61 protein-coding genes (2 of these 61 running past the window's edge) are annotated in these 53514 nt (G+C 71.2%); 32 read left to right on the top strand and 29 right to left on the bottom strand.

The window, feature by feature from the left end:
• The 6 genes in view from BM041_RS17555 to BM041_RS17530 are tightly spaced (at most 34 nt apart) and all read left to right on the top strand, a layout consistent with a single transcriptional unit that may run on beyond the window.
• Positions 1-891: the 3' portion of an ABC transporter substrate-binding protein gene (locus BM041_RS17555; RefSeq protein ID WP_092961165.1), read on the top strand. Its footprint begins 60 nt before the window's first position; only the last 891 of its 951 coding nucleotides appear in the window; the start codon falls outside the window, past its left edge; it ends in the stop codon at positions 889-891.
• 12 nt (positions 892-903) lie between these two features.
• Entirely contained in the window at positions 904-1752 is an 849-nt protein-coding gene (locus BM041_RS17550) for an ABC transporter permease (RefSeq protein WP_092961164.1), read from the top strand.
• Positions 1745-2518: an ABC transporter ATP-binding protein gene (locus BM041_RS17545; protein ID WP_092961163.1), complete on the top strand. Its 774-nt coding sequence runs from the start codon at positions 1745-1747 to the stop codon at positions 2516-2518. The genes BM041_RS17550 and BM041_RS17545 overlap by 8 nt, the downstream gene beginning before the upstream one ends.
• Positions 2515-3615: a cyanuric acid amidohydrolase gene (gene atzD, locus BM041_RS17540; RefSeq protein WP_092961162.1), complete on the top strand. Its 1101-nt coding sequence runs from the start codon at positions 2515-2517 to the stop codon at positions 3613-3615. Before BM041_RS17545 ends, atzD begins: the two co-directional genes overlap by 4 nt.
• A gap of 2 nt (positions 3616-3617) precedes the next feature.
• Positions 3618-4487 carry a polysaccharide deacetylase family protein gene (locus tag BM041_RS17535; protein ID WP_092961161.1) on the top strand — a complete coding sequence of 290 codons (870 nt, stop codon included), beginning with the start codon at positions 3618-3620 and terminating at the stop codon, positions 4485-4487.
• 34 nt (positions 4488-4521) lie between these two features.
• Positions 4522-5247: an aspartate/glutamate racemase family protein gene (locus BM041_RS17530; protein WP_092961160.1), complete on the top strand. Its 726-nt coding sequence runs from the start codon at positions 4522-4524 to the stop codon at positions 5245-5247.
• Here the strand turns inward: BM041_RS17530 and BM041_RS17525 are convergent.
• The 5 genes from BM041_RS17525 to BM041_RS17505 form a co-directional block, all read right to left on the bottom strand.
• The gene (locus BM041_RS17525) at positions 5244-5915 is read right to left on the bottom strand and encodes a TVP38/TMEM64 family protein (protein ID WP_245762138.1); all 672 of its coding nucleotides are present in this window, start codon (positions 5913-5915) and stop codon (positions 5244-5246) included. The two genes, BM041_RS17530 and BM041_RS17525, sit on opposite strands and share 4 nt — an antisense overlap.
• A gap of 20 nt (positions 5916-5935) precedes the next feature.
• Positions 5936-7024 (bottom strand): FAD-dependent oxidoreductase, encoded by a 1089-nt coding sequence (locus tag BM041_RS17520; protein WP_092961158.1) that lies wholly within the window; start codon positions 7022-7024, stop codon positions 5936-5938.
• Positions 7025-7064: 40 nt separating this feature from the next.
• Entirely contained in the window at positions 7065-10148 is a 3084-nt protein-coding gene (locus BM041_RS17515; RefSeq protein ID WP_092961157.1) for an efflux RND transporter permease subunit, read from the bottom strand.
• A gap of 11 nt (positions 10149-10159) precedes the next feature.
• Complete coding sequence (locus tag BM041_RS17510) at positions 10160-11269, bottom strand: efflux RND transporter periplasmic adaptor subunit (RefSeq protein ID WP_092961156.1); 1110 nt, start codon at positions 11267-11269, stop codon at positions 10160-10162.
• Between the two features lie 75 nt (positions 11270-11344).
• Complete coding sequence (locus tag BM041_RS17505; RefSeq protein WP_092961155.1) at positions 11345-11971, bottom strand: TetR/AcrR family transcriptional regulator; 627 nt, start codon at positions 11969-11971, stop codon at positions 11345-11347.
• 88 nt (positions 11972-12059) lie between these two features.
• Between BM041_RS17505 and BM041_RS17500 the strand changes: the two genes are divergently transcribed.
• From BM041_RS17500 to BM041_RS17480, 5 genes are all read left to right on the top strand, one after another.
• Positions 12060-12446 (top strand): VOC family protein, encoded by a 387-nt coding sequence (locus BM041_RS17500; RefSeq protein ID WP_092961154.1) that lies wholly within the window; start codon positions 12060-12062, stop codon positions 12444-12446.
• Between the two features lie 13 nt (positions 12447-12459).
• Positions 12460-13608 carry an MFS transporter gene (locus BM041_RS17495; RefSeq protein WP_092961153.1) on the top strand — a complete coding sequence of 383 codons (1149 nt, stop codon included), beginning with the start codon at positions 12460-12462 and terminating at the stop codon, positions 13606-13608.
• A gap of 99 nt (positions 13609-13707) precedes the next feature.
• Positions 13708-14523 (top strand): transporter substrate-binding domain-containing protein, encoded by an 816-nt coding sequence (locus tag BM041_RS17490; protein ID WP_092961152.1) that lies wholly within the window; start codon positions 13708-13710, stop codon positions 14521-14523.
• Positions 14524-14611: 88 nt separating this feature from the next.
• Positions 14612-15280, top strand: coding sequence for an amino acid ABC transporter permease (locus BM041_RS17485; protein ID WP_092961151.1), 669 nt, complete (start codon positions 14612-14614; stop codon positions 15278-15280).
• A complete protein-coding gene (locus BM041_RS17480) occupies positions 15280-15990 on the top strand; it encodes an amino acid ABC transporter permease (protein WP_092961150.1) in 711 nt (236 codons plus the stop codon). The genes BM041_RS17485 and BM041_RS17480 overlap by 1 nt, the downstream gene beginning before the upstream one ends.
• Here the strand turns inward: BM041_RS17480 and BM041_RS17475 are convergent.
• The 4 genes from BM041_RS17475 to BM041_RS17460 are packed head-to-tail and all read right to left on the bottom strand — an operon-like array spanning position 15953 to position 19693.
• Complete coding sequence (locus tag BM041_RS17475) at positions 15953-16885, bottom strand: dihydrodipicolinate synthase family protein (RefSeq protein ID WP_092961149.1); 933 nt, start codon at positions 16883-16885, stop codon at positions 15953-15955. The genes BM041_RS17480 and BM041_RS17475 overlap by 38 nt on opposite strands.
• Positions 16882-17991: an NAD(P)/FAD-dependent oxidoreductase gene (locus tag BM041_RS17470; RefSeq protein ID WP_092961148.1), complete on the bottom strand. Its 1110-nt coding sequence runs from the start codon at positions 17989-17991 to the stop codon at positions 16882-16884. The genes BM041_RS17475 and BM041_RS17470 overlap by 4 nt, the downstream gene beginning before the upstream one ends.
• Positions 17988-19418, bottom strand: coding sequence for an FAD/NAD(P)-dependent oxidoreductase (locus BM041_RS17465; RefSeq protein WP_092961147.1), 1431 nt, complete (start codon positions 19416-19418; stop codon positions 17988-17990). Before BM041_RS17465 ends, BM041_RS17470 begins: the two co-directional genes overlap by 4 nt.
• Positions 19415-19693, bottom strand: a complete 279-nt coding sequence (locus BM041_RS17460) for a (2Fe-2S)-binding protein (protein ID WP_245762137.1) — start codon at positions 19691-19693, stop codon at positions 19415-19417. The genes BM041_RS17465 and BM041_RS17460 overlap by 4 nt, the downstream gene beginning before the upstream one ends.
• Before the next feature lie 125 nt (positions 19694-19818).
• Between BM041_RS17460 and BM041_RS17455 the strand changes: the two genes are divergently transcribed.
• Together BM041_RS17455 and BM041_RS17450 are read left to right on the top strand one after the other, a co-directional pair.
• Positions 19819-20559 (top strand): amino acid ABC transporter ATP-binding protein, encoded by a 741-nt coding sequence (locus tag BM041_RS17455; RefSeq protein WP_092961146.1) that lies wholly within the window; start codon positions 19819-19821, stop codon positions 20557-20559.
• A gap of 43 nt (positions 20560-20602) precedes the next feature.
• Positions 20603-21511: a DUF6282 family protein gene (locus tag BM041_RS17450; RefSeq protein ID WP_092961145.1), complete on the top strand. Its 909-nt coding sequence runs from the start codon at positions 20603-20605 to the stop codon at positions 21509-21511.
• On the opposite strand, the gene BM041_RS17445 is transcribed toward BM041_RS17450, so the two are convergent.
• Complete coding sequence (locus tag BM041_RS17445) at positions 21508-22353, bottom strand: universal stress protein (RefSeq protein WP_092961144.1); 846 nt, start codon at positions 22351-22353, stop codon at positions 21508-21510. The genes BM041_RS17450 and BM041_RS17445 overlap by 4 nt on opposite strands.
• 118 nt (positions 22354-22471) lie before the next feature.
• Here BM041_RS17445 and BM041_RS17440 point away from each other — a divergent pair, with 118 nt between their 5' ends.
• The 9 genes from BM041_RS17440 to BM041_RS17400 all read left to right on the top strand — a co-directional run bounded on the left by BM041_RS17440 (position 22472) and on the right by BM041_RS17400 (position 29843).
• Entirely contained in the window at positions 22472-22654 is a 183-nt protein-coding gene (locus tag BM041_RS17440; protein ID WP_092961143.1) for a DUF4089 domain-containing protein, read from the top strand.
• On the top strand, positions 22651-24036 hold the full coding sequence (locus BM041_RS17435; RefSeq protein WP_092961142.1) for an AtzE family amidohydrolase: 1386 nt from the start codon (positions 22651-22653) through the stop codon (positions 24034-24036). The genes BM041_RS17440 and BM041_RS17435 overlap by 4 nt, the downstream gene beginning before the upstream one ends.
• A 16-nt stretch (positions 24037-24052) precedes the next feature.
• Complete coding sequence (gene hpxZ, locus BM041_RS17430) at positions 24053-24424, top strand: oxalurate catabolism protein HpxZ (RefSeq protein WP_092961141.1); 372 nt, start codon at positions 24053-24055, stop codon at positions 24422-24424.
• Between the two features lie 141 nt (positions 24425-24565).
• Positions 24566-26116 (top strand): sensor histidine kinase, encoded by a 1551-nt coding sequence (locus BM041_RS17425; protein WP_092961140.1) that lies wholly within the window; start codon positions 24566-24568, stop codon positions 26114-26116.
• Positions 26116-26493, top strand: a complete 378-nt coding sequence (locus tag BM041_RS17420) for a response regulator (protein WP_092961139.1) — start codon at positions 26116-26118, stop codon at positions 26491-26493. Before BM041_RS17425 ends, BM041_RS17420 begins: the two co-directional genes overlap by 1 nt.
• Before the next feature lie 54 nt (positions 26494-26547).
• Positions 26548-27330: an SDR family NAD(P)-dependent oxidoreductase gene (locus BM041_RS17415; RefSeq protein WP_092961138.1), complete on the top strand. Its 783-nt coding sequence runs from the start codon at positions 26548-26550 to the stop codon at positions 27328-27330.
• 14 nt (positions 27331-27344) lie between these two features.
• Positions 27345-28550 (top strand): acyl-CoA dehydrogenase family protein, encoded by a 1206-nt coding sequence (locus BM041_RS17410; RefSeq protein ID WP_092961137.1) that lies wholly within the window; start codon positions 27345-27347, stop codon positions 28548-28550.
• Positions 28543-29529: a phosphotransferase family protein gene (locus BM041_RS17405; protein ID WP_092961136.1), complete on the top strand. Its 987-nt coding sequence runs from the start codon at positions 28543-28545 to the stop codon at positions 29527-29529. Before BM041_RS17410 ends, BM041_RS17405 begins: the two co-directional genes overlap by 8 nt.
• Positions 29529-29843, top strand: a complete 315-nt coding sequence (locus BM041_RS17400) for a hypothetical protein (protein WP_092961135.1) — start codon at positions 29529-29531, stop codon at positions 29841-29843. The genes BM041_RS17405 and BM041_RS17400 overlap by 1 nt, the downstream gene beginning before the upstream one ends.
• Here BM041_RS17400 and BM041_RS17395 read toward each other — a convergent pair.
• From BM041_RS17395 to fahA, 4 genes are all read right to left on the bottom strand, one after another.
• Positions 29833-30960, bottom strand: coding sequence for a CaiB/BaiF CoA transferase family protein (locus BM041_RS17395; RefSeq protein WP_217648749.1), 1128 nt, complete (start codon positions 30958-30960; stop codon positions 29833-29835). The genes BM041_RS17400 and BM041_RS17395 overlap by 11 nt on opposite strands.
• Complete coding sequence (locus BM041_RS17390) at positions 30957-31919, bottom strand: Bug family tripartite tricarboxylate transporter substrate binding protein (RefSeq protein WP_217648748.1); 963 nt, start codon at positions 31917-31919, stop codon at positions 30957-30959. Before BM041_RS17390 ends, BM041_RS17395 begins: the two co-directional genes overlap by 4 nt.
• Positions 31919-32890 carry a hydroxymethylglutaryl-CoA lyase gene (locus BM041_RS17385; protein ID WP_092961133.1) on the bottom strand — a complete coding sequence of 324 codons (972 nt, stop codon included), beginning with the start codon at positions 32888-32890 and terminating at the stop codon, positions 31919-31921. Before BM041_RS17385 ends, BM041_RS17390 begins: the two co-directional genes overlap by 1 nt.
• 131 nt (positions 32891-33021) lie before the next feature.
• Positions 33022-34326 carry a fumarylacetoacetase gene (gene fahA, locus BM041_RS17380; protein ID WP_092961132.1) on the bottom strand — a complete coding sequence of 435 codons (1305 nt, stop codon included), beginning with the start codon at positions 34324-34326 and terminating at the stop codon, positions 33022-33024.
• 122 nt (positions 34327-34448) lie between these two features.
• Between fahA and BM041_RS17375 the strand changes: the two genes are divergently transcribed.
• Together BM041_RS17375 and BM041_RS17370 are read left to right on the top strand one after the other, a co-directional pair.
• Entirely contained in the window at positions 34449-35621 is a 1173-nt protein-coding gene (locus BM041_RS17375) for a thiolase domain-containing protein (RefSeq protein ID WP_092961131.1), read from the top strand.
• 5 nt (positions 35622-35626) lie between these two features.
• Positions 35627-36013: a Zn-ribbon domain-containing OB-fold protein gene (locus BM041_RS17370; protein ID WP_092961130.1), complete on the top strand. Its 387-nt coding sequence runs from the start codon at positions 35627-35629 to the stop codon at positions 36011-36013.
• A 6-nt stretch (positions 36014-36019) separates the two neighbouring features.
• Here BM041_RS17370 and BM041_RS17365 read toward each other — a convergent pair whose 3' ends face one another.
• The 8 genes from BM041_RS17365 to rfaD form a co-directional block, all read right to left on the bottom strand.
• On the bottom strand, positions 36020-36289 hold the full coding sequence (locus tag BM041_RS17365) for a hypothetical protein (RefSeq protein ID WP_092961129.1): 270 nt from the start codon (positions 36287-36289) through the stop codon (positions 36020-36022).
• 64 nt (positions 36290-36353) lie between these two features.
• Complete coding sequence (locus tag BM041_RS30665; RefSeq protein ID WP_175533998.1) at positions 36354-36497, bottom strand: hypothetical protein; 144 nt, start codon at positions 36495-36497, stop codon at positions 36354-36356.
• The gene (locus BM041_RS17360; RefSeq protein ID WP_092961128.1) at positions 36497-37429 is read right to left on the bottom strand and encodes a ribose-phosphate pyrophosphokinase; all 933 of its coding nucleotides are present in this window, start codon (positions 37427-37429) and stop codon (positions 36497-36499) included. Before BM041_RS17360 ends, BM041_RS30665 begins: the two co-directional genes overlap by 1 nt.
• Before the next feature lie 166 nt (positions 37430-37595).
• Positions 37596-38549, bottom strand: coding sequence for a hypothetical protein (locus tag BM041_RS17355; protein WP_092961127.1), 954 nt, complete (start codon positions 38547-38549; stop codon positions 37596-37598).
• A 59-nt stretch (positions 38550-38608) separates the two neighbouring features.
• Positions 38609-39373: a peptidoglycan editing factor PgeF gene (gene pgeF / locus BM041_RS17350; protein ID WP_092961126.1), complete on the bottom strand. Its 765-nt coding sequence runs from the start codon at positions 39371-39373 to the stop codon at positions 38609-38611.
• Positions 39370-40383 carry a class I SAM-dependent methyltransferase gene (locus tag BM041_RS17345; protein WP_092961204.1) on the bottom strand — a complete coding sequence of 338 codons (1014 nt, stop codon included), beginning with the start codon at positions 40381-40383 and terminating at the stop codon, positions 39370-39372. The genes pgeF and BM041_RS17345 overlap by 4 nt, the downstream gene beginning before the upstream one ends.
• 11 nt (positions 40384-40394) lie before the next feature.
• Positions 40395-41195 carry a prolipoprotein diacylglyceryl transferase gene (gene lgt / locus BM041_RS17340; RefSeq protein WP_092961125.1) on the bottom strand — a complete coding sequence of 267 codons (801 nt, stop codon included), beginning with the start codon at positions 41193-41195 and terminating at the stop codon, positions 40395-40397.
• A 108-nt stretch (positions 41196-41303) separates the two neighbouring features.
• Positions 41304-42296, bottom strand: coding sequence for an ADP-glyceromanno-heptose 6-epimerase (gene rfaD, locus BM041_RS17335; RefSeq protein WP_092961124.1), 993 nt, complete (start codon positions 42294-42296; stop codon positions 41304-41306).
• A gap of 178 nt (positions 42297-42474) precedes the next feature.
• Here rfaD and BM041_RS17330 point away from each other — a divergent pair, with 178 nt between their 5' ends.
• From BM041_RS17330 to BM041_RS17310, 5 genes are all read left to right on the top strand, one after another.
• Positions 42475-42822: an accessory factor UbiK family protein gene (locus BM041_RS17330; protein WP_092961123.1), complete on the top strand. Its 348-nt coding sequence runs from the start codon at positions 42475-42477 to the stop codon at positions 42820-42822.
• A 189-nt stretch (positions 42823-43011) separates the two neighbouring features.
• Positions 43012-43518, top strand: coding sequence for a type III secretion system chaperone family protein (locus tag BM041_RS17325; protein WP_092961122.1), 507 nt, complete (start codon positions 43012-43014; stop codon positions 43516-43518).
• A 45-nt stretch (positions 43519-43563) separates the two neighbouring features.
• A complete protein-coding gene (gene proC / locus BM041_RS17320) occupies positions 43564-44364 on the top strand; it encodes a pyrroline-5-carboxylate reductase (protein WP_092961121.1) in 801 nt (266 codons plus the stop codon).
• Positions 44365-44407: 43 nt separating this feature from the next.
• Positions 44408-45019: a TetR family transcriptional regulator gene (locus BM041_RS17315; protein ID WP_139226096.1), complete on the top strand. Its 612-nt coding sequence runs from the start codon at positions 44408-44410 to the stop codon at positions 45017-45019.
• A gap of 105 nt (positions 45020-45124) precedes the next feature.
• Positions 45125-45559: a phasin family protein gene (locus tag BM041_RS17310; RefSeq protein ID WP_245762136.1), complete on the top strand. Its 435-nt coding sequence runs from the start codon at positions 45125-45127 to the stop codon at positions 45557-45559.
• 122 nt (positions 45560-45681) lie between these two features.
• On the opposite strand, the gene BM041_RS17305 is transcribed toward BM041_RS17310, so the two are convergent.
• From BM041_RS17305 to BM041_RS17295, 3 genes are read right to left on the bottom strand one after another with little or no spacing between them, the layout of a single operon-like run.
• The gene (locus tag BM041_RS17305; RefSeq protein ID WP_092961119.1) at positions 45682-47043 is read right to left on the bottom strand and encodes a sensor histidine kinase; all 1362 of its coding nucleotides are present in this window, start codon (positions 47041-47043) and stop codon (positions 45682-45684) included.
• Positions 47044-47047: 4 nt separating this feature from the next.
• Positions 47048-47758: a response regulator gene (locus BM041_RS17300; protein WP_092961118.1), complete on the bottom strand. Its 711-nt coding sequence runs from the start codon at positions 47756-47758 to the stop codon at positions 47048-47050.
• Positions 47755-48309 (bottom strand): MarR family winged helix-turn-helix transcriptional regulator, encoded by a 555-nt coding sequence (locus tag BM041_RS17295; protein ID WP_092961117.1) that lies wholly within the window; start codon positions 48307-48309, stop codon positions 47755-47757. Before BM041_RS17295 ends, BM041_RS17300 begins: the two co-directional genes overlap by 4 nt.
• Positions 48310-48625: 316 nt before the next feature.
• Here BM041_RS17295 and BM041_RS17290 point away from each other — a divergent pair, with 316 nt between their 5' ends.
• From BM041_RS17290 to BM041_RS17280, 3 genes are all read left to right on the top strand, one after another.
• Positions 48626-49195, top strand: coding sequence for a GNAT family N-acetyltransferase (locus tag BM041_RS17290; protein ID WP_139226095.1), 570 nt, complete (start codon positions 48626-48628; stop codon positions 49193-49195).
• Positions 49192-49698 carry a GNAT family N-acetyltransferase gene (locus tag BM041_RS17285; protein WP_092961115.1) on the top strand — a complete coding sequence of 169 codons (507 nt, stop codon included), beginning with the start codon at positions 49192-49194 and terminating at the stop codon, positions 49696-49698. Before BM041_RS17290 ends, BM041_RS17285 begins: the two co-directional genes overlap by 4 nt.
• 62 nt (positions 49699-49760) lie before the next feature.
• A complete protein-coding gene (locus tag BM041_RS17280; protein WP_092961114.1) occupies positions 49761-50114 on the top strand; it encodes a nuclear transport factor 2 family protein in 354 nt (117 codons plus the stop codon).
• Here the strand turns inward: BM041_RS17280 and BM041_RS17275 are convergent.
• The 4 genes in view from BM041_RS17275 to moaD are tightly spaced (at most 2 nt apart) and all read right to left on the bottom strand, a layout consistent with a single transcriptional unit that may run on beyond the window.
• Positions 50108-51445: a hypothetical protein gene (locus BM041_RS17275; RefSeq protein ID WP_245762135.1), complete on the bottom strand. Its 1338-nt coding sequence runs from the start codon at positions 51443-51445 to the stop codon at positions 50108-50110. The two genes, BM041_RS17280 and BM041_RS17275, sit on opposite strands and share 7 nt — an antisense overlap.
• Complete coding sequence (locus tag BM041_RS30660) at positions 51442-52824, bottom strand: hypothetical protein (protein ID WP_092961113.1); 1383 nt, start codon at positions 52822-52824, stop codon at positions 51442-51444. The genes BM041_RS17275 and BM041_RS30660 overlap by 4 nt, the downstream gene beginning before the upstream one ends.
• Positions 52821-53288, bottom strand: a complete 468-nt coding sequence (locus BM041_RS17265) for a molybdenum cofactor biosynthesis protein MoaE (protein ID WP_092961112.1) — start codon at positions 53286-53288, stop codon at positions 52821-52823. Before BM041_RS17265 ends, BM041_RS30660 begins: the two co-directional genes overlap by 4 nt.
• A 2-nt stretch (positions 53289-53290) precedes the next feature.
• Positions 53291-53514 carry the 3' portion of a molybdopterin converting factor subunit 1 gene (gene moaD / locus BM041_RS17260; protein WP_092961111.1) on the bottom strand. Its footprint extends 28 nt past the window's final position, so the window shows 224 of its 252 coding nt (coding positions 29-252); its start codon lies off the right edge, out of view — the gene reads right to left on this strand; its stop codon occupies positions 53291-53293.

The raw sequence follows: 53514 nt of genomic DNA, 5'->3' as shown, positions 1-53514 counted from the left end.
GCCAATGCGCAGGCGCAGCGCACGGTCCGGATGGGGTCGCTGCGCCTCATCCATTCCATGACGCCGCATTTCTATGAGCGTTTCGCGCCGGCGAACCTCCGGATCGAGATCACGACCTTCGACAGCCCAACGGATGGCAAGAACGCGGTCGTGACGAACTCCGTGAATTTCGGCGGCTTCGGCATCGCGGCGGCGCTGCTGGGCGGCGCGGCGGGCGAACCTGTCGTCGTCGTCGGCGCCTTCTGCAACAAGGGCATGGGCGTGGTCGCCAAGGCCGGCACGCCGATCCGCACCATCGCGGATTTGCGCGGCCGTCGCGTCGGCATCTGGCCGGGTTCGACGCAGGAGGTCTTCATCCTGGAACGCCTGCGCCAGACCGGCATGACGGTGCGCGACATCACCAGCGTCCGCGTGCCCTTCGGCGAGATGCACGCCATGCTGGCCCGTGGTGACATCGACGCCTATGTGGGCGCGGAGCCGGGGCCGGGGCTGTCGATTTCCTCCGGCGTCGGCCAGCTGGTGGAATACCCCTACGGCACCGCGATGGGCGGGCTGAACATGATCTTCGCGACCAGCGAACAGCAAATCGCGCAGGACCCCGCGCTGGTGCGCACCATGCTCGGCATCCATCGCCGCGCCAGCGAATACATGATGGCGAATCCGCGGGAAGTCGCGGACGCGACCGTCCGCATCCTGGGCGCGCCCCGCGCCGCCGTGGAACACGCGCTGGCGGCGAACAACGTCGAATACATCTGGAAGCTGGACGACACCGTGCTGGGCCAGGCGCGCGCCTATGCGCAGCAGATGCTGGAGATGCGGCAGATCCGCCAGCTGCCGAACTTCAACACCTTCCTCAACCCGCGCTTCTCCAACGAAGTCGCGACGTCGTAAGGAAGCGGTGCGATGGCCGAGGCATTGATCGCGACGGCGCCCGCCGCCGTGCCCACGCGCAGCGCGGGGCGGCGCCTGGCGAAACGCCTCGGCCCCATCGCGCTGTCGCTGGTGGTGCCGCTGCTGCTGCTGCTGGGCTGGCACCTCGCGGTGAAGGCGGGGATGACGCGGTTGATCCCGTCACCCGCCGATGTTGCCGAATATATGGTGGATTTCGCGGTGGGGGGCATCTGGGATGATGCCTTCTCCGCCACGCTCCATCTGCACCTGCTGGCCAGCGCGTCGCGCGTCTATGGCGGCTTCCTGCTGGCGGCCGCGGTGGCGGTGCCGCTGGGGCTCCTCATCGGCAGGATCGACCTTGTGAGGCAGTTGCTCGATCCGTTCCTGCAGTTGATGCGGCCGATCCCCGTCACGGCCTGGCTGCCGCTATCCATGATCCTGTTCGGGCTGGGGCCGAAATCGGCCTTCTTCCTGGTCTTCCTCGGCGCCTTCTACCCCATCCTGCTGAACACCATCTTCGGCGTGAAGAATGTGGAGCCGCGGCTGTTCGAAGCGGCCTCCATGCTCGGCTGCCGCGGCAATGCGCAGTTCTTTCGCGTGGTGCTGCCCGCCGCGCTGCCTTCCATCTTCACGGGGCTGCGGCTAGGCCTCGGCCTGGCCTGGTTCGTGATCGTGGTGGGGGAGATGACGGGCGTTCCGCAGGGTCTTGGCGCCGTCATCATGGATGGGCGCACGCTGAGCCGCACGGAGCTTGTGATCTGCGGCATGATCGTCATCGGCATCGCCGGCTTCGTCAGCGACCGCGTCGTGGTCATGCTGATGAACCGCGCCCTGCGCTGGAGCCCCATGCATCGTGGCTGAGATCCCCATCCTCGACATCAAGCATGTCGGCAAGACCTACACGCTGGGCGATACGCGCATCGAGGCGCTGCGCGACGCGAACCTCACCGTGAAGAAGGGCGAGTTCGTCTGCCTGATCGGCGCCTCCGGCTGCGGCAAGTCCACGCTGCTGCGCATCGTGGCGGGGTTCGAGCAGCCGACGACCGGCGATGCGCTGATGTGGGACAAGCCCATCCAGGGACCGGCACCCGATCGCGGCATGGTGTTCCAGGATTACGGCCTGTTCCCGTGGTTGACGGTGCGGGAAAACATCGGCTTCGGGCCGAAGTCACGGGGACGGCCGAAATCCGAAGTGGCCGAGACGGTCGAGCGTTTCGTCAACCTGATCGGCCTCACGCGCTTCGCGGATGCGCATCCGCACCAGCTCTCCGGCGGCATGAAGCAGCGCGTGGCGATCGCCCGCGTGCTGGCGAATGACGCGGAGGTGGTGCTGATGGACGAGCCCTTCGGCGCGCTGGATGCGATGACGCGGGAGCGGCTGCAGGACGAATTGTTGGAGCTGTGGCAGCGCACGGGGCTGACGGTGCTGTTCGTGACCCATTCGATCGAGGAGGCGATCTTCCTCGCCGACCGGGTCGTGGTGATGGAGCCGGGGCCGGGGCGGATCGCCAGCGAGCACCGGATCGAATTGCCGCGGCCGCGCGACGTCTCCTCCCCGGAATTCAACGAGGTGCGGCGCGAACTCGGTGCGCGGCTGCACAGCCATCACGCGAAGAAGGCGGCATGACCCGACTGGCATCGGTGCATCGGGTCCCGATGCGCCATCCCGCCGACATGGCGGGGATCGAGGCGCTGTTCGCGGCGCGCGCGGTGGACCCCGCCCATATTGTCGCGATCCTCGGCAAGACCGAGGGCAATGGCTGCGTCAACGATTTTACGAGAGCCTACGCCGTCTCCGCGCTGGCGACGATGCTGGCGGCGCATCTCGGCACCACGCCGGCGGTGGTGGCGGAACGCGTGGCGATGGTGATGTCGGGGGGAACGGAGGGTGGGCTCGCGCCGCATTTTATTCTGTTTGCCGTGACGGAGACGGATGCGGCGCCGACCGGCGCGCTGGCCATCGGCACCGCCTTCACGCCGGAATTCCGGCCGGAGGAACTGGGCCGGATGGCGCAGGTGGAGGCGACCGCGGCCGCGGTTCGCGCCGCCATGGCGGATGCGGGAATTTCGTCAGTCGCCGATGTCCACTACGTCCAGGTGAAATGCCCGCTGCTGACCAGCGAACGCATCGCGGAAGCCGAGGTGCGGGGCGCGACGGTGGCCACGCATGACACCTATCGCTCCATGGGCCTGTCGCGCGGGGCCTCCGCGCTCGGCGTCGCGCTGGCGCTGGGGGAGGTGGCGGCGGAGACGCTCTCCGACGCCGTGATCGGTGAGGATTTTCGCCTGTGGTCGGGCGTGGCGAGTGCCTCGGCGGGTGTCGAATTGACGCGGAACGAGATCGTCGTGCTGGGCAACAGTGCCGCCTGGGCCGGTGGGCTGCGCATCGCGCATGATGTGATGCAGGACGGGATCGATTTTCCGGCCATCCAGCGCGCGCTGTCGGCGGCGGGGCTGGCGGCGCCGGGGCAGTTGACGGAAGACCAGCGCGGGCGGCTGGCGGCGCTGCTGGCGAAGGCGGAACCCTCCTCCACCGGGCGCATCCGCGGCAACCGCCACATCATGAACGATGACAGCGACATCAACGCCACGCGGCATGCCCGGGCGCTGGTCGGCGGCGTGGCCGCGGCGGCGACGGGGCGGACCGACCTGTTCATTTCCGGCGGCGCGGAGCATCAGGGCCCCGATGGCGGCGGGCCCGTCGCCGTGATCGTGGAGTCCTGACCATGCGTCCCGAACAACGCCTGCGCTACGCGGCACCCCAGGACCGCCCGCCGACCGCGCTGCCGGGCGGGGCGGAACTCGCGATCTGGCCGGTGGTGAATGTCGAGCATTGGCTGATCGACAACCCCATGCCCCGCCAGGTGCTGAGCCCGCCGACCGGGGCCGCGCTGCTGCCGGATGTCGCCAACTGGGCGTGGCATGAATACGGGATGCGCGTCGGCTTCTGGCGGTTCCTCGACGCCTTCGCAAGGCGCGGCATCCGCCCGACGCTGTCGATCAACGGCAATGTCTGCAACGAATATCCTCGCGTGGCCCAGGCCGCCCACGATGCCGGCTGGGAATTCATGGGCCATGGCTTCGTGCAGGTGCCGACGCACCGGGAGCCCGATCAGCGCGCGATGATCGCCCGCACCGTCGAGGCCATCACGCGATTCACGGGGGCGCCGCCGGTCGGCTGGCTCGGGCCGGGGCTGACGGAGACGCTGGAAACGCCGGACCTGCTGGCGGAGGCCGGCATCCGCTACATCGCCGATTTCGTGGTGGATGACCTGCCGGCACGGCTGAAGACCGCGGCCCGGGAGGTGCTGACCATGCCCTACAGCGTGGAGTTGAACGACATCCCCATCGCCATGATCCAGCACCATGACGAGCAGGAACTGCCCCGCCGCGCAAGGCTGGCGGCGGCGCGGCTGCTGGCGGAGAAGGGGCCGAAGGTGATGTGCTTCGCCATCCACCCCTACATCACCGGCGTGCCCCACCGCATCGGCGCGCTGGAGGCGATGCTGGACGATCTGATGGCCATGCCGGGCGTCTGCTTCATGCAGGGCCGGGAGATCATGGACTGGTACCGCGCCAGCGGGGACCCGACCTAGATTTTGGCAGCGGGATGGGGGATGGAATGCCCCCATGAAGCTGCTCCTCATCAACGCCAACACGACCGAGGCCATCACCGATCGCCTGGTCGCCATCGCGCAGGGCCTGGCGCCGCCTGGTATGACCGTGGCCGGTGCCACGGGGCGCTTCGGCGCGCGCTACATCGCCAGCCGCGCGGCGGCGGCGGTGGCCGAACACGCGACGCTCGATGCCTTCGCGCAGCAGGGCGGGGATGCCGATGCGGTGCTGATCGCCTGCTATGGCGACCCGGCGCTGGATGCGCTGCGCGAATTGTCCTCGGTTCCGGTGCTCGGCCTCGCGGATGCCACCGCGCAGGAAGCCTGCCGGATCGCGCGGCGCTTCGGCGTGGTCAGCGGCGGCGCGGCGTGGAAGCCGATGCTGGAGGAGTTTCACCAGCGGCGCGGCTATGGGGAGCGCCTTTCGGGGGTGCGGAGCATCGTGCCCACGGGCGGCGACATCGCGCGCGATCCCGATGGCGCGGTGGCGTCGCTGATGAAAACCTGCCGGGATTGCGTGACGCTGGATGGGGCGGAGGCGGTGGTGCTGGGCGGCGCGGGGCTGGCGGGCCTCGCGGCGCGGTTGGCGCCGCTGGTGCCGGTGCCGGTGCTGTGCTCGGTGGAGACGGGCATCCGCGCGGCATTCGCGGCCATGGGCCATGCGCCCATCGGCGTGGGCACGGCGCACACGCCGGTGGAGACGGTGGGGCTGTCGGACGCGCTGGCGAAGCGGCTGTCCTAATCCTTCGCGAAGCGGCGCTTCAGCGGGATGGCGGCCAGCGACAGCGCCGCCAGGCCGCAGAGCGCGCCGATGATCTGCGGCGTCAGGATGCCGCGGATCTCCAGCGTGCCGCCGGCATCCAGCACGGAACCGAGCCCGGCGCCGGCCAGGCTGAACACCGCCGTGGCGGGCAGGATTCCGACCAGCGTCGTCACCACGAAGACGGGCATGCGAACCCCCGCGAAGGCGGGCACGAGGTTCACCAGGAAGAAGGGGAACAGCGGCACCAGGCGCAGCACCAGCAGATAGGGCCCGGCATCCCGCCGCAGCCCCGCCGCCAGCTTCTGCGCGACGGGGCCGAGGCGATCCAGCGCATCGGCGCCGACGATCCGCCGCGCCAGCAGGAAGACCAGCGCGGCGCCGATCGTCGCCGCCACCACCGTCAGCGCCGTGCCCGCGAGGGCGCCGAAGAGGAACCCGCCCGACAGCGTCAGGATCACCGCGCCGGGGACGGAAAGCGCGACCGCGGCCGCATAGGCCAGCACGAAGCCGCCGGCGGCCAGCAGCCAGTTCGCGGCGACGAAGCCCGTCAGCGCGGCGCGGTGGCGGGCCAGCGTGTCCAGCGACAGCAACTCGCCGAGGCCGGTGAAGCGCAGCGCCACGAGCGCCGCGACCACGGCCACGCCCATCCAGAGTTTCCTCGATCGCATCATGCCCCCTGGTACTTCGCCATGAAGCGGCGGTCGATCCGGTCCTTCAGCCACCAGGCGGCGCGGCCGCCGGCGACGAGGCCGTTGCGCGTGCCCAGCGCCCGGCCATCGCCGAGCGAGAGCAGCACCAGCCAGTCCTTTTGCGGGCGATAGGGGCCGGGCGCGCGGCCTTCCGCCACGGCGCGCAGGTTGCGGGCCAGGATCGGGCCTTGCCGGACGGCGACCACGCCGGCCTTGGGCAGGGGAAGCGGGTCGAAGCTGGCGCAATCCCCCACGGCGAAGACATCGTCGCGGCCGATGGCGCGCAGGCAGTCATCCACGCGGAGGAATCCGGCGCGGTCGCGCGCCAGACCGGTCTCGGCCAGCCAGGCCGGGGCGGCGGCGCCGGTGGCCCAGAGAACGGCATCGAGCGGCAGGGGCGGGGAGCGGGCGAAGCCCAGCCCCTCGGCGAAGACCTCCGCCACATCATCGCCCTGGTGGCAATCGACGTGGCGCCCGGCCAGCGCGGCGGTGACGCGGCTGCGCAATGTCTCGGGGAAGCCCGGCAGCACGCCGGCGGTGCCGGCCACGAGAACGACGGTGGCGGCCGGCAGGCGCGCGCGAAGGGCGAGCGCGACCTCCACCCCCGCCGCGCCGGCGCCGACCACGCCGATGCGGGCAGGGGGGGCTGCCAGCAGGGCGCGCAGGCGCGGCAGCAGCGCGTCGATGGGCTTGAGCGGCAGGGCATGGGCGGCGGCGCCGGGGATGCGGGCGGTGTCGGGCGTGGCGCCGGTGTCCAGCGACAGCAGGTCGAAGGGCCGGGCCTCCCCGCCCGCGCGGTGGACCCGCTTCGCCGCCAGGTCGATGCCGGTGGCGCGGTCGATCAACGCCTCCGCCCCCGCCCGCGCGGCCAGGGCGCGCACATCGATCAGCGCCTGGTCTTCGCGGTACAGGCCGGCGATGACGCCGGGGAGCATGCCGGAATAGGGGGACATCGCCTCCCGCGTCAGCAGCGTGATGCGCCATCCCGGCAGCGGGGAGGCGGCGAATTGGTGCAGCACCTCCACATGCGCGTGGCCGCCGCCGACCAGCATCAGGTGCCTCTGCATCGCGCCCCGTGGTGTCACAGGGCGCGATGATAGCGGGTTGCTACTCCGCCGGCACCAGCCCGGGCGGGACCGGCGCAGGCTTCGTGACCTGGCGCCGGGGAAGGGACAGCCCGTTCATCGCCGGCACCACCAGCAGCGTGGCCAGCGTGGCCAGCGTCAGCCCGCCGATCATCGCCACCGCCATCGGCCCCCAGAAGACGGAGAGCGTGAGCGGCACGAAGGCCAGCACGGCGGCCAGCGCCGTCAGCACCACCGGCCGCGCGCGGTGGACGCTGCTTTCGATGATGGCGCGGCGCAGATCCATCCCGGCGGCGAGGTCCTGCTGCACCTGGTCCACCAGGATCAGCGTGTTCCGCATCACCATGCCCGCCAGCGCGATGACGCCGAGCAGCGCCACGAAGCCGAAGGGCTGGTCCATCAGCAGCAGCGCCGCGGCGGCGCCAGGGATGCCGAGCGGCGCGGTCGCCACCACCAGCGCCACGCGGCCGAAATGCCGCAGCTGCACCATGAGGATCAGCAGCATCGTGCCGACCATGAAGGGGAAGAGGGCGAAGAGGCTCGCATTCGCCTTGCCCGATTCCTCCGCCGCGCCGCCAGCCTCGATCCGCATGCCGACGGGCAGGGTGGCGGAGAGCGCGTCCATGGCGGGCAGCGCGGCCGCCGTCACGTCCGGCGCCTGCAGGCCCGGGGCGATGTCGGCGCGGACCGTCAGGAACCCCTCCCGGTTGCGGCGCCAGAGGATCGGCTCCTCCATCACGGGCTCCAGCCGCGCGACCTGGGACAGCGGCACGGGGCCGGCGGCGGTGACGAGGGTGAGGTCGCCGAGATTGTCGAGCGACCCGCGCTCCGCCGCCGGTGCCCGCAGCACCACGTCGACGAGGCGCGCGCCCTCGCGCAACTGCGTCGCGGTGACGCCGGAGAGCAGCGACTGCATGGATTGCGCGACCGCCTGGGGGGAGAGGCCGAGCTGCACCACGCGATCCTCATCCAGCACCAGGCGGAGGGAGGGTGCGCGTTCGCCCCAGGCGAGCTGCACGTCCCGCGTGCCGGGCACCTGGCGCAGCGTTTCCATCACGCGCTCCGCCTGTTCGCGCAGCTGCACGGGTGTGCCTCCCATGACGCGGAACTGCACGGGGAAGCCGACAGGCGGTCCGAAATCGAGGCGGGAGACACGCACCCGCGCTTCCGGCACCGCGCCGCTGTCCACATAGGCGATCAGCTTGTCGCGGAGGCGTTCGCGGGCGGGCACGTCGCGCGCCTGGACGATCAGCTTGCCGAAGGCCTCGTTCGGCAGGTCGGGGTTCAGCGCCAGGAAGAAGCGGGGCGCGCCGGCACCGACATATTCGGTGTGCATCACCGCATCGGGATCATCCGCCACCTGCGCGGCCACGCGCATCACGGCCTGGCGCGTCGCCTCATACCCCGCGCCCTGGCGGAGGTTCACGTCCACGAGCAGTTCCAGCCGGGCGGAGGTGGGGAAGAACTGCTTCTTCGTCATGCCCATCCCGACGAAGCCCGCGCCGAGCATCGCGACGGTGGCGAGCATGACGACATGGCGGTGGTCCACGCACCAGCCGACGAGGCGCCGCAGCAGGGTGTAGAAGCGGCCTTCATACTGATGGTCATGCGCCACATGGTGCTTCGGCACCGGCAGCAGCTTCACGCCGAGCCAGGGGGTGAACCACACCGCGACCAGCCAGCTTGCCAGCAGCGCGCCGCCCACCACCCAGAAGATGCCGCCGGCATATTCGCCGGAGGTGGAGGCCGCGAAACCCACCGGGATGAATCCCGCCATCGTCACCAGCGTGCCCGACAGCATCGGCCCCGCCGTGCTGCCCCAGGCGAAGGCGGCGGCCTTCGCGCGGTCCCAGCCTTCCTCCAGCTTCACCACCATCGCCTCGATCGCGATGATCGCGTCATCCACCAGCAGGCCGAGGGCCAGGATCAGCGCGCCGAGCGAGATGCGTTCCAGCTCCGTCCCCCAATAGGCCATCAGGATGAAGACGGCGGCCAGGGTGAGGGGCACGGACAGCGCCACGATGATGCCCGCGCGGAAGCCGAGCGAGAGGAAGGACACCAGCAGCACGACGCCCAGCGCCACGACGAACTTGGTCAGGAACTCCGCCACGCTTTCCTGCACGATCTGCGGCTGGTTGGAAATCAGCTGCAGGTCGAGCCCGGCCGAGAGATCCTGCCGGATGGCGGCGAGTTCCATGCGCAGGCTGTCGCCCAGCGCCAGCACGTTGAAGCCGCGCTGCTTGGCGACCGCGATCAGCACCGCCGGCGCGCCATCATGGAACACCGCGCTGGAAGGCGGGTCCGCCAGGCCGCGCGTGACGGTCGCGATGTCGCCGAGGCGGATGGTGCGGTTGTCGCCGGCGCTGACCGGCACCGCGCGGATCGCCTCCAGCCCATCGAGCCCGCCGCCGACGCGGAGATGGACGCGGAGGTTGCCCGTCTCCACCACGCCGGCCGGGGCCACGGGGTTCTGCCGTGCCAGCGCATCGAGGATGGCGGAGGGCTGGATGCCGAGCGTGGCGAGGCGCGCATGGCTGGCCTCGACATGGATGCGGCTCTCGATCTCGCCCTGGATCGCGACCTTCTCGACGCCGGGGATGCGCAGCAGGCGGAGGCGGATCTGCTCGGCCTGGCGGACCATCTCCGCATTGTCGGCGCCGGTGAGCGCCAGGACGGCCGAATAGACGTCGGAGTATTCATCGTTGAAGAAGGGGCCGCGCACGCCGGCGGGCAGCGTGTTCGCGATGTCGCCGACCTTCTTGCGCACCTGGTACCAGAGGCCCGCGACCTCCCGCGGCGGGGTCGTATCCCGCAGGATCACGGTGGTGACGGAGGAGCCGGGGCGGGTGAAGGTCTCCACGCGGTCGAGATGGGGCAGGTCCTGCAACCGGCTCTCGATGCGGTCCGCGACCTGCGCCTGCATCTCCTCCGCCGTCGCGCCGGGCCAGGCGGCGCTGACGATCATCAGCTTGAGGGTGAAGGATGGGTCCTCCGCCCGGCCGAGGCGCATATAGGCGCCGGCACCGGCGAGCGCGAGCAGCAGGATGGCGAAGAGGGTCAGCGCGCCGTTGCGCACGCCCCAGGCGGAGAGGTTGAAGCGGTCCATGGCGTGGGCCCTCAGCGCAGGGTGGCGGCGAGGCGGGACTGGACGATGCGGACCCGCTGGCCGGGGTCCAGCACCTGCGGGCCCATGGCGACGACCTTGTCGCCCGGCGCCAGCGGGCCTGCGAGTTCGACGGTGGTTTCGGACATCGCGCGGATTGTGACGGGCACGGCCTCGATCCGCCCGGCATCCAGCACGCGCCAGACCATGGGCCCCTGGCCGCGGTCATGCAGCGCGGTGAGGGGCAGGGTGGCGGCGGCATCGCGCGCCACGGCCAGGCGCACTGTGCCCGTCATGCCGAGGGCGACCCAGTCCGGCGCCTCCGGCAGCGCGAAGCGGACGGCGTAGGTGCGCAGCGTCGCATCGGCCTGGGGGGCGATTTCCCGGATGGTGGCGGGCAGGGCCACGTCGGGGCGCGCCCAGAAGCGGGCTTCCGCGCGGGACTGCGCCAGGCCGGGGAGGGCGGATTCGGGCACGCGCACCAGCAATTCGCGCTCCGCCGGGTCCGCCAACCGCAGCACCGCCTGGCCTTCCGGCACCACCTGGCCGGCTTCCGCCAGCAGCGCCGTGACGAAGCCCGGGGAGGGGGCGCGGAGCGTGGTGTAGGACAGGCGGTTGCGGGCGAGGTCGAGCTGGGCGCGGGCGGAGATCACGCGTTCCGCCGCCGCGCGGGCGGCCGCCTGGCGCTGGTCATCCACGGCCTGGGAGACATGGCCTGCGGCCAGCAGGGAACGGCCGCGCGCCGCGTCATTGGCCGCCTGGCGGGACTGCGCCTCCGCCGAGGCGAGGTCGGCTTCCGCCGCCCGCAGGCTCAGCGCGAGGTCGGCGGGGTCGAGCGTCGCGAGCACCTGTCCGGCCTCGACCAGCTGCCCGACCTCCACCAGCCGCGTCGCGATCCGGCCGCCTGTGCGGAAGCCGACATCCACTTCCCGGCGCGCGCGGACCACGCCGGTATGGGCGGTGACGGCCTCCGCGCCGGAAAGACGGACTTCGGCGACCTGGACGGGGCGGGGCTGTGGCGGGGCCGAGTCGTCGGCGGAGGCCTCCCCCTTGCAGGCCGCGAGCGGGAGAAGGAACAGCAGGGCGGCTGAACGGCGGGCCAGGGGCAAGGACAGTGCGGGCATGGGACCTCTCCCGATCGGGGTGGTCCCAGTATGGATATGGAGTGACGAAAGTCAATAATCGTCAGTCGGTATCCGTCAGGGGCGGAGGGCGCGGAGGAGGAGGTCCACCATCGCCTCCAGATCCTGGGCGAGTTCGGTGTCCGACTTGATATTGGCCATGCATTCCGCGATCAGGCCGGGGTGGGTGAAGGCGAGCGTGGCCTGCTTGATGGATTCGGCGGTCTTCTCGGCGTCGAAGCCGCCGAATTCGCCGCTGGCGAGGCCATCCATCAGCACGTGGCGGATGGCGGTCTGGACGCTGTGGATGAAGCGTTCCACCGCGTCCCAATGCTCCGCCATGGCGGCCGTCACCATGTCATGCAGCCGCCTTTCGCTGAAGAACAGGGCGATGTGGCGCTGGTGCATGGTCCGCAGCAGCAGGCGCAGACGCTCGGACGGCGTGCCGGGGCCGCGGGCGATGGTCCAGGTCTCGGCCTCCACGCTGCCCATCATACGCGAGGCGATGGCCTCGTTGATCGCGGATTTGGACGCGTAGAAGCGGTAGATGTTGGCGGGCGACATGCCGAGTTCGCGGGCGATGTCGGCCACCGCGGTCTTCTGGTAGCCCATGGACCGGAACAGCGCCTCGGCCGTGTCCGCGATGCGGCGGCGGGTTTCCTCCGCGCTAGCGCCGCGGCGGGTGGGTTGGTCGATGGTATTCATGACGAATAACGTAATTCATCAGTCATAAAATTACCAGCCTCCCGCTTCCGTCTTTTCAGGGTCCACCGAACGGGTGAGACTGCCGGGCATGAACAGCCCCTACAGCTTCGACCACCTCCACCTCCGCAGCCCGGACCCGGAGGCCGCCGCCGCCTTCTATGTCTCGGCCTTCGGCGCTTCGATCAAGGCCCGCATGACGCCGGGCGGCCGGGTGCGGGTCGTGATGGACCTGCATGGCGTGCCGGTCTTCATCGAGGAAGTGCCGGCGGGCACCCATGCGCCGCCCAAGCCGCCCTTCCTCGGCATCGAGCATATCGGCCTGACGGTGCAGGACATGGACGCCGCGGTGGCCGACCTGGCCGCCAAGGGCGTGGCGCTGCTGGACGGGCCGCGGGAAGCGCGGCCGGGCGTGCGCATCGCCTTCTTCGCCGCGCCGGATGGCGTGCAGGTGGAACTGATCGAGCGGAAGGGGTGACCCCCCGCCCGCGATGACCACGCGCTGGCCACCGATCCTGGCGATCCTGGCCGGCGGCATCCTGGGCGCCGCGCAGATCGGCAAGGTGCCGGCGGCGATGACGACCATCGGCGCGGAATTCGGCCTGGGCCTGGCGGGGGCGGCGCTGCTTGTCTCCCTGTTCGCGCTGATGGCGGCACTCGGCGGGCTGGCCATCGGCCTGGCGGCGGCGCGGATCGGGCCGAACCGGGCGCTGCTGGCGGGGCTTGGCATCGGCACGATGGCCGCGGGCGCGGCGGCGCTGGCGCCGGGGCCGGCGGCATTGCTGGCCGCGCGCGTCGCGGAGGGCGCGGGCTTTCTCCTGCTGACCGTCGCGGCGCCGGGGCTGATCGCGGGGCTCGCCACGGCGAGGGACCGGGCGACGGCCATGGCGATCTGGGGGGCCTATATGCCGCTCGGCGTCGCACTCGGCTTGGCGAGCGCGCCGCTGGTCGCGGCCTTCGGCTGGCGGGTGGCCTGGGGGGCGCTGGCCGCGTTGCTGGCGCTGGCGGGGATCGCCTGCTGGCGGATGGTGCCCCGGGCCCCCGTGGCACCGACCGGTGCGTTTCAGCCGATGGGGCAGCAGGTGCGGGCGCTGGTGGCGGCGCGGCGGCCGCTGCAGGTCGCCTCCGCCTTCGCCACCTACAACATCATGTATCTCGGCATCGCGGCCTTCCTGCCGGCGCGGCTGGAAAGCCTGGGCGCCGGGACGGGCATGGCGGGCGTGGCGGCGGCGGTGGCGGCGCTGGCCAATGCGGGGGGCAATCTGGCGTCGGGCGTGCTGATGGCGCGCGGCGTGGCGGCGGAAAGGCTGGTGGTGGCCGGCGCGGTGGCGATGTCCGTCACGGCGGCCGGCGTCTACCTTGTGCCCTCCGCCATCGCGGCGACGGCGCTGGCGGTGCTGGCCTGCGGAGTCGGCGGGCTGGTGCCGGCTTCCTGCTTCGCCATCCTGCCGCGCGCGGTGCCGGCGCCCGCGCTGGTGGCGCCGGCGGTCGGGCTGGTGATGCAGGGGAACAACCTGGCGCAGTTGTTGGCGCCGCCGGCGATCGGCGCGCTGGCCACGATCGCCTGGCCGCTGGCGGCATTGCCCCTGCTGGCGGCAGGGTTGCTCGCCGCGCTGGCAGGGCGTGCGCTGACACGCTGAGTATACGCCGCGCGGGCCTTTTCGCGCGCGCGGGCAACGCATAGCGTGCGTGGCTCGCGGCCGTCACGGCTGCGCCCATCATCGACGAAGGGAGCATCCATGAATCGCCGCCACATCTTCGGCCTTGCCGCCGGCGCCGCCGCACTGCCCATGCTGGGTTCCGCCGCGCAGGCGCGGCCGCTGGACCAGATCCTGTCCACCAGGCGGCTGCGCGCCGGCATCAACCCGACGCTACCGCCGATGGGCCTGTTCAACGAGCGCAACCAGATCGACGGCTTCGACGCCGACATCGCGCGGGAGATCGCGCGACGGATGAATGTGGAGCTGGAGATCGTGCAGGTCGGCAGCCCCGACCGCATTCCCTTCCTGCAGTCGGACCGCATCGACATCGTGCTGGGCTCCATCACCCGCACCGTGGAGCGCGCGCTGGTCATCGACTACACCGTGCCGCTGCACACCCAGTCCATGGTGGTGCTGACGAAGCAGACCGGGACGGCGGTGCCGATCAACACGCCGGCCGACCTCAACAACCGCGCGGTGCGGCTGGTGCAGGTGCGGGGCACCGTGGGCGTGCCCTGGATCCAGGCCAATGCGGCGCAGGCGCAGGTCACGCTGCTGGACAACTACCCCGACTGCTTCCGCGCGCTGGCGCAGGGGCGTGCCGATGCGATGGTGGATGTGGCGGAATCCATCGTCATCCCGATGCGCAACTTCCCGGTGCAGTGGAAGATCCTGGACCAGGTGCTGGCCAGCTTCTGGGTCGGCATCGGCGTGCAGAAGGGCAATTACGCGCTGCGCGATGTGCTGAACGTGATCCTGTTCGAGCTGCATCGCACCGGCTTCGTGAACACGACGTGGGAGAAGTATTTCGGCGTGCCGATGACGACGCCGATCCCCTTCAACCCGATGTTCTGATCATCGCGCCTCCGCCTGCTCCCTCCCCCGCTGTCGCGGGAGAGGGTCAGGGTGGGGGTCGCGCCCAGCGGCGAAAGCGTATGACAGCGTGACCCTCCAATACGGCCAGGTATGGCAGTACCTGCCCGATTTCCTGCTAGGCGCGCTGACCGCGCTGTGGATCGCGGCCGTCGCCTTCGCGGGCGGGCTGCTGATCGGGCTGGTCGGTGCGGCGGTGCTGAGCTTCGGGCCGCGCGCGGCGCGCATCCCGGTGATCGCCTATGTGCGCTTCTTCACCTATACGCCGCAGCTCGTGCAGATCTTCTTCCTGTTCTTTGCGCTGCCGGAGATGGGCATCATCCTCTCCCCCGTCGCGGCGGTACTGATCGGCATGACACTGAATGCCGGCGCCTACCTCACGGAGATCGAGCGCGCGGGGTTCGAGAGCGTGCCGCGCGCGGAGCTTGATGCCGCGGAGACGCTGGGCTTCAGCCGCGCGCAGACGGTCTGGTACGTGATCGCGCCGCATGTCGTCCGGGCACTCTATCCCGCCTTGTCCAGCCACTACATCATCATGACGCTCGGCACTTCCATGGCCGCGATCTTCGGGGTGGAGGAGCTGACCGGACGCGCGCTGAACGCGAATGCGATCAGCTTCCGGTCCGTCGAGATCTTTTCCATCGTCGCCGTCATCTACATCGCGCTGACCGTCATCGCCTCCGCCCTGCTGTGGCTGGTGGGGCGCTGGCTGTTCCGGGTGAAGGCGAAGGTGTTCTGATGTCGGCCTGGGACATCATCCTGATGGAGGCCCCCAGGTTCTTCACCTGGTGGAACATGAAGTTCCTGCTGGAGGCGCTGGGCAACACGCTGCTCGCCTCCGTCGCGGGATGCGGGATCGGCTACGCGATCGGCTTCGTGATGGCGGTGCTGCGGCTGCCCCAGGTGATGCCGGTGGCGCCGGTGCGGGCGGCGTCCATTCTCTGGGTGGAGGTGTTCCGCCGCATCCCCTTCCTGGTGCTGCTGCTGCTGGTCTTCTTCCTCAGCCAGTTCGCCAAGGTCGAGGCGCCGCTCTGGGTCATCGCCGTCACCGCGGTGGCGCTGCGCATGTCGGCGCTGGCCGCGGAGAATATCCGCGCGGGGTTCGAGACGGTGAAGCGCACGCAGTGGGAGGCGGCGCTGACGATGAATATCGGCGCGCTGACGACGATGTGGCGGATCATCCTGCCGCAGAGCTGGCGGGTGATCCTGCCGCCCTCCATCGTGCATGTGCTGTCGATGGTGAAGGAGACGTCGCTGGTCAGCCAGATCGGCTTCATCGAGGTCACCTTCGCCGCGAAGATGCTGACGCAGCGCGGTTTCTCCGCGCTGCTGACCTATGGCACGGCGCTGGTGCTGTATTTCTGCGTGAGCTTCGTGCTGGCCAATCTCGGCCGCTACGCGGAGAGGCGCCTCACAAGCCGGAAGCCTTCATCGCTGCCCGCAGCATAGCGGTTTCCTCGCCTTCCACGGGCGGCTGGGGCGGGCGGATGGCGGGGCAGGGGATGATGCCCATCTCGACCAGGCAGAATTTCAGCCGCGCGGTGGCGCGGCCACCGGGAGGCGCGCCGTAGATCGCCTCCGCCAGCGGTTCCAGCTGTTCGTGCAGGGCGCGGGCAGCGGGGAGGTCGTTGGCGCGGACGGCAGCGTCCAGCGCCACGATCTCATCCGGCATCAGATCGGCGAGCGAGACCAGCGATCCGTCGGAGCCATGGACGTAGCAGGCAAACAGGTGTTCGTCGCCGGAAGCGCAGACCGCGACATCGGGGCGCTTCGCGCGCACCTGGCGGCGCAGCGCGTCATAGCCATCGACCTCCCAGCCACCCTCCTTGATGCCGACGACTTCCGGGATTTCCAGCAGCGCGTCGAGCGTGGCCGGCGGAAAACCCATGCGGCCGGCGGCGTGGTGGGCCTGGAACAGCCAGATGGGCATCCCTGGCACGGCATCGCGGATGGTGCGGTGATGGAGGACCGACTGCGCGGTGGAGTGGGCGAGGGCGAAGCTGTTGGGGAGGAAGACCATGATGGCGTCGGCGCCGGCGTCGCGTGCCTCCCGCGCCTCGGCCGCCGCTTCCAGGCTGCTCTCGGCATTCACGCCGGCGACGACGATGCGGGTGGCGCCGACGGTCGCGACCGTGACCTCCACGGCGCGCTTCTTCTCGGCGCGCCTCATCACGAAGTTCTCGCCGGCATGGCCGTTCATCAGCACGCCGGCGATGCCATCGCGCAGCGTGCAATGCGCGGTGTGGCGGGCATAGGCGTCCCAGTCTGGCGAGAAGTCAGCCCGCATCGGCAGGACGGTGGAGGGATAGATGCCGTGGAACCGGGAAGAACCTTCGGGGATCATGCGGCCTGGTCCTTCGCCAGCAGGCGGTCGATGGGAAACAGCGGCAACTCCGGCGCCTGGCCGCAGATGGCCTGGGCCAGGAGTTTCCCCATATAGGGGCCGCTGGTGTAGCCGGAATGGACGCTGCCGATGATCCAGGCATCCGGCACGCCGGGGATCGGGCCGATGGCAGGCAGGGCATCCGCCGTCTCGGCCTCCAGCCCCAGCCAGGACCGCACCACGCGCGCATCGCGCAAGGCGGGGATGGTGTGGGCGGCGAGGCGCACATTGCCGAGGAAGCTGTCCGGCTTCACCGCCAGGCCGCCGCGTTCGCGATCCCCGATCCCCTGCCAGCCGCCACCGATCAGCACCGTGCCATTGGCGTATTGCTTCAGGCTGAGCAGGCCGGAGGCGACGCCGAGCACGGTGCGCATCACGGGCGGCAGGCGTTCCGTCACGACGAGTTGGTTGATCAGCACCTTGATCGGCAGCGTGATGCCGAGCCAGGCCGCCATGTCCTGCAGCCAGACGCCACCCGCGAGCACCACGCGCGTGGCGCGCAACTCGCCCGCTTCCGTGTCGATGGAGAAGCCGGGCTGGATGCCGCGCACCGCCGTGTCCTCCCGCAACTCGACGCCGGCGTTCAGCAGCGCGGGGCGGAAGGCGCGGCCTGTCAGATAGGCGCTGGTGAATCCGTCGATGGGGCAATGGCCGGCCAGCAGCGCCTTGTCGGAGAGGCCGGGCTCGATCTCTCGCGCCCGGGCGGTGCTGACGATCTCGATCGGCGCGCCGGCCTGGCGGCGGAAATGCGCGCGTTCCTCCAGCATGGCGATCTCATGCTCGGTGAAGGCGACGGAGAGGCCGGGGCAATCGACGGCCTGCACATGCCCCCCATCGCACCATTCCGCCATGCGCATCCACATCTCATGCGCGCGCAAGGCGTAGGGGACGAGCGCGGCGCGCGTCATCTGCATGGTGAGCGTGCCGGCATTGACGCCGGAGGCTTCGCGGCAGATGGCGCCGCGGTCCAGCAGCACGGTCTTCATGCCGGCGCGCGCCAGGTGCAGCGCGGTGCTGCAGCCCATCACGCCAGCGCCGATCACGGCGACATCGAAGGGCGCGCTCATATCGGGGCGGGCCTCGGCACGGGGATGTCGGCATAGTCGAAATCGCCGAGCAGCGCGTCCATCGCGACGGGGCGCAGCGGCACGCGGCCGGTGGCGAAGCCGGCCTTCTCCCGCCCGCCGACCCTGGCGGCGACGAGTTCCGCCGCGGCTTCCCCGCATAGCCGCCCCTGGCAGGGCCCCATGCCGCAGCGCGTGAACTGCTTGACCTGGTTCATCGCGGTGGCGCCGTCCTCCACCGCGGCTTCGATCTGGGCGCGGGTCACGCCCTCGCACCGACAGATGATCGTCTCCGGCGGGATGGCGGCGACCAGCGCCGGGCGCAGCGCCATCATCCGCGCCATCGCGCCACCGGCGCGGGAGGCGCGGGCGAAATCCGCGGCGGGGCTGGCGCGCGACGTGGCGTGGCTGGCCGCGTCGATCAGGCCGAGGTCCCGCAGCGCCGCCAGCGCGGCCACGCGGCCGGAAGCCGGGGCGGCTGCCGCGCCACGGACGCCCGATCCATCGCCGCAGGCGTAGAGCAGCGGGATGGAGGTGCGGCGATCCTCGTCCAGCACGGGCACCCAGCCACCGGATTCCGCGACGTAGCGATGCGCGGCGCGGAAGGCGCGCGTGGCCTCCGTGGCGGGCACCAGGCCATGGCCGATGGTCAGCGCATCGCAGTCGAAGACGCGGTAATCGCCGCCGGCGAGCGGCGCCACGCGAACCCGCTGGAGCACGCCCACGCCCTCCGCGGCGACGATGCGGTGCGCGGCCAGTACGGGAACACCCTTCAGCGTCAGGCTCGCGCGCCAGGCGGCGCCGCGGGCCAGCAGATCCGGCCGCGCCATCAGCGCGGGCAGTGCGGCGATCCATTCGCTGGTGGCGGCAAGGTCCACCACCGCGGCGACCGTCGCGCCCGCCTTCGCGAGTTTCGCCGCCACGGCATAGAGTAGCGGCCCCGCCCCGGCCACCACCACGCGCCGCCCGGGCAGCACGCCATTCGCCTTCAGCAGGATCGTCGCCGCCGCCAGGCCCAGCACGCCGGGCAGCGTCCAGCCGGGGAAGGGGATGATGCGTTCATGCGTGCCGGTCGCCAGCACCAGGGCGCGCGCTTCCGTGATGGTGTTGCTGCCATCGGGCGCCAGCGCATCCAGGCGGAAGGGGGCGGCGGCCTCCCCCAGCGGCACCAGCGGCCCGCCGCCGACGCCCCAGACGCGATGGCCCGTCCTGACCACGGCATTGCTGGCGGCGAGGGCGGCGCGGAGCGCATCGCCCTCCGCGCGATCCGCGTCGCGCGGCATGGCGTAGCCGGCGGGGGCGGCGCGATAGACCTGGCCGCCGGGCGCGGGGCTTTCGTCGAACAGCACGACGCTGGCGCCGCGCTGTGCGGCCTGCGTCGCCGCGGCCATGCCCGCCGGCCCGGCGCCCAGCACTGCGATATCGATCATGCCGGCGCGACCAACATGCCCGCGCGCACGGGCACGAGGCAGGATTGCGCGAGGCGCCCATCCACGCGCACCAGGCATTGCTGGCACACGCCCATCATGCAGAGCGCGGCGCGGGGACGCGCGGGGTCCAGGCCCTCGCCAAGTCTGCGTATACCGGATGCGATCAAGGCGGCGGCGAGGCTTTCGCCCTCCGGCGCGCGCAGTTCCACGCCATCGAAGGTGAAGGCGACGGGTGCGGGGCGCGTCATGCCCGCGATGCGAAGATCATCTGCCACGCTTGTGAGCATATCGCGACCTGCGATCGCGTCCATGCCCCCCTCGCCCCCCCCCTGGCGCGCTTGACGGCGATGGGATCGCGCAAGGACACTCCCCGCGATGGAACCGGGAAGGGGGATCGGGCTTGGCCTTCCTCGCGCTTGATGGGCTGACCGCCAGCTATGGCGGCAAGGCGGATGTGCTGAATGACGTCACGCTCCGCTTCGCGAAGGGCGAGGTGGTGGGGCTGATCGGGCCATCCGGGTCGGGGAAGTCATCCCTGCTGCGCGCCCTGGTCGGGCTGCTGAAGCCGCGCGCGGGTCGCGTGACCATCGGGGATGAGGTGGTGGACTACGCCAGCCGCGCCAGCCTGCGCGCGGCGCGGGACCGCTTCGCCATCGTCTTCCAGCAGTACAATCTGTTCCAGAACATGACGGCGCTGCGCAACGTCGCCATCGCGCCGACCCTGGTGAAGAAGCGCCCCTCCGCGCAGGTGGAGGAGGAGGCGCGCGCGCTGCTGACGAAGGTGGGGCTCGGCGCGAAGTTCAACGCCTATCCGGACGAATTGTCGGGCGGGCAGCAGCAGCGCGTCGCCATCGCGCGGGCGCTGGCGCTGCATCCCGACATCCTGCTGCTGGACGAGGTCACCAGCGCGCTCGACCCCGAACTGGTGAATGAGGTGCTGGATACGATCCGCGCCCTGCATGCCGAGGGGATGACGATGCTGATCGTCAGCCATGAGATGGCCTTCATCCGCGAAGTCGCGACCACCGTCGTCTTCATGGACCAGGGCCGTGTCGTCGAAGTGGGGCCACCCGCGCAGATCTTCGACGCGCCACAAAGCCCGCGCCTGAAGGAATTCACCGCGAAGATCCTGCGGCACTGAAGCGCGCCCCGCCCCACCCCGGGGCCCGACAAGGAACACCCTGATGCCCTACCTCCCGCCCGGCTCGCACCTGCTGAAGGGCGCCATCGACTGCCATGTGCATTGCGCGCCGCACCTCAACGGCCGCAGCGTCAATGTGTTCGAGGCCGTCCGCCAGGCCGCCGCCGCCGGCATGAAGGCCATCGGCATCATGTGCAACTTCCAGAACACCTCGGGCTTCGCGGCGCTGGCGAATGACGAACTCGGGCATCTCGGCTGTCACGCCTTCGGCGGCGTGATCATGCAGCCGACGGCGGGCGGCGTGACGCTGGAAGTGGCCAAGGCTGCCATCGGCTACGGCTACGGCCCGGGCACGGGGGCGCGCTTCGTGTCCCTGCCCACGCACCACACCCGCTACATCGCGGAACGCGAGGGCCGCGGCCCGGCCTTCCTGGAGACCACCTTCCAGGTGCCGGAGAACAACGTCGTTCCCGATGTCGTCTGCGCCATCATGGATCTCTGCGCCGAGCGCGACGTGGTGTTCGATTGCGGCCATGTCTCCGGCCGAGAAGCCGTGGCGCTGGCGGAGGAGGCGAAGAAGCGCGGCGTGACGCGGATCCGCACCCACGGGTCGCGCTACAGCACGGACCAGATCGCCGCCATCGTGGCGCTGGGCGGCTATGTGGAGCTCAGCTTCTTCATCCTGACCCATGCGACGCAGGTCGGCCTGACCCATGTGGATGAGGAGAAGCACAAGATCTCCTCCGCCAGCACCATCCAGGATTTCACGCCACGCATCCGCGCCGCGGGCGATCGCTGCATCCTCTCCTCCGACGCCGGCGTCTTCCTGCTGCCGCCGCCGGTCGAGGCGTTTCGCGAATACCTTCTCCTCGTGCAGAGCGAGGGATTCAGCGATGCGGAGCTGCGGCGGATGACCTCCACCAACCCCGCCGCGCTGTTCGGCATCGATTAATGCGCGAGTAGGACAGGCAGCGTCATGCGGGCGAGGATGCCGCGTGTGACGCCGCCCAGCACCATTTCCCGCAGCCGGGAATGGCCATAGGCGCCCATCACCAGCAACCCTGCCCCCAGATCGGTGGCGCTGTTCAGCAGCACGTCGGATTCGCGGATCTCGTTCGCGACCGTGTGCTGCGCCGTGGCGGCGACGCCATGGCGGGCCAGGTGCAGGGCGATGTCGGCGGCGGGCACATCGCCATGGCCACCGATGCCCTGGCGGGGATTCACCGCCAGCACGCGCACCTGGTCGGCGGCCTGCAGCAGGGGCAGGGCATCATGCACCGCGCGGGCGGCTTCCTTGCTGGCATTCCAGGCCACCAGCACGGTCTGCGGCGTGGGTGTGAACGACCCCGCATAGGGCAGCATCAGCACGGGCCGGCCCGCGGTGAACAGCACGGCTTCCAGGATCATCTCATTGATCGTGGCCTGGGCGTTGCCGGGCTCCGGCTGGCCGAGCACGGCGAGGTCCGCGTAGCGCGTGTGCAGCGCCACGGCCTCCGGTGGCATGTCCATCGCCTCGCGCCATTCGCCCTGCAACCCGTCGCGGCGGATGCGGTCCTCGAAGGCGGCGCGCATGCGCGCGGCGTCGGCCTCCGCCGTCTTCCGCAACTGCGCCAGCAGCAGGCCGAGCGAAGCGCCGCCCATGTCGGAGGTCAGGCCGAGGGGCAGCCCGCCCTCCACCGCATGCAGCCCGACCAGATGCGCCCCGTGCCGCGCCGCCAGCCCCGCGGCGTAGTCGAGCCGCGCCATGGCGTGATCGGTGCCGTCCAGATGCACCAGCAGGTCCTTGAAGGCCATGTCGCGGCTCCTTGCCCATTGGCGGGGCAGGTTGCGCGCCGGCGCGTCTTCGGGCCTTGATCGGCATCAAGCATCACGCCGCCTTGATGGCGGCACGGACCTTGCCTGGAAGGCGCCCATGACCGACGAAGACCTTGAGGCCCACGCCCGTGCCACCGCCGCCCTCCTTGGCCTGCCCATCGCGCCGCACCAGATGCCGGGCGTGATCGCAGGGCTGAAGGTCGCGGTCGCGGCGGCGGCGCTGATCGAGCGTGTGCCCCTGACCGAGGCGGAGGAGGCCGCCCCGGTGTTCCGGGCATGAACGCCGCCCGCACCGCCGCGGCCATCCGCGCCGGCACGACGACGGCGGTGGCGGTGGTGGAGGCCACGCTGGCCGATATCGCCGCGCGGGATGGCGCGCTGACCTGCTTCACCGCCGTCACCGCCGACCGTGCGCGGGCGGAGGCCGCGGCGGTGGATGCCGCCATCGCGGCGGGCCGCGATCCCGGCCCGCTGGCCGGCGTGCCGCTGGCCGTGAAGAACCTGTTCGACCTGGAAGGACTGCCGACGCTCGCGGGATCGAAGATCCGGCGCGATGCGGCGCCGGCAATGCAGGATGCCTTCGCCGTGCAGCGTCTGCGCGCGGCCGGGGCGGTGGTGATCGGCGCCACCAACATGGATGAATTCGCCTTCGGCTTCTCCACGGAAAACGCCCATGCGGGGCCCACGCGCAACCCGCATGATCCCGCGCGCATCGCCGGCGGGTCCTCCGGCGGGTCGGCGGCGGCGGTCGCGGCGGGGCTCACACCGATCGGCATCGGCAGCGACACCAACGGGTCCATCCGCGTGCCGGCGGGGCTCTGCGGCATCTGGGGGCTGAAGCCGACCTATGGGCGGCTGTCGCGCCGCGGCGCCCATCTGTTCGCCGGCAGCTTCGACCATGTCGGCCCCTTCGCGCGCAGCCTCGATGACCTGGCGCTGGTCCATGACGCCATGCAGGGGGAGGACCCCGCGGACCCCGCCCAGGCGCCGAGGGCGATCGAGCCGGTGAGCGGCCTGCGGGGGCTGGGGGGCATCCGCTTCGGCATCGCCGCCGGCTATTTCGAGCGGGGTGGCCACGCCGAGGCCCTGGCGCCCGTCGGGCTGGCGGCGGCGGTGCTCGGCGCCACCACCCGCATCGCGCCCGATCTGGTGGCGGAGGGGCGGGCCGCGGCGATGCTGATCACCCTGGCGGAGGGGGCGAACCTGCACCTGCCGTCGCTGCGTCGTCGCGCCGATGACTTCGATCCGCTGACGCGCGACCGTTTCCTGGCGGGCGCCCTGCTGCCCGCGCATTGGATCACCCAGGCCCAGCGCGTGCGCGCCGCCTGGGCACGGGCGGCGTCACGCATCTTCGACATGTGCGACGTGCTGGTGGCGCCGCTGCTGCCCTGCGTCGCGCCGCCGATCGGCACGGCGGTGATGGAGGTGGATGGGGCGACGGTGGCGGCGCGGCCGCATCTCGGCGTCTATACCCAGCCCTTCTCCGCCATCGGCCTGCCGGCGATGGCCGTGCCGCTGGCGGACCCCGCCCGCGCCGGCGCCACGCTGCCGGTCGGGCTGCAACTCGTCGCCCCGCCCTGGCGGGAGGATCTGCTGTTCCGCGCCGCCGCCGCCCTGGCCGATGCCGGCCTGGCCGGCTGCCCGACCCCGCCCCCCTCGTGAAAAAGGACCAAGCCTGATGGACATCGATATCCCCGAGGTGGTGGCCGAGGTCACCGCCGCCTTCCAGCGCTACGAGGTCGCGCTGGTGACGAATGACGTCGCGGTGCTGGACGAGCTGTTCTGGAACGACCCGCGCACCATCCGCTACGGCGCCGGGGAGATCCTGCACGGCTATGAGGAGATCATGGCCTTCCGCGCCTCCCGCCCCTCGGTCGGGCTGGAGCGTGAGCTGGTGCGGACCGTCATCACCACCCATGGCCGCGATTTCGCGACGGCCAACACGACCTTCTCCCGCAATGGCCGGATCGGCCGGCAGAGCCAGACCTGGGTGCGGATGCCGGAGGGCTGGCGCGTCGTTTCCGCGCATGTGTCGCTGATGCCGGGCTGACGTCGCCGCGATTCGTTCAATCGCGCGTGATGATGCGTTGCGATGCCCCCTTGGCGGAGGGCGTCGGCGGCGGGCTGCTGGTAAGGAGGGGGTGGAAGCCGACCACGCCACTCTCCCCCTCCTGCACGAGAATCCGGCCCCTTGCCCAGCTTCGCGCCGAACCTCGCCCCGCCAGGCGTCTGCATGCTGGTGGACCCTGACCTGGCCTGGCTGCACCTGCTGTCCGATGTGGGGACGGGGCTGGCCTATCTCTCCATCCCCGCGGCGCTGGTCGTCTTCGCGCTGCGGCGGCGGGACCTGGCCTATCCCTGGATCTTCGGGCTGTTCGCGCTGTTCATCATCGCCTGCGGCACCACGCATCTGGCCCATGCCTGGACGATGTTCCACCCGAACCCGCTGGCGGAAGGGCTGATCAAGGCCTTCTGCGCGGCCGTCTCCATCGCGACCGCCATCACGCTCTGGCCGCTGCTGCCCCGCCTGCTGGCGCTGCCGAGCCCGGCGGCCCTGGCGCGGGAGGTCGAGGAGCGCCGCGCGGCCGAGGCGAGGGCGCTGGACAGCGAGGCCCGGACCGCGGCCTTCATCACCAACCTGGCGGAAGCGCTGTTCGTGCTGCGGGTGGAGCGGCAGGGCGCGGCTTTCGTGACGGAAACCGTCAACCCCGCCTATGAACGGTTGTTCGGCCTGCCGGCGGCGCAGGTGGTCGGAAGGGATGCGCAAGCCGGCTTCATCCCGGGCATCACCGAACGCGTGCTGCCGCATTGGCGCCACGCGGTGGAAACCGGGGCGGTACAGCACTACGAGATGGAGGCCGAGACGCCAGGCGGCCACCGCGTCTGGCAGACCGTGCTGGTGCCGATGCGCAATGCGGAAGGCGAGGTGGAGCGGCTGCTCGGCAGCGCGCGCGACATCACGGAGACGCGGCGCCTGCAGGCGGGGCTGGTGGAATCGGCGCGGCTTGCGACCATCGGCACCATGTGCGCGGGCCTGGCGCATGAAACGAGCCAGCCGCTCAACGCCGCCCTGCTGTGGCTGCGCCATGCCCGCCATGCCGCGACGGGGGTGATGACCGAACAGGGCGCGCGGCTGATGGCGGCGATCGGCGTGGTGGAAGGCCAGCTGCGCCGGGCCGGCGACCTGGTCGGCCGCATCCGCGGCCTGGCGGCGGCGCATGCCGGGGCTGCGGAGACCTTCGATGCCACGGCCGTGGTCGGTGCCGCGGTGCGGACCGCGGATGGGCAATACGCGCCGGATGGCATCGCGCTGTCCTTCTCCGCCCCGTCGGCCGCCCTGGCCGTGACGGGCACGCCCGCCGGGCTGGAACAGGCGGTGCTGCACCTGCTGTCCAATGCCCGCGACGCCGTGCTGGAAGCCCGCGCGGCCGGGGCCGCGGCGCCGGCCCGCATCGCCGTCTCCCTGCGCCAGGCCGGGCGGCAAGCGGTGATCGAGGTGCGGGACAACGGCCCGGGCGTGCCGGAGGCGCTGCGCCAGTCGATCTTCGATCCCTTCTTCACCACCAAGGAACCGGGCCATGGCAGCGGGCTCGGCCTGTCGCTGGCCGCCGCGGTGGCGCGCGGGATGGGCGGTGGCATCGCGGCCGCGAACCTGCCCGAGGGGGGCGCCTGCTTCACCATGACCCTGGCGATCGCCGAACCTACCGCCGATGGGCTGGCGCCCCTGCCGGTCGCCTGCTGATGGCCTCCATCGCACGCCGGATCCTCGTGGCGGAGGATGAGGGGCTGGCCGCCATGGCGATCGAGGATGAACTCCTCGCCCAGGGGTATGAGGTGGTGCTGGCCCCGGATGGCCAGGCGGCGATGGAAGCCGCGGCGCGCCAGCCGCCGGACCTGCTGCTGACGGACCTCCGCATGCCGCGGCTGGATGGCGCGGGGCTGATCCGCGCGCTGCGCGCCACCCGGCCGGACCTGCCGGTGGTGGTGATGACGGGCTATGCGCCCGCCGGCGGGCAGGAGGCGTTCCGGCGCGACGGGGAGGCGCCGGTGAGCCTGTTTTCCAAGCCGCTCGACATGGATGCGGTCCTCGCGGAATTGCGGCGGCTGCTGCCCGGTTGACCGGGGCCGCCCGCCGGTGCGAAGCCAGCAGCGGAAGAACCGGGGAGGCTGGGCATGGCGGATAGCGGGGCTGGGTCGCCCTTCGCGGCATTCTCCCTGGCCGGGCGCGTCGCGCTGGTCACGGGCGCCTCCGGCGTGCTCGGCCGCCACTTCGCCCGCGTGCTGCATGGCGCGGGCGCCTGCGTGGCGATGGGGGCGCGCAAGCCGGCCGCGCTGCGCGGCCTGGCGGAGGAACTGGGGGAGGGCGCGCGTGCCGTGGCGCTGGACGTGACGGAGGATGCCTCCATCGCCGATGCCCTGGCCGTCACGGAACGCGCCTTCGGGCCGGTGGACATCCTGGTCAACAATGCCGGCATCGCCACCACACGCCCTTTCCTGGACCACACGGCGGAGGATTGGGACCAGGTGATGGCGGTCGATCTCCGCGGTGCCTTCGCCGTGGGGCAGGCGGTGGCGAAGCGCATGGTGGCGGCCGGCAAGGGCGGCAGCATCGTCAACATCGCCTCCATCCTGGCGGAGCGCGTGATCCCCGGCGTCGCCGGCTATTCCGCCGCCAAGGCCGCGCTGGTGCATCTGACGCGGCAGATGGCGGTCGAACTCGCCCGCCACCGCATCCGCGTGAACGCGCTGGCGCCGGGCTACATCGCCACCGAGATCAACCGCGACTTCTTCGCCAGCGAGGCCGGCCAGGCCATGGTGAAGCGCATTCCGCAGCGCCGGCTCGGCAGCGTCGATGACCTGACGGGCCCGCTGCTGCTGCTGGCCAGCGAGGCCGGCGCCCATATGACGGGCAGCGTCGTCACAATCGATGGCGGCCATTCCGTCAACGCCCTCTGACCGGAGCACCCCGCATGGATTTTCGCCTGCCGCCCGAGATCGTGGATGTCCAGCGCCGTGTGCGGACCTTCGTGGATGAGAGGCTGATCCCGCTGGAGGCGGATCGCGCCAATTACGACGAGCATGAGAACATCCATCCTGATGTGCTGAAGCGGATGCGGGCTGAGGCCAAGGAAGCGGCTCTGTGGGCGCTGCAGATGCCGAAGCACCGCGGCGGCGGGGGGCTGGGCAAGGTCGGGATGGCCGCGTGCTATGAGGAGATGAACCGATCCATCTTTGGCCCTGTCGTCTTCAACAGCGCGGCGCCCGATGACGGCAACATGCAGGTGCTGGAGAAGGTGGCGACGGAGGCGCAGAAGACGCGCTGGCTGCAACCCATCGTCGATGGCGCCGTGCAATCCGCCTTCGCGATGACGGAACCCGATGGCTGCGGCAGCGACCCCGGCCTGACCTATACGAAGGCTGAGCGCGTCGGCAACGACCGCTGGCGCATCACGGGGCGCAAGCACTACATCACCGGCGCCGGCGAGGCGAAGCACTTTCTTCTCATTGCCCGCACTTCGGACGATGCGCGTCGTGGCCTTACCTGCTTCCTGTTCCATGCGGACCAGCCGGGGTGGGAGATCGTGCGGCGCATCCCGATCATGGGGCCGGAGGAGCATGGCGGGCATTGCGAACTTCGCTTCGACGGGCTGGAGATTCCCGACGAGAACCTGCTGATGGGCGTGGGCGACGGGCTGAAGGTGACGCAGATCCGCCTCGGCCCGGCGCGGTTGACCCACTGCATGCGCTGGCTCGGCATGGGGCGGCGGGCGCTGGAGATCGCGATGGAGCGGATCGCGACCCGGGAAAGCTTCGGCCAGAAGCTGATCGACCGCGAAAGCGTGCAGGGCCTGGTGGGCCAGGCGGCGATGGAACTGGAGATCGGGCGCCTGCTGACGATGAAGGCGGCCTGGGTGCTGGACCAGGGCGGCTTCGCGCGGAAGGAGGTCTCCATGGCGAAGATCGTCGTGGCGGATGCGCTGCACAAGGCCGTGGATACGTCGCTGCAACTGCTGGGCGCGCGGGGCTATTCCAAGGACACGGTGGTGGAGTGGATGTACCGCTACGCCCGCCAGGCCCGCCTGGTGGATGGCGCGAGCGAGGTGCATCGCATGGTGCTGGCGAACTTTCTCCGGCGCGAGGGCCGCGACTTCTTCGAGTGGGGCGCGCATGGATGAGGCGCGGCTGCGCGACTGGCTGGCGCGCGAGACGGGCGACGAGACGCTTCGCATCACCGCGCTGACGCGGCTGTCGGGCGGCGCCATCCAGCAGAACTGGGCGCTGGACGTGGCGATGCGCGACGGCGCGAAGCGCTGGGTGCTGCGGACGGATGCGCCGGCGGTGCTGGCCGTGTCGCTGCCGCGCGCGGCGGAATACGCGCTGCTATGCGCGGCGCGGGATGCGGGGGTGACGGTGGCGGCACCGCTGTTCCTCTGCGATGACACGGGCGTGACCGGGCGGCCCTTCTTCGTGATGGGGCGCGTGGAGGGCACCGCTGCCGCGCATCGCGTGGTGAAGCAGGCGGGCGCGCAGGGTGATGCCATCGTCGCGGCGCTAGGCCGCGAGTTGGCCCGCATCCATCGGATCGTGCCGCCGCGCGGGGACCTCGGTTTCCTCGGTGATCCGCCGGCCGATGCGGCGCGGGCGATGATCGACGCCATGCGGGCACGGCTGGACGCGGCCGGGACGCCGCGGCCGGTGCTGGAATGGGGGCTGCGCGCGCTGGAACGCGCGGTGCCCGCACCCGTGCCGCCGGTGCTCTGCCACCATGATTTCCGCACCGGCAACATCATGCTGGACGGCGCGCGCGTTTCCGCCGTGCTGGACTGGGAATTCGCGGCCTGGGGGGACCCGCACGCCGATCTCGGCTGGTTCTGCGCGAAGTGCTGGCGCTTCGGCGCGGTGGCGCGGGAGGCCGGCGGCATCGGCGCGCGGGAGGCCTTCTATGCGGGCTATGAAAGCGAGTCCGGCACGCGCATCGACCGCGCGCGGATGCCGTGGTGGGAGTTGATGGCGACGATCCGCTGGGCCGTTATCGCGGCCGACCAAGCGGCGCGGCATCTCTCGGGCCAGGAACGCAGCCTGGAACTGGCGCTGACCGGGCATATCGTGCCGGAGCTGGAACTGGACGTGCTGGCGATGGTGGAGGCGCTGTGATGCTGGAAGAACCCGACGGTGCCGACCTGCTGGCCACGGCGCGGGACGTGGTGTTGCTCGAGATTCTGCCGGCCCTGCCGCCGGAGAAGGCGATGGCGGCGCGGATGGTGGCGGCCGCGATCGCGCTGGCGCTGCGGGAACGGGATGCGGTGGCGCCGCCGATGCCGGATCTGGCCGCGCTGGCGGCGGCGATCCGCGAGGGGGAGCATGATCCCGGAACGCCGCACCACGACGCCACCGCAGCGCTGTTGCGGGACTATGCCCGTGCCCGCGCGGCGGTGAGCGCGCCGAAGGCGCTGGGCGCTACGGGCTGAACCGCGCGCCCTTGTGGCCGTCCAGCCGCGGTGCGCCCGCGCGGGGCTTTGGGCGCTCGCCGTCGAAGGACACGGGCAGGGCGGTCACCGTGAAGTCTTCGCCCGGTGGCGTGACCAGCATGCCGATGGCCTTGGCCTGCGGTTCCTCCAGCATCTCCGGGATGGTGTTGATCGGCGCGCAGGGCACGCCGGCAGCGACCAGCCTTTCCAGCCACTCCGCGCGGGGGCGCTGACGCATGGCGTCGCGCACCAGCGCCAGGCATTCGGCCTTGTTCGCCAGGCGCAGGCGATTGGTGGCGAAGCGCGGGTCCTGGGGCCATTCGGGATGGCCGAGCTCGGCGGCGAATTTCCGGAACAGCCGGTCATTGCCGCAGCACACCAGCAGCGGGCCGTCGGACGCGTCGAAGCTCTCATAGGGCACGAAGCCCGGATGGCCGCTGGCGTGGCGTTCCGGCAGCTTGCCCTGGTTCACATAGGCGCCGACCTTCTGCCCGGCCCAGAGGAACGCCGTCTCGAACAGCGAAGTGTTCACCACGCAGCCGCGGCCCGTGCGGGCGCGCTGCTGCAGCGCGGACAGCGCGCCGATCACGGTCCACATGCCCGTGCCCTGGTCCACGACGGAAGCGCCCATGCGCACAGGCGGGCCATCCGGTTCGCCGGTGATGGCGTTCAGCCCGGCGAAGGCCTGCAACAGCGGTTCATAGCCCGGGCGGTCCTTCAGCGGTCCCTTGTGACCGAAGGCGCCCATGTTGCAGTAGATCAGCTGCTTGTGGCGCTCGGTCGTCGCATAGGGATCGAGGCCGAGTGCCTCCGGCACGCCGGGGCGCATGTTGTGGACGAGGATGTCGGCTTCATCGAGCAGCGCATGCAGCGCCGCCATTCCCGCTTCCGACTTGAGGTCGAGCGCGATGCTCCGCTTGCCGCGGTTGAACTCGTGAAAATTGAAGGCATCGCCGTGGCGGAAGGCGACGCCCATCTGGCGGGCATCGTCGCCGCCTTCCGGCTTCTCCACCTTGATCACGTCCGCGCCGAGATCCGCGAAGATCGCCCCGGCGAAGGGGCCGGAGAGGACCTGGCCGATCTCGATGACCTTGATGCCGTGAAGGGGCGCGCTCACTCCGGCTGGATCCCCGCCTGGCGCGCGACGCGCGTCCATTTCTCGATCTCCGCCAGTGTGAAGTCACGCAGATGGTCGGACGATCCGGTCAGCGGTTCCGTCGCATCGGCGCGAAGCCGTTCCGTCACGGCGGGCAGGGCCAGGATCTCCCGCAGCTTCGCGTTCAACTGGTCCACGATCTCCCGCGGCGTGCCGGCCGTGGCATAGACCGCGGTCCAGGTGCCGAGTTCGTAGCCCGGCAGGTTGCCGGCCTCCGCCACCGTCGGCAGGTCCGGCATGGCGGAGATGCGGGCGCCCGCGGTGACGGCGAGTGCCCGCACGCGGCCTTCCCGCACCTGGGGGATGGCGGTGGTGGTGTCGCAGAACATCAGCGGCAGGGTGCCGGAGATGACATCGGTGATGGCCTGCGGATTGGCGCGGTAGGAGACATTCTCCATGTCGATCCCCGCCATCGACTTGAACATCTCCCCCGCCATGCGGCTGGACTGGCTGCCGCTGCCGAAGCTGAGTTTCCCGGGGTTGGCGCGGCCATAGGCGATGAGGTCGCCGATGCTGCGGATGCCAAGGTTGTTGTTGACCACGACGAGCATGGTGGAGACGCCGAGCAGCGCCACCGGCTCGAAATCCTTGATGGGATCATAGGGCAGGCGCCGGAACAAAGCGGGGTTCGATCCATGCGTGGTGTTGGAGGTGAAGAGCAGCGTGTAGCCATCGCCGCGGGCGCGGGCGACGGCCTCCGCCGCGATGAAGCCATTGGCGCCGCCGCGATTATCCACCACGACGGGCTGGCCCCAATCCTGCGCCATGCGTTCGGCGAAGATGCGCGCGCGCAAATCCGTCGCGGCGCCGGCGGCGAAGGGGACGATGAAGCGGATGGGGCGGGAGGGATAGCGTTCCTGCGCCAGCGCGGGCGCGGCGGCCAGCAGCGGCAGCGCGAACAGCGAACGACGGGCGATCATCACGCGGCCTCCCGCTTCGGCGCGCGGTATTTCGCCAGCGACCCCGCATGCATCACGCGGCCATTCAGGCGGCGGCCGATGATGCGCTCCGCCATCTTCGCGCATTCGACCAGCGCTTCGAGGTCGATGCCTGTCTCGATGCCAAGTTCGTGGCACATGAACACCAGGTCTTCCGTGCAGACATTGCCGGCGGCGCCGGCATCGCCATGGGCGGCGAAGGGGCAGCCGCCAAGGCCCGCCACGCTGCTGTCGAAGAAATCGACGCCCATGTCGAGCGCGGCCATGACATTGGCGGTGCCGATGCCGCGCGTGTCGTGGAGGTGCAGCCCGATGCGCACATCCGGCAGCGCATCCCGCACCATGCCGACCAGGCGCCTTGTCTGGTCCGGATTGCCCCAGCCCATCGTATCCGCGAGGAACACGGCCGGCAGCTTGTGGCCGCGTTCCGCGCAGATGCCCTGCGCGAATTTCGCCATCGCCACCACGCGGTCGGGCGGGATCTCGCCTTCGTAGTTGCAGCCGAAGGCGGCCATGATGATGGCGAATTCGGGTTTCACCCCGGCCTCGTCATACAGTTCCAGCCAGCGCCGCTGCCGCTCCGCCATCTCCTGCGCCGTGCAGCCATTGTTCTTCTGCGCGAAAGCGTTGGAGGCGTAGAGGGAAATCTTGCCGGAGAGGTCCACGCCGGGCGTGGCCTTGGCGCGGTGGAACCCCTGTTCGTTCAGCCAGAGGCCGGCGTAGTGCACGCCGGGCTTCTTGCGGATGGCGGCGAAGAAGGCCTCGCTGTCGGCCATCTGGGGGACGTGCTTCGGGCTGACGAAGCTCGCGACCTGGATGTGGTGGAGGCCCGTTTCGGCCAGGGCCTCCACCAGTTGGACGCGTTGTTCCAGCGGGAAGATCGTCTTCTCGATCTGGAAGCCCTCGCGCGGCCCTTCCTCCCGGAATTCCACGCGCTTCGGCCGGTCTGCCATGGCCATTTCCTCCGTGATACTGGCCGGTATCGTCGCGCCGATGGGCGCGCGGTTCAAGGCGCGCCGATGGGCGCGCGGTTCAAGGCGCGCCGATGGGCGCGCGGTTCAAGGCGCGCCGATGGGCGCGCGGTTCAAGGCGCGGGGTGGATGGTGCCGGTGCAGGCACCGAAGCCGATGCTGACGAAACCGTCGCGGCGGGCGCGGGCCAGCAGCGTGACCTCGTCGCCATCCTCCAGGAAACGCCGCGTCTCCCCGGAGGCCAGCGTCAGCGGCTCCCGCCCACCCCTCGTGATTTCCAGCAGCGATCCGTAGCCCGAGACCTCCGTGGTGGAGATCGTGCCCGTGCCGCAGAGATCGCCGGGGTTGAGGTTGCAGCCGCCGCTGGCGTGGTGCGCGACCAGTTGCGCGGGGGTCCAGTAGAGCGCGCGGGCGTCCGACAGGCCCAGGCGATGCGGCGGAAGCCCCTTCGCGGCCAGGCCTGGCGTCATCAGCAGCACCTCCAGTTCCAGCGCCATTGCGCCCTCTGCCTGGTCGGCCTGGTCCCAGAGATAGGGCAGCGGCGCGGGATCGCCTTCCGGCCGCTTCGCCTGCGCCACGCGGAAGGGCGCCATCGCCTCCGGCGTGATGATCCAGGGGCTGATGGTCGAACAGAAGCTCTTGGCCAGGAAGGGGCCAAGCGGCTGGTATTCCCAGCCCTGGATGTCCCGCGCGGACCAGTCGTTCAGCAGGCAGAAGCCGGCGATGTGGTCGGCCGCTTCCCTGATCGGGATCGCCTCCCCCAGCTTGTTGCCCGGGCCGATCCAGATGCCGAGTTCGAGTTCGTAGTCTAGGTTGCGGGAGGGGCCGACGCTCGGCACCGTCTCGTTCGCCGGCTTCCGCTGGCCGTTGGGACGCCGCACGGGGTGGCCGGACGGCACGATGGAGGAAGCGCGGCCGTGATAGCCGATGGGGACGTATTTGTAGTTCGGTAGCAGGGGATTGTCGGGCCGGAACATCGCCCCCGCATTCATGGCGTGCTGGATGCCGGCGAAGAAATCCGTGTAGTCGCCGATCCGCGCGGGCAGGTGCATGGTGCAGGCCGTGGCTTCGTGCAGCAGGGGCGTGACCTGCGCCTCGAACCGCGAACCGGCCTCCAGCAGAGTGGCCAACTGGGTGCGGAGCGCGCGGCGCGGGCCGGTGCCGAGTGCCAGCATGGCGTTCAGCGCGCCGCCCTTCGCGGTGCGGGCCGCCACATCGGCATCCCCGCAGAAGAGGTGGGCCTCGGCCGCCGCTTCCAGGTCCAGGATCATGTCCCCGATCGCGACGCCGGCGCGCGGCGCGCCGCCGGGTGGCGAGAAGACGCCGAAGGGCAGGTTCTGGATGGGGAAATCCGCGTGGCCATTGGCGGAGGCCACGAAGGATTGCCGTGCCGCGTCATGCGTATCGTCGAGAGCCATGGTCGTTCCCCAAGCCGTTCGGCCCAGGGCAGCACAGCCCGGCCATCCCGTGAAGTCCGGCTGTCTTGCCGCAGGCGCCATCCCTTGCCACGCTGCGCCCCAACAGCGTCCGGATATCAGCCATGAGCCTTCGCGGCAGCGCCTGCATCGTCGGCGCCTTCGAACACCCCACCCGCAAGGCGGAAGACAAATCCGTCGCGCAACTGCATGCGGAGGTCGCCTGGGGCGCGCTGCAGGATGCGGGGCTGAGCAAGGACGACATCGACGGCTATGTCTGCGCGGGCGATGCGCCGGGGCTCGGGCCGCTGTCGATGATCGACTACATGGGCCTTGATCGGCTGCGCTACGCCGACAGCACCGATCTCGGCGGCTGTTCCTATATCGCGCATGTCGCGCATGCCGCGGCGGCCATCAAGCTCGGCCGCGCCAACATCGTGCTGATCACGCTGGCGGGGCGGCCGCGCAGCGAGGGCCAGGCCGTCGGCACCGGCGCGCGGGCGCAGAACCCGAACGTGCCGGACGACCAGTTCGAGGTGCCCTTCACCAAGACCACGGGCACCAGCTACGCGCTCTGCGCCATGCGGCACATGCATGAATACGGCACCACCAGCGAACAGCTGGCCTGGATCAAGGTCGCCGCCAGCCACCACGCCCAGCACAACCCCCACGCCATGCTGAAGAAGGTGGTGACGGTGGAGGATGTGGTGAATTCGCCGATGGTGTCGGACCCCCTGCATCGCCTGGATTGCTGCGTCATCAGCGATGGTGGCGGTGCGCTGATCGTGGCGCGGCCGGAGATCGCGCGCAGCCTGAAGCGCCCCGTGGTCACGGTGCGCGGCACCGGGGAGACGGCGCAGGGCGAATTCGGCGGCTACCGCGACCTGACGAGCAGCGGCGCGGCGCTGACCGGCGCGCGCGCCTTCGGGGAGGCCGGCGTGACGCCCGCCGACATCCACTACGCCAGCATCTATGACAGCTTCACCATCACCGTGCTGATGCAGCTGGAGGACCTCGGCTTCTGCGCGAAGGGAGACGGAGGAAGGTTCGTCAGCGACGGCAACCTCATCAGCGGCGTGGGCAAGCTGCCCTTCAACACGGATGGCGGCGGGCTCTGCAACAACCACCCCGCCAATCGCGGCGGCATGACCAAGGTGATCGAGGCGGTGCGACAATTGCGGGGCGAGGCCCATCCGGCGGTGCAGGTGCCCGGCTGCACGCTCGCGCTGGCGCATGGCACGGGCGGGCTGCTGGGCCACCGGCATGGCAGCGCGACCCTCATCCTGGAACGGGAGTGACACCCATGAGCGAGAAGCTCTTCGCCGCCCCCGTGGCCGATCCCACCAGCAAGGCCGTCTGGGATGCCGCGCGGCAGGGCAGGCTGATGATCGGGCTCTGCCGGGATACCGGCCGGCACTTCTGGTATCCGCGTGGCGTGTCGCCGTTCACGCTGTCGCCCAACGTGGACCTGGTGGAGGCGAGCGGCGCGGGCACGGTCTACAGCTACACCATCCTGCGCGCCGGCGGGCCGACCTGCGCAGCCTATGTGGAACTCGCGGAAGGCCCGCGCCTGTTCACCAACATCGTGGATTGCGATCTGGAGGCCGTGCGGATCGGCGCGAAGGTGCGTCTGGTGTTCAAGGCCAGCGAGGGGAACGGCGCGCCGGTGCCCTGTTTCACCCTGGCCTGACCGCGATCAGGACAGCGACAGGCCGAGCGCCCATCCCGTGATGCCGGCGCCGGCCGCGATGCCCGCGGCGGCGCTGGCGCGCGGCCATTGCAGCGGGATCATCGCCCAGAACCAGGTCGCGGCGGCCAGGCCCAGGGCGAATAGCAGGGGCACGCCCAGCAGCAGGCCGCCCGCCATCGTCAGCGTCGCCACCATGGCGCGGTTGCGGATGTGGTGCCCATCCGCGCGATACCATTCGGCCAGGGCCAGCAGCCCCACCACCATCCAGTAGATCATGCCTGCCTCCGCGAGAGAGGCAGCGCAACGTCGTCAGGGGTGGACTGGTTGCATCACGCGCCGATCAGCGGCGCGTGACCTCCGGCGCCGTATGATCGGTGCAGGATTGCGGGTTGGCCCGGCAGGCGGAAGCCGCGCTGCGCGCCACCTGGTCCGTGGTGCAGCCCGCCAAGGCCAGCAGCGCGAGGAGGAGGCAGGCGCGCTTCATCAGTTGAACAGCGTGGAGACGGAGCTTTCCTCGCTGATGCGCTTCATCGCCTCCGCCAGCAGGGGGGCGATGGTCAGCTGCTTGATGTTGCGGCTGACGCGCACGGCCTCGGTCGCCAGGATGCTGTCCGTGACGATCATGTGCTCGATCGCCGCGGCGCCGACGCGCGCCACCGCGCCGCCGGAGAAGACGCCGTGCGTGACATAGACGCTGGCCGACTTGGCGCCGTTCTTCAGCAGCGCCTCCGCCGCGTTGCAGAGGGTGCCGCCGGAATCGACGATGTCGTCCACCAGGATGCAGTGCCGGCCCTCGACCTCACCGATCACGTTCATCACTTCGGAAACGCCGGCGCGGGGGCGGCGCTTGTCGATGATCGCGAGGTCGGTGTGGATGCGCGCCGCGATGGCGCGGGCGCGGACCACGCCGCCCACATCGGGGGAGACCACCATCAGGTCGCGGCCCGCGAAACGCTCCTGGATGTCGCGCGCGAAGAGCGGCGCGGCGAAGAGGTTGTCGACGGGGATGTCGAAGAAGCCCTGGATCTGGGCTGCGTGCAGATCCATCGTCAGCACGCGGTTGGCGCCGGCCGCGGTGATGAGGTTCGCCACGAGCTTGGCGGAGATCGGCGTGCGGGGGCCCGATTTCCGGTCCTGCCGCGCATAGCCGAAATAGGGGATGACCGCCGTGATGCGCCGCGCGCTGCCGCGCTTCAGCGCGTCCAGCATGATCAGCAGTTCCATCAGGTTGTCGTTCGCGGGGTAGCTCGTGGACTGGACCACGAAGACATCCTCGCCGCGGACGTTCTCATGGATCTCGCAGAAGATCTCCATGTCCGCGAAGCGGCGGACGGAGGCCTGGGTGAGCGGGATGCCCAGCGCCGATGCCACCGCCTCTGCAAGCGGGCGGTTGCTGTTGCAGGCGATGATCTTCATGCGACACGAACCCCGGGGGCAAGGGAGGGTGGCGCGCCGGAAACCCGCCCGTCGCGACGGGCGGGTTGGTAGCAACGTGACGGTTGGGTGTCCATCGCGGGCGGATGACGCCCACGCATGGCGGCCCCACCGCCGGGGCCGCCCTCCCGCCATCGGCAGGTATGGTCTACCGCCGCGGGCGGGCCGATCCGGCCGGGGGCGCCGCCGGCGCGCTGGCCGGGGGGGGCGCCGCGGCCGGGCGGGCGCCGATGCCGCCGGCATTGAACACCACGTCCCGCACGCCGCCGGCTGCTTCCTCCGCCACCACGAAGGCGACGTCGCCCCACAGGCCGTTCAGCGTGCCGGCCGGCACCTCGTTCAACTGCGCGACGCGGCCCAGGTCCTGGCCATCCCGGCGGGAGACGGTCCAGACGATCTCCACGCGCTGCATGCCGCGGCCGGCGGGGGCCATCGTCACCTCGCCGGAGACGGCGAAATCGGCCCCTGCGGCCTGGTCCTGCACCTGGAAGCCCAGCGCGGCCAGGCTGTCCTTCATCTTCGCGGTCAGGCTGCGGTTGCCATCGCCGGGCGCGCCGCGCACGGGCAGCAGCCGCATCACCGGCGCGCCGGACCCGGCGGCGCGCTCATCGCCGGTGCGGGCCTGCGCCTCGATGCGGGAGAGGAGGTCCGCCAGCCGTGGCGCGGCTTCCCCGGCGATGCGGGCGAAGAGCTGGGCATTGCCATCGGCCCATTCGCGCGCCGGCACCGGGCGGCCGACCAGCATGCCGAGCGCGACGCCATCCCCGCTGGTCACGGCGAAGCGCGGGGTGACGACGGCACCTTCGCGTTCCACGCCCACCACCAGCTGCCAGTCCAGCGGCAGGGCCGGGCCGGCCACGGCCGGGATCTCCTGCGCCACCAGGGCTTCCGCCATGGCGGTGGCGAGGGATGCGGCATCGGCATCCGTCAGCATCGCCTGGGGGGATGGCGGGATGGCCAGGCGGTAGCCCGGCGGCCGGCGCAACTGCCGCGCCACCTGGCCGGGGCGGCCGCGGAAGGGCTGGGGAAGGTCGCCGCAGGCGGCCAGCGCCAATGGCGCCAGCGCGGCCAGCAGGGCGCGCCGCGCGCTACGCGATGACACAGGAAACCAGCATGGTCAGCATCATCAGTACCATGAACATGACGACGTAGGGCATGGCCTCACCGTGGTATCGCGATGGCGGAGAGTTGGTGGCCGATCGGCCCGCCGCCAGCCAGCGTCCGGCGGCGATGGCTGAAGAAGCGATCCTCCTCCGCCAGGGTATCGATCATCAGGGCGCGGGCTTGCCCGGCCCCGGCGGCGGCCAGCCTGGCCACGCAATAGCCCGCCAGGTCGAATTGCCAGCGATCCTCCCGCCGGCCGGGGGCGAAGAAGCGGGCATCCGCGGCGTCCCGGGCCAGGACCTCGTCGCGCAGATCGGCGCCGACCTCGTAGCTCGCCTGGCCGATGCAGGGGCCGACCAGGGCGGCGATGCGCGCGCGGCGGGCGCCGAGGCCTTCCATGGCGTCGATCGTCGCCTCCAGCACCCCCGCCACGGCGCCGCGCCAGCCCGCATGGGCGGCGCCGACCACCCCGGCCTCCGCATCCGCGAACAGCACCGGCGCGCAATCCGCGGTGACGATGGACAGAACCTGGCCGGGCCGGTCCGTCACCGCCGCATCGGCGCGGGGGCGGGTGGCGTCGTCCCAAGGCGCGCGGCCATCCGCCACCGCGACGCCATGCACCTGGTAGAGGCCCAGCATCTCCCCGGGTGCCGCGCCCAGCACCCCGGCCGCAGCGGCGCGGTTGCGGCGCACGGCTTCCGGATCGTCGGGGGAGGATAGGGAGCAGTTCAGCGAGGCGAAGGCGCCGGTGGAGACGCCGCCCTGGCGCGTGAAGAAGGCGTGCGGCAGGGGCAGGGCGCCGGTCAGGTAGCCGGGGTTCATGGGGTCTCGAATCCAGGCAGGGGGGCGAGGGCAGGGTCGCAGACGGCCAGGGCCTTGAACAGGCGGCCCATGCCTTCCGCCGCCACCAGGCGTTCGGCGCCGGAGAGGATGTCGCCGGCCAGGCGCGGGCGGGACTGGGCCAGCATGGCGGCGCGCGTCATCAGGCCGAGGCGCTGGAGGAACAGCCCCTGCGGCAATGGCCCCTGCGCGACTGCGCCGGCTTCGCGGGCCCGGGTGGCGAGGGCTTCGAAATCGACATGGGCGGTGAGGTCCACCGTGCCGGGGCCGGCCAGGGGATCGATGCCGCCCTGCTGGCCGGAGACCGCCTGCAGGCTCTCGCCCAGGCAGGATTCGGCGGGGCCGTAGTCGATGAACAGCGCCGCGCCGCGCTGGGTGGACAGGCGCCGCGCCAGGGCCTGGATAATGGCCTCCGCCGCTTCGCAGACCTCCCGCACCGCGCCTTCCGGCGCCTCATCCGGCCAGGCGGGCGGGTCGGCGGCGGGGAGTTCGTGAAAGGCGCCGTCCGCGACATGGCGTTCCGCCCAGCCATCGCCGCGGCGGACGAATTGCCGGATGGGCAAGGCATCGAGGAATTCATTGCCCAGCAGCAGCAGCGGGCCGGCGGGCAGGGCGGAGAGATCATCGTGCCAGGCCGCCACGGCATCGCCCAGCGCGCGGCGCTGCGCATCGCGGAGGGCTGGCGAGGTTTCGACCAGGTGCAGCCGCAGCGCGGCCCGGAAGGCGGGTGCCACATCGCCGGCGGCGCGCAGCGCATCGGCCATCAGCGTGCCGCGGCCCGGGCCGCATTCCACCAGCAGCACGGGATCGGGGCGGCCCATCCGGTCCCAGACCACGGCGGCCCAGGCGCCCAGCACCTCCCCGAAGGCCTGGCTGATCTCGGGCGCCGTGGTGAAGTCGCCGCCCCGGCCGAAGGGGGAGGCGGGGCGGGCGTAGTAGGCCGCGACCGCGCGGGCCATGAAGCGGTCGAGGCGTTCAATCCCTTCGGCCATGCCGCTGCCGGTCACGCCGTCACGGCGCGCTTCGACCGCAGGATCAGGAACAGCCCCACGGCGATCATCGGCAGGGACAGCAACTGCCCCATGGTGGCGCCGGCGAAGAGGAAGCCGAGATGCGCATCCGGCTGGCGGAAGAATTCGCCGATGAAGCGCGCTACGCCATAGCCCGCCAGGAAGGTGCCGGTGAGCAATCCGGGACGGTCCCGGAGTGCGGGCTGGCGGACCATCAACTGCAGCAGGATGAGGAGCGCGATGCCCTCCATCCCTGCCTGGTAGAGCTGGCTCGGATGGCGCGGATCGGGGCCGCCGGTCGGGAAGACCATGGCCCAGGGCACGTCGGTGGCGCGGCCCCAGAGCTCGCCATTGATGAAGTTGGCGACGCGGCCGAAGAACAGGCCGATCGGCACGACCGGCGCGATGCGATCCCCGAAGGCCAGCGGGTTCAGGCCCTGGCCGCGGCAGAACCAGATGGCCGCGACGATGACGCCCAGCATCCCGCCATGGAAGGACATGCCGCCCTGCCAGACATACAGCGCCTCATGCGGCGCGGTGATGTAGTAGCCGGGGCGATAGAACAGCACGTAGCCGAGCCGCCCGCCGAGGATGACGCCGAGCGTCGCCCAGGTGACGAAATCATCCACCTGTTCCTGGGTGGCGATTCGCGGCGCGAGCGCCACCATGCGCCGCGCCAGCATCCAGCCGAGCACGATGCCGGCGATATAGGCCAGCGCATACCAGCGGAGCGCGAAGGGACCGATCTCGACCAGCACGGGGTCGATCATCGGGAAGGGCAGGGCTAGCAGCATCAGCCGGTCAACGATTCATCAGGGATCGAGCTTGAGCGTCAATGCCCGCGGGTCGCATGGCGCCGTATCCTCGATGTTCGGTGCTGTCGGGCATTAACGCACAAGCTCTCAGCGATGCGGATCGGGTGACATGAGGAAATCGCGGACGTAGCGGCCGACGCCGTCCTCCAGCGAGGTCGCGGGACGGTCGAACCCCGCCGCGCGCAGCTTCGCCATCGGGGCCTCCGTGAAATACTGGTACTTGCCGCGGAGGTCGGCCGGCATGTCGATGAACTCGATCCGCTCGGCCTCCCCCATGCCCGCGAACATGGCGCGCACCAGGTCGAGGAAACTGCGCGCCTGGCCGGAGCCGATGTTGAACAGGCCGCTGACCTGCGGGTTGTCCAGCAGCCAGAGCATGGCGGCGACGCAGTCATCCACATGGACGAAGTCGCGCATCTGCTCGCCATCGGCGACGCCTTCGCGGTCCGACCGGAACAAGCGGGCGGGCGCGCCGGACCGGGCCTCGTGGAACTTGTGGAAGACGACGCTGGCCATGCGGCCCTTGTGGTATTCATTGGGGCCATAGACGTTGAAGAAGCGCAGCCCCGCCCATTGCGGCGGCGCCGGCACGCCGCGGTCCAGCATGTCCGCCACCCGGCGATCGAAGGCGAGCTTCGACCAGCCATAGAGGTTGAGCGGCCGGAGCGCCGCGAGGGCGGCCTTCGCCTCCTCATCCGCGAAGCCCTGGGCGCCATCGCCATAGGTGGCGGCGGAGGAGGCGTAGATCAGCGGGATGCCGCGTTCGGCGCAGACGGCCCAGAGCCAGAGCGGCAGGGTGAAGTTGGTGGCGGCCACGAGGTCGCCATCCGTCGCGGTGGTGGCGCTGATGGCGCCCATGTGGAGGACGGCCTCCACATCCGGGTCCTCGGACCAGAAATCCTCCAGCTCCTCCGGCGGCAGGATGCCGGCGATGGGGTGCCTTGCGATGTTGCGCCACTTCTCCCGCCCCGGCTCCCCCTGGCGCAGGCGGTCGACCACCATCACCTCCTCCCCGCGGTCACAGAGGGCGGCGACGAGGTTGGAGCCGATGAAACCGGCGCCGCCCGTGACCAGATACATCGGCGGTTGTCCTCTCGCCTCGCGGCTTGATCCATGGGCCCGGACGCGGCCTGGGCCTTGCGCCGGGGCGCGGTTTGACCCACGCGTGACGGCGGGTATAGGCCGCGGCTTCGGGGTGCGTATAGGCCGCGATGGGGCGGGCGTGACAGTGGCTTCTTAACGGGTTGGGAGTGTCGTGATGAGCAGCGGAACGGGTTCGGCCGGCGGGTCTGGCGGCAACAAGCGGGGGCTGTTCGATGACCTGGCCGGCATGGCCGGCGGCGCCTTCAGCGTCCTGGCCGGTGCGCGCCAGGAAGCGGAGGCGATGGGCCGCGCGCAGATGGACGCCATGGTGCAGCGCCTGGACCTGGTGAAGCGGGACGACCTGGACGCGGCCCTGGAAGTGGCCCGCCGGGCGCGGGAACAGGCGGAGGCGCTGGAGGCGCGGGTGGTCGCGCTCGAAGCCTCCCTGGCGGCGCTGGAGGCCCGGATCGCCCGCACCCACCCGCCGGAAGGCGACCCGGTCGGCACGCCCAGCGGCGACTGAGGCGGCGTTTCCGGGCCATGGCTGGGACGCCATGGCCGGATTCGTCCACAACTCTTTGGCAGGCTTCGCGGAACCGACGCTTGCAGCCGCGTTTTGCGGTTGCGTAATCTACCCCTTGTGGCGATTCGGGGTGCCAGACCCCCTATACCTTGGGGTCGGGTTTCCCGATCGGGCGAAGGAGGTGCCGCGATGTCCGCCTATCTCGGTTACGAGGAACGCGACCGGTCCGCGAACCCCCTCGATGTGCTGGAGCAGATCGTCGCGGCCAATGACTGGGCCTTCGACCGCCGCTCCGACAGCGAGATGGCCGCGGAGGCCCCCGGCAAATGGTGCGACTACGGGCTCTATTTCTCCTGGTCGCATGAGATCAGCGCCATGCATTTCTCCTGCACCTTCGACCTGAAGGTGCCGGCGGGGAAGCGGGAGAGGCTGTTCGAGCTGCTGGCCCTGGCCAATGAGAAGCTCTGGATCGGCCATTTCGGCATCGACAGCGACGATGGCGTGCCGGTGTTCCGCCATTCCGTGCTGCTGCGCGGCGCGCCCGGTGCCTCGGCCGAGAGCCTGGAGGACATGGTCGACATCGCCATCACGGAATGCGAGCGCTTCTTCCCGGCCTTCCAGTTCGTGCTCTGGGGCGGCAAGGCGCCGGCGGATGCGCTGCAGGCGGCGATGCTGGACTGCGTGGGGGAAGCCTAGCCCCGGACCCTTGCCGGCGGGGGCGGGGCAGGGGACAAATCCCCCATGACCGACACCCTTCCCCCCCTTCTTCTGATCGGCTGCGGCAAGATGGGCGGCGCCATGCTCGCGGGATGGCGGGAACGCGGGCTGGGGGAGACGATCATCGTCGATCCCTTCGCCACCGGGCCCTTCCCGGGCGCGACGCTGCTGCGTGATGCGGCGGAGATCCCGGCCGGCTTCGCGCCCGCCGCCGTGATCCTGGCCACCAAGCCGCAGGAAGCGCCGGCCACGCTGCCGATCCATGCGCGCTTCGCGGGCTCGGCCGTCTTCGTCTCCATCATGGCGGGCAAGACGGTGGCCTTCATGCAGGGGCTGCTCGGGGCCGGTTCCGCCGTGGTCCGCGCCATGCCCAATACGCCCGCTGCGGTCCGCCAGGGCTTCACCGTCGCCTATGCCGCGCCCGGCGTCTCCGCCGCGCAGCGGGCGCTGGCCGATACGCTGCTGGGCGCGACCGGGGAGATCGCCTGGGTGGAGGAGGAAGGGCTCCTCGACCCCGTCACGGCGGTGTCGGGCGGCGGCCCGGCCTATGTCTTCCTGCTGGCGGAGCTGCTGGAACGGGCGGCGGTGGAGCAGGGCATCCCGGCGGACCTCGCCCGCCGCATGGCCCGCAGCACCGTCGCGGGGTCGGGCGCCCTGCTGGCGGCGAGCACGGAGGATGCGGCGCAGCTCCGCAAGAACGTCACCAGCCCCAAGGGGACGACGGAGCGCGCGCTGGCCGTGCTGATGGAGGAGAAGGCCTGGCCGGACCACATCTCCCGCGCCATCGCGGCCGCCACGGCACGCTCCAGGGAACTTGCTGGCTAGTTTCCCATTGGCGAGCGCGCCCGGCGCCCCCACCATCAGGGGCATGGACACGCCCGGCACCCCTGATTCCCGCCTCCTCGATGGCCTCTTCGCCGTGATCGCGGATCACGGCTGGCGGGGCGTCACCCTCGGCCGCCTGGCCACGGCGTCCGGCATCCGTGCCGGGGAGCTGGCGCGGCGCTTTCCCTCGCGCCTCGACCTGCTGCGACTGCATGCGGAATCGGTCGCGGACAGCGTGGCGACCGGCACGGTGCCGGGCCAGGGCGGCACGCCGCGGGACCGGCTGTTCGACGTGCTGATGCGCGGCATCGATGCGCTGGTGCCGCACCGCGCCGGGATGCTGCGCCTGGCGGATGATTTGTGGCGGGACCCGGTGCTGGCCGTTGCCATGGGCCCCATCCTGCACCGGACGATGCAGCGCTTCCTGGATTCGGCGGAGCTCGATTCGACGGGGGTGCAGGGCAATCTGCGCGCCGCCGGCGTTACCGGCATCTGGTTCGCCACCATTCGCGCCTGGTCGAAGGACGAGACGCAGGACATGGCCGCCACCATGGCGGCGCTGGACAAGGCGCTGGACCGGGCGGAGCAGACCGCGCGAAGCCTGAAGCTGGAAGCCGGGGACCTGGCCGCGCCGCCGGAGGCCGAGCCGCTGTGATGGCGACCTTTGCCATTTTTGTGCAGTGCACAAAAAACGCTGTCATGCCTGTCCAGTGTAGATTATAGAGCAGCTCATCGAACCAATCCTGAGGAGCGCGTCCCGATGTCCGATCGCTTTGGCATGAAGCCCGACGAGATGATGAAGATGCTGGCGGAATTCCGCCTGCCCGCGATGCCGGACATGGAGGGCCTGGCCCAGGCCCAGCGCCGGAACCTGGAGGCGCTGTCCGCCGCCAACCGGATTGCCCTTGAAGGCGCGCAGGCCGTTGCCCGCCGTCACATGGAGATCATGCAGGCCTCGATGGCCGAGATGACCGACGCGATGCGCGCCATGGCGACGAATGAGAGCCCCCAGGCCCGCGCCGCCAAGCAGGCCGAGATGCTGAAGGGCGCCTATGAGAAGGCGGTCGCCAACATGAAGGAGGTCGCGGACCTCATCCAGAACAGCAATGCCGAGGCGCTCGGCCTGCTGAACAAGCGTTTCGCTGAGGCGATGGACGAGGTGAAGAGCCTCGTCGCCAAGGGCGCGGGGAAGTAATCCTCGCCAAGGGCGCGGGGAAGTAATCCTCGCCAAGGGCGCGGGGAAGTAATCCGCGCCTGATCTCTACCCCGCCGTTGCGGGGTGGGGGCGGGCTGGTGGTCCCGCGCCTGCGGCTGCCGCTATACCGGCAGCCTGACCCGTGCCCGCAACCCGCCCAGCGGGCTTTCCTCCAGCACGATGTCCCCGCCATGCGCGCGGGCGATGTCCCGCGCGATGGCCAGGCCCAAGCCCGTGCCCCCCGCCGACAGCGTGGCGAACGGCCTGAAGGCTTCCTCCCGCTGGGCCACGGGGATGCCGGGGCCGTCGTCATCCACCGTGACCTGCGCCCAGCCGCCGGCCTCGGCGCGCGGCAGCGCCGCCACCCCCACCGCGATCCGCCGCGCATGCTTGCGCGCATTGTCCAGCAGGTTCGCCAGGCACCGGCGCAGCGCATCCGGCCGCAGGGAGACGACGAGTTCCGCCGGCGCCTCCACCGCCACCTCCGCCCCGTCCCGCCGCGCCTTCTGCGCGACGTCGCGCACGATGCCGGCAAGGTCCGTGGGCCTGGCCTGTTCCTGCCCCTCGCCGCGGGCGAAGGCGAGGTAGGAGGCGACCATGCGCTCCATCTCCTCCACATCCTCGGTCAGCGCGGCGATGTCCTCCTCCTCCTCCTCCGTCCGCGGCAGGACGGCGAGGCCGAGGCGCATGCGGGTCAGCGGCGTGCGGAGGTCGTGGCTGATGCCCGCCAGCATGTCCGTGCGCTGGGCGACGAAGCGGCGGATGCGTTCCTGCATCCGGTTGAAGGCGGCGGCGGCCTGGCGGACCTCGGCGGCGCCTTCCGGCTTCATCGGGCCGATGTCGCGGCCTAGCCCGAAGGCCTCCGCCGCGCCGGCCAGGCGCCGGATGGCGCGGACCTGGTTCTTCATGAACAGCGCGGCCACGCCGAACAGCAGCAGGGAGGAGCCGACCAGCCAGATGAAGAACAGGTAGAGCGTGCCGGTGAAGAGCCGCTTGCGCGGCGCCTCCACATGCAGGACGCCATCGGGAAGCTGCACGCGGATGATCACGCTGCGGCGGTCGGACTGCCAGTCGGCGTCGAAGGGCCGGCGGACACGCTCCGCCATCGCATGGGCCAGGTCCTCCTCCAGCGGCAGCAGGGGGAGGGAGGCCGCGCGGTCCGGCGTGCGGCCTAGGTTCGCCCCGGCCTCGAACGCCATGCCGAGGTCGAGCCGCCAGGCGCTTTCGCGGAACAGCCAGGCGCGATCCTCGGGCGAGGGATGGCGCTGCATCTGCTCGATCACCATCCCGATCTCGCCGGCCACGCCGCTGGCGAGGCGGCGGGAGATGACGTCGAGGTGCCCGCCATAGAACAGCTGCAGGGCCACGCCCTGCAGGATCAGCAGCGGCAGCAGGATGATGAGCAGCGACCGGCCGAGCAGGCCGCGCGGCACCAGCGCCCGGAAGGCGCGGCCGAGCATGGCGTCCGGCCGGCCCAGCGGCATCCCCTCAGACCCCCGGCCGCAGGACGTAGCCGCGGTGGCGCACCGTCTGCACGAAGCGTGGCTCCCGCGGGTCGGGCTCGATCTTGCGACGCAGTCGCGTCACCTGCACGTCGATGGCGCGTTCGCCGGCTTCCGGCGTGCCGAGCGCGGAGGCGATTTCCTCCCGGCTCAGCACCTCGTTCGGCCGCTGGGCGAGGGCGAGGAGCAGGGATTGCTCGCCCCCTGTCAGCCGCACCACGCCCTCGGGCCCGCGCAGTTCGGCGCGCTGCGGGTCGAACCATCGCGTGCCGATCTGCACCGGGCCGGTGCTGGTATCGGCGGGCGGCGGCGGGGGTGCGGCACGGCGGAGGATGGTGCGGATGCGCAGCGCCAGCTCGCGCGGGTCGAAGGGTTTGGCCAGGTAGTCATCCACCCCCATCTCGAAACCCGCCACCCGGTCATCCGGCGCGCCACGGGCGGTCAGCATCAGGATCGGCACTTCCGGCCCATCCCGCCGCAGGCTTTCCGTCAGTTCCAGGCCGCTTTCGCCGGGCATCATCACGTCCAGCACCATCAGGTCGAAGCTGACGGCGGCCAGCGCCCGGCGCGCGGCGGCGGCATCCGCGGCGGCGGTCACGCGGAAGCCCTGCTCCGCAAGGAAGCGCTGCAACAGGGCGCGCAGCCGGGCATCGTCATCGACGACGAGGAGGTGGGGGGCGTCCGTGGTGGCACTCATCGCGGGGGCTCGGACTCCAATCGTTCCAGGCAGGCCCGGGCATCCGGCCCCATCAGGCCGCGCATGACGCGGCGGAATCCCTCCACCGCCTGCGGCCCCGCTTCGCGGTAGGCGCGCATGACCGTGTCCCGCTGCCGTTCGAACAGCTGCCGTTCCAGGGCCGCGCCCTTCTCCGTCAGGGACAGCAGGCGCTGGCGGCGGTCGCTGCGGCCGGGGCTTTGCGTGACGAAGCCATCCTCCACCAGCGGCGTCAGCACGCGGCCGAGCGACTGCTTGGTGATGCCGAGGATGCCGAGCAAATCGCCCACCGTGATGCCGGGGCGGCGGCCGACGAAATGCAGCACGCGGTGATGGGCACGTCCCATGTCGAGCCCCGCCAGGATGGCATCCGCGCCGGCGGTGAAGTCCCGGTAGCCGAAGAACAGCAGGTCCTGCGCCAGGCGCAGCTCCTCCTCCCGCAGGAACAGCAGGTTGCGCCCCGCGGGGGGGGCGGCGCCGCCCTGGTTTCCCTCGGGTGAGGCGCGCGCGACGATCTCGGGATCCAGCGGCATGGGTGGTCAGCGTCCCCCTCGGCCGCGCCATCCGGGCACCGGGCCCGGCATGGCCAGGCCCCCGATTCCGTCGCGCGGTGTTCGCGGCAGGATATAGGACAAGGGCGGCGCGTGGAGTAGCGATGCTGCGGGACGTGACGCGCGGGCCCCGCCAACCGCGCCCAACCGGCGCTTCCCCCCCCCGGGTTGCGTGGCAGGGTTGCCAGGCGTGCGGGGCTGAAAGCGCGGCGATGCATAGGGGCCTTCACATACGGACCAATTCCGGCAATGTTCTTAACGAATTTGTGATGTCGCCGTTTCGGTACGGCAATGGTGCGTGCCCGGCAAGCGAGCCGTCGGCAGTGGTGGGGAACAGGCCGGCATGGCGCTGAGATTACGGAGCGCGCGGGGCAGTGATGCGTCGGCGATCGCGGACCTGCACATCGCGTCATGGCGTGATGCCTACAGGGATATCCTCCCCGCCGAATTCCTGGCGAGCGGGATCGAGACCCAGTTGACTGCCCATTGGAGCGCAACGCTGAGTGGCCGGCGTCGTCCCGGTGCCGTCATCGTCGCCATGGCGGGCCGTCACCTCGCGGGCTTCGTGGCCGCCTGGCGTGAGGGCGTGAACTGCCATGTGGACAACCTGCATGTGCGGCCGGGGATGCGGAATGCCGGCATCGGTCGCGCCCTGCTGAGCTTCGCGGCGCAGCGCCTGCAGGACCAGGGTGCGGTGACCGCCGATCTCTGGGTCTTCGCCGCCAACCAGGGGGCGATACGCTTTTATCTCTCGCTCGGCGCGGAGATGGAGCCGCCGACATCGCGCCAGACCTTCGGCCAGACGGTCATCGACCGCCGGATCTACTGGCCCAGCATCACGACCCTGATCACCGCCTGCGCGCGATGATCATGCGGGCGGCGGGCCCGGCGGATGCGGCCGCGATCGCCGGATTGCTGGCCGCGTCCTGGCGGGATGCCTATGCCGCGCTGCTGCCGCCGGCACTGCTGGCCGGCAAGCGCGACCGCCTGCTGCCGGAATGGCAGGCCCTGCTCGCCGCACCGCCGGGCATCATCCGGGTCGCGGAGGAGGCAGGCGTTCTGCACGGCATGGCCGCCCTCTGGCTGCGGGGGGAGGATGCCTATCTCGACAGCCTGCATGTCGCGCCATCCGGCCGGGGTGGCGGCCTCGGCCGCCGGCTGCTGGCCGAGGCGATGTGGGAGGCCGTGGCCGCCGGCGCCCGGCGCGCGTCGCTCCGGGTGATCGAGGGGAATGATGGCGCGATCCGCTTCTACACCCGCCTCGGTGGCCGGGTGGGCGCGCCGGAAGCGGGGGAGGTGGCGGGACACCCCGTGCGCCTCCTGCGGCTGCATTTCGACGATTTGTCCGCGCTGGTCCTGGCCGCGCGCTGAAGGATGCTTGCGCCCGGCGCCGTCCAGCGGCTAGCCTGCGTTGGAACATAAAGGAAACATTAATGTCCATCCGCGACATCGCCGAAGCCTTCGCACAGCTTTGCAAGGACGGACGGCATGAGGAGGCGGGCGAACGCTTCTGGGCGGAGAGCGTGGTGAGCCGGGAGGCCATGGAGGGTCCGATGGCCGTCATCACGGGCCGCGCCGCCGTGAAGGCCAAGTCGGACTGGTGGTACGCCAACCACACGGTGCATGAGGTCACGACCGAGGGGCCCTTCATCCACGGCGACCAGTTCGCGCTCCGATTCAGCATGGACATCACGGCGCGGGAGAGCGGGCAGCGCATCCGCGCCACGGAGATCGGCCTCTACACCGTGGCGGATGGGAAGGTGGTGGAGGAACGCTTCTTCTACTGACGACCGGCGACGCGGGGGGGCGTCGCGCGGGGCATCAGCGCCAGCCCGACCGCCAGCGGCAGCAGCCAGGCGATGCGCGCCTGGTAGCGGTGGTGGGGCTTGGACAGGGCGCCGGTCGCGGCCGCATTGGCCAGCAGTGCCACCAGCGCGATGGCGAGCAGCGCGCTGCCGGGCACGCCGCGGCGCAGCCCCCGCCGCCACAGCAGCCAGGGCGCCAGCAGGGCGGCAGCCAGCAGTACCGGGATGTGCGGCAGCAGGAAGGGTTCCGCCAAAGCGGGCAGGGTGCCGCGCATCTGCGCGCCGGCATCGAAGGCGGCCAGCTCCTCCGGCGGGAAATGGCCGGCGATGGGGCGGCGGGCCGACAAGGCGAGGTGGTCATCCACCAGCGTGTCGCCCACCGCGGTCTTCACCAGCTGCGCCGCGGCGTTGCGCAGCGCGGCCAGCGCGACCTGCCCGGGGTGGGTGGCGATGGTCTCCGCGACGATGGACTGCGCCTCCCGCGCCGCCTGCATCGCGCCCATCGGGCGGGGCCTGCCATCGGCTTCGATGTTCAGCGGGCTGCCGGGGTCCCAGAGGAATTCGTCGCTGTCGATCGGCAGGCGGTCGGCGAAGGCGCAGAGGTGCCAGCCCGCCGCCGGGCAGCGGTCGCGGATGACGGTGGCGGCTGGCCCATCCGCCTGGAGGCGCGCGAGCAGGAAGGCGGCGCCATGCGGCGATGGCGTGAAGCGTTCGAAGGCGACCAGGTTCGCCAGGCACAGCAGCAGCACGGCCAGGACCGCCGGCGCCAGCGCCCGCAGCACCGGGGCTAGCCGCCAGGCTAGCAGCACGATCACGGCCAGCACCGCCGCCACCGTCGGCAGGTGCGAGAGGTGGGCGGCGATGAACAGCGTCGCGAGCCCGCCCGCCCACGCGGATTCGCGGGGCGAAAGCCCCCCGAAGGCCAGCAGGAACAGCGCCAGCGGCACCAGGGCGGTGAAGGCATCCGGCATCAGGGTTGCCAGGAACCAGGGCGCCGAGGTCAGCCCGGCCAGCCCCGCGCAGGCCAGCAGGTGCCAGGCCAGCCCCGCCTGCCCGCGCACCGCCCGCTGCGCCAGCCAGGCCAGGTGGGATGCGATCAGCCCCTGCGCCGCCAGCGCACCCCAGAGCGACCTTTCCCAGTGAAACAGGTGCAGGAAGGGGCCATAGGCCTGGGTCTTGTCCCAGGGCACTTCCGACGCCGTGGTGTGCAGGAGGTAGGAGACGGTGTCGATGAAGACCAGCGGGTAATGGTTCAGCACCGCCGGCCAGACGAGCAGCGGGGCGCCCAGCAGCACCGCCAGCAGCGCGGTCATCCCTGGGGCCCGGGGGCTGCGGCGGGCCGCCTCGGCAGCAGGGCCAGCCCGGCGATGACGGGCATCAGCCAGAGGATCCGGGCCTCGTAGCGCAGATGCGGCTTGGACAGGGCGCCGGTGGCGAAGGCATTGGCGGAGACGCCGACCAGCACCCCGACCACCAGGCCGAGCCGCCGGACCTCCCCCGCCTTCGCCGCCTGCCACCAGGCCAGCAGCGCGAGCACCGCGCCCAGTAGCAGCACCGGCGCATGCGGCAACAGGAAGGGCGCCGCGGCGGCCGGCAACAGCCCCCGGGATTGCAGCGCGCCGTCATAGGCCGCGAGTTCCTGCGGCGGGAAAGCCTCCGCGATGCGGGGCCGGACGGCGGCGGCGAGGTGGCTGTCCACCAGCGTGTCGCCGGCCAGCGCCAGGCTGAATTGCCGCAGCGTGTTGCCGATCATCGCCGTCGCGACCTCGACGGGGCGGGTGCGCAGCGTCTCCCCCACGATCACGCCGGCCTCGGCGGAGAGCAATGCGCCGCCGAGGAAGCGGGGCGTGCCATCGGGCGCGCGGTTCACGGGGCTGTCCGCGTCCCAGAGGAAGGCGTCGCTGTCCATCGGCAGGCGGTCGGCGAAGGCGCAGAGATACCAGCCCGCCGCCGGGCAGCGGTCCCGGATGACGGTGGCGGCGGGACCATCCGCCTGCAGGCGGGCCAGGGCGAAGGTGGCGCCATGCGGGGACAGCACGGCGCGGCCATGCAGCCAGGCATTGCTGCCAGCGAGGATCGCCACCGCCACCAGCATCGGCGCCACCACCCGCAGCACCGGCCCGACCCGCCGGGCGACCAGCGCCACCAGCACCGCGATCGCGCCCGCCAGCGGCAGGTGGGACAGGTGCGCGGCGATGCCGAGGGCGGCGACCAGGCCGAGCCACAGCGCTTCCGCCCGCGAAAGCCGATCGCGCGCGAAGCCCAGCAGCAGCAGTGCCAGCAGCACGGCGGGGGCGAAGACATCGGGCATCAGCAGGGCGATGGTGAAGGGCGCGGTGGTCAGCGCCGCCGTAGCCGCGCAGGCCAGCAGGTGCAGGCCCGGCATGGCCTGGCCCCGCAGCGCGCGCTGCGCCAGCCACAGCAGATGCGACAGCATCAGCCCCTGCGCCAGCAGCGGTCCCCAGAGCGAGAGGCGCCAATGGAACAGGTGCAGCAGCGGGCCATAGACATGCGGCTTGTCCCAGATGACCAGCGGCCCCGATGGCGGCGGGGCGGTCTGGTGCAGGAAGGCGCCGGTATCGCTGAACACCAGCGGATAGCCGTTCAGGAAGGCGGGCCAGACCAGGACCAATGCACCCAGCAGCAGGGCGCCCGGCACCAGCCAGGCAGGGCCGGCCAGGCGGCGGATCAACGCCCCGTCTGCCAGCGGGCGCTGGCCGCGTCGTCGCTGGCCTTGGCCTCCACCCAGCGGGATTCTCCGCCGGCGAATTCCTCCCGCTTCCAGAAGGGTGCGCCGGTCTTCAGCCAGTCGATGAGGAAGGCGCCGGATTCGAGCGCCGCCGCCCGATGGGCGGAGGCGGTGAGAACCAGCACGATTCCCTGCCCGGGCAGGATGCGGCCGACACGGTGGATCACGGTGCAGCCGGTCAGCGGCCAGCGGGCACAGGCCTCGGTGGCGATCTTCGTGAGCGCGCGCTCCGTCATGCCGGGGTAGTGTTCCAGCACCAGGGCGGAGAGGCCGTCATCGCCCCGGCAGACGCCCACGAAACTGGCGATGCCGCCGACATCGATGCGGCCCTCCGACAGGCGCGCCGTCTCTGCCGCCAGGTCGAAGCCCGCTTCCTGGACGCAAACAAGTGGCGTGACGGTCGCCATGGTCAGCCGCCGGTCACGGGCGGGAAGAAGGCGACCTCATCCCCCGGTGCCACGGGGGCGTCGGGCGTGGCGAAATCCTGGTTCACCGCCGCACGAACCTGGCGCGGATCGGCGAAGGCCTGCGCGTAGCCCGGCCCGCGCGTCGCCAGCCAGGCGACCAGCCCGGCCACGTCGCGCACCGTCGCGGGCGGGGAGACATCCTCCTCCGCCACGCCGATCCGCTGCC

This window comes from Falsiroseomonas stagni DSM 19981 (genome assembly GCF_900114315.1).
Lineage (GTDB): Bacteria > Pseudomonadota > Alphaproteobacteria > Acetobacterales > Acetobacteraceae > Falsiroseomonas > Falsiroseomonas stagni.
Note: the sequence above shows the minus strand (reverse complement) of the source record. Positions and strands in the feature narration are given on the sequence as shown.

Excerpts from the sequence above, each read along its gene's own strand:
- BM041_RS17550 (WP_092961164.1), top strand. The coding sequence starts at position 904 with ATGGCCGAGGCATTGATCGCGACGGCGCCCGCCGCCGTGCCCACGCGC.
- atzD (WP_092961162.1), top strand. The coding sequence starts at position 2,515 with ATGACCCGACTGGCATCGGTGCATCGGGTCCCGATGCGCCATCCCGCC.
- BM041_RS17535 (WP_092961161.1), top strand. The coding sequence starts at position 3,618 with ATGCGTCCCGAACAACGCCTGCGCTACGCGGCACCCCAGGACCGCCCG.
- BM041_RS17530 (WP_092961160.1), top strand. The coding sequence starts at position 4,522 with ATGAAGCTGCTCCTCATCAACGCCAACACGACCGAGGCCATCACCGAT.
- BM041_RS17525 (WP_245762138.1), bottom strand. The coding sequence starts at position 5,915 with ATGGGCGTGGCCGTGGTCGCGGCGCTCGTGGCGCTGCGCTTCACCGGC.
- BM041_RS17520 (WP_092961158.1), bottom strand. The coding sequence starts at position 7,024 with ATGCAGAGGCACCTGATGCTGGTCGGCGGCGGCCACGCGCATGTGGAG.
- BM041_RS17515 (WP_092961157.1), bottom strand. The coding sequence starts at position 10,148 with ATGGACCGCTTCAACCTCTCCGCCTGGGGCGTGCGCAACGGCGCGCTG.
- BM041_RS17510 (WP_092961156.1), bottom strand. The coding sequence starts at position 11,269 with ATGCCCGCACTGTCCTTGCCCCTGGCCCGCCGTTCAGCCGCCCTGCTG.
- BM041_RS17505 (WP_092961155.1), bottom strand. The coding sequence starts at position 11,971 with ATGAATACCATCGACCAACCCACCCGCCGCGGCGCTAGCGCGGAGGAA.
- BM041_RS17500 (WP_092961154.1), top strand. The coding sequence starts at position 12,060 with ATGAACAGCCCCTACAGCTTCGACCACCTCCACCTCCGCAGCCCGGAC.
- BM041_RS17495 (WP_092961153.1), top strand. The coding sequence starts at position 12,460 with ATGACCACGCGCTGGCCACCGATCCTGGCGATCCTGGCCGGCGGCATC.
- BM041_RS17490 (WP_092961152.1), top strand. The coding sequence starts at position 13,708 with ATGAATCGCCGCCACATCTTCGGCCTTGCCGCCGGCGCCGCCGCACTG.
- BM041_RS17480 (WP_092961150.1), top strand. The coding sequence starts at position 15,280 with ATGTCGGCCTGGGACATCATCCTGATGGAGGCCCCCAGGTTCTTCACC.
- BM041_RS17475 (WP_092961149.1), bottom strand. The coding sequence starts at position 16,885 with ATGATCCCCGAAGGTTCTTCCCGGTTCCACGGCATCTATCCCTCCACC.
- BM041_RS17470 (WP_092961148.1), bottom strand. The coding sequence starts at position 17,991 with ATGAGCGCGCCCTTCGATGTCGCCGTGATCGGCGCTGGCGTGATGGGC.
- BM041_RS17465 (WP_092961147.1), bottom strand. The coding sequence starts at position 19,418 with ATGATCGATATCGCAGTGCTGGGCGCCGGGCCGGCGGGCATGGCCGCG.
- BM041_RS17450 (WP_092961145.1), top strand. The coding sequence starts at position 20,603 with ATGCCCTACCTCCCGCCCGGCTCGCACCTGCTGAAGGGCGCCATCGAC.
- BM041_RS17445 (WP_092961144.1), bottom strand. The coding sequence starts at position 22,353 with ATGGCCTTCAAGGACCTGCTGGTGCATCTGGACGGCACCGATCACGCC.
- BM041_RS17440 (WP_092961143.1), top strand. The coding sequence starts at position 22,472 with ATGACCGACGAAGACCTTGAGGCCCACGCCCGTGCCACCGCCGCCCTC.
- BM041_RS17435 (WP_092961142.1), top strand. The coding sequence starts at position 22,651 with ATGAACGCCGCCCGCACCGCCGCGGCCATCCGCGCCGGCACGACGACG.
- hpxZ (WP_092961141.1), top strand. The coding sequence starts at position 24,053 with ATGGACATCGATATCCCCGAGGTGGTGGCCGAGGTCACCGCCGCCTTC.
- BM041_RS17420 (WP_092961139.1), top strand. The coding sequence starts at position 26,116 with ATGGCCTCCATCGCACGCCGGATCCTCGTGGCGGAGGATGAGGGGCTG.
- BM041_RS17415 (WP_092961138.1), top strand. The coding sequence starts at position 26,548 with ATGGCGGATAGCGGGGCTGGGTCGCCCTTCGCGGCATTCTCCCTGGCC.
- BM041_RS17410 (WP_092961137.1), top strand. The coding sequence starts at position 27,345 with ATGGATTTTCGCCTGCCGCCCGAGATCGTGGATGTCCAGCGCCGTGTG.
- BM041_RS17405 (WP_092961136.1), top strand. The coding sequence starts at position 28,543 with ATGGATGAGGCGCGGCTGCGCGACTGGCTGGCGCGCGAGACGGGCGAC.
- BM041_RS17400 (WP_092961135.1), top strand. The coding sequence starts at position 29,529 with ATGCTGGAAGAACCCGACGGTGCCGACCTGCTGGCCACGGCGCGGGAC.
- BM041_RS17390 (WP_217648748.1), bottom strand. The coding sequence starts at position 31,919 with ATGATCGCCCGTCGTTCGCTGTTCGCGCTGCCGCTGCTGGCCGCCGCG.
- BM041_RS17385 (WP_092961133.1), bottom strand. The coding sequence starts at position 32,890 with ATGGCAGACCGGCCGAAGCGCGTGGAATTCCGGGAGGAAGGGCCGCGC.
- fahA (WP_092961132.1), bottom strand. The coding sequence starts at position 34,326 with ATGGCTCTCGACGATACGCATGACGCGGCACGGCAATCCTTCGTGGCC.
- BM041_RS17375 (WP_092961131.1), top strand. The coding sequence starts at position 34,449 with ATGAGCCTTCGCGGCAGCGCCTGCATCGTCGGCGCCTTCGAACACCCC.
- BM041_RS17370 (WP_092961130.1), top strand. The coding sequence starts at position 35,627 with ATGAGCGAGAAGCTCTTCGCCGCCCCCGTGGCCGATCCCACCAGCAAG.
- BM041_RS17365 (WP_092961129.1), bottom strand. The coding sequence starts at position 36,289 with ATGATCTACTGGATGGTGGTGGGGCTGCTGGCCCTGGCCGAATGGTAT.
- BM041_RS30665 (WP_175533998.1), bottom strand. The coding sequence starts at position 36,497 with ATGAAGCGCGCCTGCCTCCTCCTCGCGCTGCTGGCCTTGGCGGGCTGC.
- BM041_RS17360 (WP_092961128.1), bottom strand. The coding sequence starts at position 37,429 with ATGAAGATCATCGCCTGCAACAGCAACCGCCCGCTTGCAGAGGCGGTG.
- pgeF (WP_092961126.1), bottom strand. The coding sequence starts at position 39,373 with ATGAACCCCGGCTACCTGACCGGCGCCCTGCCCCTGCCGCACGCCTTC.
- BM041_RS17345 (WP_092961204.1), bottom strand. The coding sequence starts at position 40,383 with ATGGCCGAAGGGATTGAACGCCTCGACCGCTTCATGGCCCGCGCGGTC.
- lgt (WP_092961125.1), bottom strand. The coding sequence starts at position 41,195 with ATGCTGCTAGCCCTGCCCTTCCCGATGATCGACCCCGTGCTGGTCGAG.
- rfaD (WP_092961124.1), bottom strand. The coding sequence starts at position 42,296 with ATGTATCTGGTCACGGGCGGCGCCGGTTTCATCGGCTCCAACCTCGTC.
- BM041_RS17330 (WP_092961123.1), top strand. The coding sequence starts at position 42,475 with ATGAGCAGCGGAACGGGTTCGGCCGGCGGGTCTGGCGGCAACAAGCGG.
- BM041_RS17325 (WP_092961122.1), top strand. The coding sequence starts at position 43,012 with ATGTCCGCCTATCTCGGTTACGAGGAACGCGACCGGTCCGCGAACCCC.
- proC (WP_092961121.1), top strand. The coding sequence starts at position 43,564 with ATGACCGACACCCTTCCCCCCCTTCTTCTGATCGGCTGCGGCAAGATG.
- BM041_RS17315 (WP_139226096.1), top strand. The coding sequence starts at position 44,408 with ATGGACACGCCCGGCACCCCTGATTCCCGCCTCCTCGATGGCCTCTTC.
- BM041_RS17310 (WP_245762136.1), top strand. The coding sequence starts at position 45,125 with ATGTCCGATCGCTTTGGCATGAAGCCCGACGAGATGATGAAGATGCTG.
- BM041_RS17305 (WP_092961119.1), bottom strand. The coding sequence starts at position 47,043 with ATGCCGCTGGGCCGGCCGGACGCCATGCTCGGCCGCGCCTTCCGGGCG.
- BM041_RS17300 (WP_092961118.1), bottom strand. The coding sequence starts at position 47,758 with ATGAGTGCCACCACGGACGCCCCCCACCTCCTCGTCGTCGATGACGAT.
- BM041_RS17295 (WP_092961117.1), bottom strand. The coding sequence starts at position 48,309 with ATGCCGCTGGATCCCGAGATCGTCGCGCGCGCCTCACCCGAGGGAAAC.
- BM041_RS17285 (WP_092961115.1), top strand. The coding sequence starts at position 49,192 with ATGATCATGCGGGCGGCGGGCCCGGCGGATGCGGCCGCGATCGCCGGA.
- BM041_RS17280 (WP_092961114.1), top strand. The coding sequence starts at position 49,761 with ATGTCCATCCGCGACATCGCCGAAGCCTTCGCACAGCTTTGCAAGGAC.
- BM041_RS17275 (WP_245762135.1), bottom strand. The coding sequence starts at position 51,445 with ATGACCGCGCTGCTGGCGGTGCTGCTGGGCGCCCCGCTGCTCGTCTGG.
- BM041_RS17265 (WP_092961112.1), bottom strand. The coding sequence starts at position 53,288 with ATGGCGACCGTCACGCCACTTGTTTGCGTCCAGGAAGCGGGCTTCGAC.